This window comes from Actinospica robiniae DSM 44927 (assembly GCF_000504285.1).
Taxonomy (GTDB): domain Bacteria; phylum Actinomycetota; class Actinomycetes; order Streptomycetales; family Catenulisporaceae; genus Actinospica; species Actinospica robiniae.
This window is the reverse complement of sequence record NZ_KI632511.1, coordinates 8,493,152-8,550,822: the sequence shown is the minus strand read 5'-3', so window position 1 is coordinate 8,550,822 and position 57,671 is coordinate 8,493,152. Positions and strand designations below refer to the sequence as shown.

Below are 57,671 nucleotides of genomic sequence, written 5' to 3'. Positions count from 1 at the left end.
CACTGAGCCACGAGGCCGCCCGCAACTCTTGTTCAAGGCGCCCGCGGTGGCCCACGTCCACGCCGATCCTCGCCACCAGACCCACGCTGGGCACCAGGACTACCGCGCTGTCAGCCGGAGCTTGAAGAACCTCCGCACCTGCGAAATCAGTTCCGGCGCATTCACACACGCGACGCAGGACTTCGAGAACGGCAGCGGCGGTGAACGTCACCGGGCTGGCCAGGTCACCTACGGTCTCGTTCATAGCCGCTACGGTACGCCGCGGCCCGGAACATATCAGAATTCTTTGTTCCTCACCGGCTGCGCTGCTGGTGGTCAAACGAGGTCACACAGCACCACGGTCGCGTCGTCGAAGATCTTCCCACGTGGCCAACGTCTGCCCTGCGGGTCAGCGCATTCCGCGCCACGGACAGCCGCAATCAGGGCGTTCGGGCCCTGGGAGCGAGCGAGCTCGAGCGTCTCGTTCCACGTGCGCAGCTTGAAGCGATCGTTCAGCCTGCTCGCCCCGTCGCTGAGCAGGAGCGCGGTGCGTACCCCGGAACTCGGCACGCTTCCAGTCATCGCGTGCCAGGCCGCATCCGGGTCCGCGGCGGCGACGAAGAACCCGCCCTCCCGATTGCGATGAGCCCGGAGAGCAGCGACGTAGTCGGCACGCGCCTTCGCGTGTTCCGTGCTGCCGCCGACGAGCGCATCCATCTGCGCGCGGTATCGTTGCCCGATCGCGGCCAGGCGCCGGTCGGTGACGACGGTGGGTTCCAGCTGCGGCCCATCGAATACCAGCGTGGAGTCCGCCAGAACGAGGTAGTCGAGATCGCTGCCGCGCTCGCGCAGGATGACGACCGTGGCTGAGGGCGTGGCCGGGTGGCCCAGATCGCACGTCGCCCGGTGGGAGCCGGCCACGTCGCCGATCGCGCTCGAGAGGGTGCCGGTCAAAGAAGCATCGTCTTCCTGGGCGAGCGCGCCGAGTAGGCGCGTCCCAAGGCGCCGGGCGTACCACGCCACCCCGTGCACGCACCCTCCGTCCTCGCTTCCGGGCAGCCCGGCGCCGTCGAGCAGCACCGCGGCTCTCGCTACAGCGCCGGCGAAGTCCTCGTTCTCGCTCTGCCCGGGTGCAGGCTCGGTCGCCATGGTCACGCGCACAATCCACCGCCAATCGTCGCCCGCGACCCGACGCCGGTTACCCAGCCCTGGTGACGGATCCTTCGGCAACCAACCCGGTCAGTCTCGCACCGGCGCATCCGAGCGCTATGGTCATCAGGTGCCGAACCAGACCTCTCCGGCTGCGACCGACAATGCGCCACCAGCCACCCGGATCGACGGCGTCGGTCAGCTCGACCGGCCGCTGCCTCGCTCCGAGTGGTACGCCGCCCTACCGAGACCCCCATCTCGGCGGACCTGGTCATCCGGGACCCTGGCGGCAAAGTGCTGTTTTGCCACACAACCTACCGCACCACCTGGTGGGTCATCGGCGGAATCGCCGAGGCTACTGAGTCGCCGGCGGCCTGCGCGCGGCGCGAGGGCCGTGAGGAACTCGGCATCGACCTGCAGGTCGGACGCCTGCTCGTAGTACATCACCAGGTGCGGCCGAACTTGCAGATGCTCTCCTTCGCCTTCGACGGCGGCGTGATCGATTCCGACCTCACCCGTCTGAGGCTGGACCCAGCCGAGATCAGCGAAGTGGCCTGGTTCGCTCCAAACCGACTGCCCACAGACCTCACACCGTGGCACGCCCGACGCTACCGCACGGCGATCGAGGCTCTGGCAAACGGAACGACCGCGTACCTCGAAGACGTAACCGCCGAATCGGACCCGGAACAGTAGGCGCCGCTCGGCGCCGCCGGCCAAGTCGCACGAACGCAGCCGGCTACACCGACTGATAAGCACGACGTTCCTCGTCCCGGCAAAGCACATCGACCACGCAGGGAGTCGAAGTTGACCGCAAGCCGCGTCCTGTACGTCGTCGCCTGCGCGGCGCCACCCTCAGAACACGTCGACCGGGCCGTGCGCAACGGGTTGGATGCGGGCTTCACCGTCTGCGTCATCGCCACCCCTTCTGCACTACAGTTCATCGGCGATCCCGAGCCGCTTGAGGAACTGAGTGGACATCCGGTCTACTCCCGGCTCGATCCGGGGGCACCGGCAGGACGTCCGCCGGCCCATGCGCTCCTCGCCTGCCCGCTTACCTTCAACACGCTGAACAAGTGGGCGACCGGAGTCAACGACAACCTCGCCGTCGGCGTCCTCAACGAGGCTCTCGGGCTCGGCACACCGGTCACCGCCGTGCCATGGATCAACGGGCACCTCGCCCGGCATCCCGCCATCCCCTCGCACATCGACCTGCTGCGCGCAGCGGGCGTGACCTTCACCTCCGGACTGGGCCACCCCTCCTCCCGGCACCCCGAACCCAACGCACGGCCCGTCGAGTACCCGTGGGGCGAGGTCGAGGCCCATATCCATCGCATGTTCGATCTCGTGACCGCGCGGAGCACCTGACGCGACGGCCGCGGAACCCCGGCCCGCGACTCTCGGGGCGAACTCGAACAGCCTTCAACCGGCCCGCAGGCGAGAGTCACGGCCGACAAATCGATTCCTCGTAAATCCCTGACGTATGGTCGGGTGGCCCCGGGCGTCTCGCCCGGGCTCCAAGCTTCCGGGCGGGTTCTTGGAGCTTGGCGCCAACGAAGGGGCCAGCGCGACACGCCTGGCAAAGCTCGGCTCTGCCCATCGTCCTTGGATCGGCAACCTGCCCTCCAACTCCATACCGAGTGCGGTGAAGAAGGCGATGGCGGCATCGAGATCCTCGACGACGATGCCGACATTGTCCATACGCTGAATCGTCACATCCCGACGGTAGTCGGCGGGCGCGGCCGCGTGCATGCGCAGCAAGTTCGATTGCCAGCGGCGGAACCGCCCGATGTGCGGTATGGATCTCGGTCAGCCCGGCGAGCTGAGCCCTGGCCGGGATATCGACGGCGTACGCGTCCCTCTCATCTCTCTTACACACACTGGTGGTGCTCCGCATGGACTTGGTCCAGCCGCCTCATCAGGCTGCTAAAGGATCCACGGCACTGGGAAGCGACCATGACGTTGAGGGCAGGGCAATCGACTCTCTGGTTCGTCCATGAGCGCACAGAAGACGGGACGCCTATCTACCAGCACCGACCGTGGTCTATCACCGACCCCGCGCCGCGCAGAGCCTGACCGTCGATCCGTCGATCCGTCGATCCGTCGATCCGTCGAGCGGGACCGGGGGCCGGCTGGATTCATCCCGTACTACGCACCGACGCCTGATGGAGCGCTGTCCCGTGCCCGTCGGCAGCACGGCTGCAGCCTGTCGTAGCCACCTTCTGACCGCCTACGAGTTCGCGCAGGCCGAACTCGACAACGGGCGACAGTTCGCGCACTTCTATTTCGAGCGTGTCCTACGCCTACGCGCCGACCTGCCGACCGGCAGGCTGGATGGCATCCGCCTGACCGCCCGGCTCAGCCAAGCCGTGACCGAGAACGAGAGCCCTCTATGAACACCGTTTCCACCGCTGTTGCCGTCGCACAGCGGCTGCGCGCCGACTTCACCCCGACCGAGGTGCTGCGTTCCACTGACAAGACGGTGATCATTGCCGGGGAGTACAACGGTACGCCCGCCGTCGCCAAGGTCCTGACAAGCACTGAGCCCTTCTGGGCGGAGAAGTTCGCCCGGGAGATCTCCGCCTACACCGTGTTCGCCCGCGGCGCACCGCCCGTCCGCGTCCCGCGCCTGCTGGCGGCCGACGCCGACGAGGGCGTCCTACTGATCGAACACATGGCCGGTCATCCCCTGAGCGAGGAACGCTATCCCTCCGCGCTACCCATCGAGAACGTCGCCATTGCCCTCAACACGCTCAAGGCCCTCGCCCACTGGGAACCGGCGCCCGACTCCTTCACACGGGCCTGGAACTACACCGACCGGCTGGAGCGCTACCGCGGGTTCGGGCTCTTTCGCCCCGAGGAACATCGAGCGTTGACGGAGTTGCTCGGCCACGCCGGACCGCACTGGCACTTCGCCCACGGTGATGCCCTGCCGGTCAACATCATCCTCAGCCACGGACGAGCCGCACTGCTGGACTGGGAATACGCCGACTACTATCTGCCCGCGCTGGACTTCGCGCTGCTCTGGATCGTACTCCGCGAGACGCCGGGCGCTCGCGACCTGATCGCCGCGCACATCGACGAGGACGGAATGGCGCGGCGCGCGGCCTTCACCGTCAACAGAGCCATGCTCCTGGCCCGAGAACTGCGCACGCACCGCGAACTGCCGGAAGCCCCATGGCAAAAGGACCGCCTGCGGGCGCTGGCAGAGGACTGGGACCTGCTGCGCGCCGATCTGAACGAGCCCGACCACCCCAGCCGGAGGCCCTGATGCACATCACCCTATTCCACCGCGACCTGCACCAGATCACGCGCGGCAGCATCTACACCGTGTACCGCAACCTGGCCGACCGCATCGCCGACTGCGGGCACACCATCACCCTGATCACACAGGACAGCCCGATCCCCCTCCCCACACATCCCCGCCCTGGCATCAGCGCCCTGTCGCTTCCGCGTACGGAGGACCTCGAAGCGCACCGCGCAGCCGTGGCGGACGCGGTCACCGCAGCCGATCCCGATATCGCCGAGTGCTCCACCTGGGATGCCGAACTCCTGACCTACGCCGAGGCTTCACCCCCCGCCCCGGTCGTCGTGCGGGCGGAATTCTCGGCCCCAACTCTAGGCACGACTGACCTCGCCGCAGCCGAACGCCGCCTGCTCGAGGAGGTCCGTGGCGAAGGAGCGCTCAGGCACGACGTAGATGCCTGCCGGCCAGCGGTCGCGATCCGCGAAGAACCGTGCCGAGATGCTCGCAGTGATCTGCAGCGGGGAGAGCGGGACTGATCGAGCGAGTCCGAGTTCCTCCTCAATTTCCCGGGCGGCGGCCTGCGCGGGCGATTCACTCTATTCGCGTCCGTCGGCGACGCCTTGCCAGATTCTTAGGTTGCCGCGGCACAGGACCGCGTACTGAATGGTGCTGTCCTCCCCGCGCTGGCCAGGAAGTCAACTTGTCCGGTAAACACACCGCGATCCGGTTGCTCGGGGCCAAGGACGCCGTCGCGGCCCTGCAATTCGACAGCAACCGCACTGCACTTGGAGAGCTCGACGAACGCCTGACAAACGATGACCAGCCCGAAGCGGTGGCCTGAGCCGCCGGCGACCGCGCTACACCGCCGCTCGGCCATTACTGGCTGGACCGTCGTCAGTTGCGGGCGATTGGCAGGGCGGGAAATCGCTCGCGCCGCGGTCGGGGCTCTGACAGGATCGAGCATGCCTGATTCACTTCGCAGCCATTCTCCCCTGGATGCGGACGTAGCCGCTGACCGGACTGGATTCGATGCGTCCGTTGATGCCGAGTGGGAAAGAATGGTGCGGGATCTTCCCGCGAGGGTGTCCCTGGAACACCACCGCCGGATGCTCGCTCGCCATATTCGCCCTGGCTGCCGCGTGTTGGAGATCGGGGCTGGCCCCGGCCGGTTCACCATCGCGTTGGCCGAGCTCGGCGCCCGGGTGACCGTGGCCGACCTTTCCGATGCACAACTCTTGGCAAACCGCCGTGACGTCGTCGAAGCCGGTACTGAAGCAGCGGTCGATGCACGGCGACAGGTGGACATCCGTGATCTGTCCATGTTCGATGATGCGACGTTCGATGCCGTCGTGGCGTTCGGCGGACTCGCAGCCGATCCCGACCGGTGGGTCAGGTTCCTCGACCATGAAGAGCGGGCCTGCCAGGAGCCGGGTGCGCTCGATGGCGGCACGCACATCCTGTTCGTAGCGCGGACCTGCCGACACCGGCGGAAGGTTCCCGCGCACCGTGACCTTTGAGCGAAGGCAAAGAGGTCCCTGTCAGCGCTCGATCTCCGCGAAACGCACTCCTACCCGCATTGTGATTCCTCGGCGAAATCGAGCCCTACCCGGAAGAGGGGAGATACCGACGTGTACCGGGCTATGTCGGCAGACGACTACCGCGAGGGCCTCGGCTTACCGCCTGGCTACCAGGTCGACGGGCTGATCCTGCACGGCTGCGCGCAGGATTACCCGCTGACCATGTTCCACGATGCGCTCACCGCCATCGGCCACGACGCGAAAATCACAAGACCAGTCTCGAGTCTGCCTACTCTGCGCGCCGCGGCCTTGGGAGACCACGTGCTTTGGCACGCCCGAGCCTACGGCGGGGCTCTCGCGTGTGAACTCACACCTAGCCTGCGTGCTCGGAGCCAGGTGCGCGATTTTCATCGGCACCTGCGGAGGTCTGCTGGATGACGCCGCAGCGGGCGATCACATAGTGCCCGATGCCGTGTACGCCGACGAGTCCTCCACGCGCGCGTATGAGGGGCCTGCGGGCGATCGGCTGCATCGAGCCGACCCCTCGGTCTCTCGAAGGCTCACGATGGCTCTGACCGGCGTCGGGTGCACGGTGCGGCGCGGCCTCACGGTGACCCACCAGGCCCAACTGGCCGAAAGCTGGGCGGATATCCAGGCCTGGCACAAGGCTGGCTGGGCGGGCGCGGAGATGGAGGCGGCCTCAGTGCTCGCACCTGCGGCGGCCTTCGCGGTCCCTGCCGGGGCGATCCTCGTGATCGCCGACAACCTCGTGGCCGGGCAGAGCGTGTTCGACCCGGAGATCCGCGAGGGCCGCACCCGCCGCCGCGGTGCGCTCGCCGATGCCTACAAGGTGGCGTTGCCCGTGATCCTCACTCACCCGGATGACGCTACCGCGCCGTTCGCCTCGCATCCGAGCCCCCAGGAGGCTGCACCGTGACACCCGAACCCGCGCACGCCCTGCACGAGCGGATCGTGCGGCTCGCCGCGCTGCCCCGCGGCGGCCACGGCCTTGATCTGGGGTGCGGTCCAGGTCCCACACTGGCCGCGTGGTCCGCCACGGACCCGAGTGCCCACCTGATCGGGCTCGACTACAGCACGCGGGCGCTCGAACGAGCCGCCGCCGCTCTCGCCGGGCATGCCGGACCGTTGAATCTGCGTACTGCGGACCTGGCCGAGCCACTCCCTCTGCTCGACGCGGCCGTGGACGCGCTCGTCTCCTTCAACCTCATCGAATGCCTCACCGATCCGCTCAAGTTGATCACTGATGCGTGCCGCGTGATGAGGAGTGGGGGGCGCGCGGTGCTTGGCCACACCGACTTCGACGCGCTCGTGTTCGCCGGCGCTGAACCGGCGCTCGACCGGAAGATCGTTCATGCCTTCGCCGACCTCGCCGAGCCGTGGATCGGGCGAGCAAGCGAGGGCCGCGCCGGACGCAACCTACCGGGCCTGGTTGCCGCCAGCCCGCTGCTGACCGAGTCCGTCGTCGTGCACACGGACTACGCAACCAGCCTGACCGGGCGCGCAGCACACCGCGTCGAGAACGTCGTGTCCGGCCTGGCCTCCGCGATCGGCCACGGGCGGAGCGCCGTCTCCGCTGAGGAACTGGCCGCGTGGCACACGGGCCTCGTCAAGGCCGATGACGAAAGTAGGTTCTTCTTCCTAGAGACAGCCATCCTCGTCGTCGCGGTCAAGGCCTGATCCTCGCCGTTGCAGCGGGACGTCAGCCTTGTAGTCAGCGCGGATCCCCCGATCGGCGTCAGAGGGGCTTCACGAACGTTCTGGATCTCCAATCTCGTTGCGTGGCGTGCCCGCTGCTCCCGCGCAGAGTGCGCCATCTCGCATTGCCGTAGGGCACGGACGCCGTCTCCCCAGCGGCACCATGGCCATAAAACCGCGCATCACCTAAGGCGCATGTTTCCGGACAGTCACGGTGAGACCCAGCGCTCTTCGATACCGCACTCCCCGGGCGCGGCCGGGTCGACGCGCACCTGCCCGGCCAGACGGTAGCCGAGCCGACGGGGCACGGCGCTGCTGCGCGTATTGGCGGCATCGCATCGGATCTCAACTCGTTCGATGCCCGGCAGGCCAAGCGCCAGCGAGGTTACGCGCGCGACGCATCGGGACATGATCCCTCGGCCGGTCGCCTCGGTGCGCAGCCAGTACCCGATTTCCAGCCCACCCGCGCCCACGCTGTCCATTAGCGAGATGGTGCCGAGGAACTCGCTGTCGGCCGTGAAGATGAACCAGTGGAACGCCGTCTGCGAATCCCACTTGCCCGCGGCGCGTTCGATAAAGCCGCGACGGTCCTCTATGCGGAGCGGCTCGGCGCACCATGACATCCATGGTTGCAGATCCAAGTAACTGGCGATGACTGCTCCATGGAACGCCCCAAGATCCCCCATGGTCGGGCGGCGCACGCAGAGTTCGTCGATCTCGAAGAGTTGCGGCGGGAAGACGTGCGGCGTAAGGGCCCTTTCAGGCCGCTCGGAAACGCTCATACGACAGGATCGTGGCAGGCTCGCAGCGTGCGGACAACCGCATTCTGACGCTGCTCGGCCGTACGATGTGGCGGCGTGGGTTCAGATGGCGTCTCGCCAGCGTCTCGCTCGCTATCCTCGTCAGGAGGCTGCCAGCGTTGATTCCTGTTTCGACCCGGAGCGGTCATGGCATGTGAGGGCGGTCGGGAAGGCGAGCGATGTACGACAGGTTCACGAGCCATGCCAAGCGAGCGATCGTCGATGCCCAGGAGCATGCCCGGGCTCTCGGACACGGCCACATCGGCTCCGAGCATCTCCTACTGGGGCTGCTTCCCGTCCACCCATGCGCCGCGACGCAAGTCCTGAGCGCGCTCGCCATCCCGCCCGAGACGTTGCGCTCGCGCTTGCTCGAAATGCTCGAGAAGGGCGCACAAGCACCGTCGGGACACATGCCCTTCACCCCGGCGGCGAAAAAGGCCTTGGAGCTGTCGCTGCGCGGCGCGATCGCCATGCACGTCGACTATGTCGGCACCGAGCACCTCCTGCTCGGGGTCGCGCGCGAAGGCAGCGGGGCCGCCGGCCGAGCCCTTGCCGAACTCGGCGTTGAACCCGATGCACTCGAGCGCCAGGTGGCGGCACTCGACGCTGGCGCGCCCGAACCGAACACGCGGAACGCCTCGCCCGGCCCGCTGCGCGGATTCCTGACCGACCCGGACCCCGCATAGCGCACTCTCAGGGCCTAACGACCTCCCCAAGCAGAGACGATCAAGCTTTCGTCGCGTCGAAGCGCCGGGCACCAGGGTCCGCGAAACTTGTGGTCGTACCGACGTGTGGGCCAGGCCGAGTCAGCGCGGTCTCCTAATCGATGGAAGGCAGCATCAGCCATGCCCGAGAAAATCGTCAAGGACAAGGTCCTGGTCTATGTGGTGCGCGATGGGCACCTGCTGGTGTTCCGGCACACCGATTACTCCTTTGAGGAAGTCGGTATCCAGGTTCCGTCTGGCAGTATCCGCGCTGGGGAGTCGCCCGAGGGCGCGGCGCTGCGCGAAGCCCGCGAGGAGACCGGCCTGACCCTGTTCAAGATCGTAAAGAAGTTAGGTGAGACGGAATACGACATCTCGCCCTACCGCTTCGAGATCCAGCGTCGGCACGTCTTCCACCTCGAACTGCTCGAGGAGACTCCTGAACGGTGGGCCAGCCAGGAAGACCATGACGGCCAGGGCGATCCGACGCGCTTCGAATGCTTCTGGATTCCACTGGAGGCTGCACACGTCCTCCAGTCTGGCCAGGGGGCCTTACTCGGCCGTCTGCATGAGGGCTGAGCACGTCGCTCCATCGCTGGTTCAGCACTGCGGTGCTCAACACAGGCTTGTCGCCATCGAGACGGACCGGATCTGCGCGTCACTACCTATAGGGCCGGCGGTGGCAGGCTCGTTCACCTCCCCCTGCGAGTGGGATGTTGCAATCTTCCTGAGCGCACGGCGAAACCGGCCCGTCCAGCGGCGCCGGACGCCACACGGCAGCTAGGCTGCCGCGTGACGAGAACTCGGATACTCGGCCTTGGAGCTCCCGGAGTGGAAGGGCATCACCATGGGCAGCACCAACGACTCGGGCATCGCAAGCCGGGGTGCCGGACGACTCTGGGAGCATGCTGCGCTCCTAGCCAAGGCTGCGACCGGGCGCGCGCCGGGCCGCATCGAGGCGATCACAGATGACAGCTACAGTCACGTTACCTTCAGAGTGCACCTCGACGGGCCGCCGCACGCCGTCGCGGTCCAATTCGCCCGCCGCTCCCCCACATCGGTTGCCACCTCCGCGGAACTTCTCCACCGCATGGCGGGAACCGTCGATGTCCCCGAGGTCTTACATATCGCCGACGCGAACGACGGCGCACCCCCCGCACTGGTCACTAGATGGCTTGAGGGACATAGCCTCAACCGACTCCTGCCACGCGTCTCCACCGTCGAACTGGCCAACCTCGCCTACGCCGTCGCCGAGACCGCAGACGCGATCTGGTCAGTGCGCATGCCGGCCGCCGGTCGCATCGCTCCGGGCTTCGACATCGTCCCGCGCTCCGCAACGCTCGCCGCATCCATCGACGACCAGCTTAAAGAACAACTCTTTGACAGCGCTGGGGGCCACGCGCTCGGCCCATCGATCCGCGAGGCGTTGTGGGTCCAGTGGCAGGGCCTCCGGCCAAGTCTCGAAGCGGTCGAGCAGGACAGCACCATGGTCCACGGGGACCTTGCCGCCCGAAACCTCCTGGTTCACCAGGGCAGCTCGGGCGGCTGGCACGTGTCGGTCCTGGACTGGGAGTTCGCCGTCTCCGGCTGCCATCTCGGCGATGTCGGACACCTACTGCGCCCCTACTCGTTCGTCCCTCCGGGCTATCTACTAGTCCTTGATGAGACTCCTTGAAAACGGCCAGTTCCTGCTCACCGCTTGGCCGGACCTGCTCAGTGGATCTCCTCACCCCGAACTGCTGATCAGCGGGCTCGGCGACACAGCGCCGGGGCTGGCCGACAGCTGCGGCGACTTTGGGGCGAGAGGAGCGGTCCAGGGCGGGCGTAGCCCGTCGCGGAGCGACGCCGAAGGCGCCCTTGACGGCGACGAGCGGCCTGATCCTGATCGGGCGGTCGGCCCCGGCCCCACGGGCCCGAATTCGAGCCTTGCCAAACTGGGGCGTACCCAGAGCGGCTCTGGCCGTTTTCGGAGGTCCTCATCATCCTGGCCGACATGCTGGGGAAACTCGGCCGGCTCAAGCCTGAGAACTGGCGGGAACTCGCGTGGGCGCTCGACATCACCGCGCTCACCGGCCCCCTCGTCCACGGCCCCGGACACCCTGACAACGACGCAGTGACCGAGCTCATCAAAGCCCACATGCCGCAGCCGCAGGGATGGCTTCGCAGCCACACCGCATGACCGCCCGGGTCCACCGACGGTTGGCGAGCGGCTCTACCTTGGTCGGGACATCTGACTGCTCGCCCTGCGATCGGAGCTGTCTCGCCCGGATTCCCGGCACACGTCCACAGCTATACCGAACTGATCGCTCAACGCCTTAGAGGAAACGGATGATCCCGACCAGCCACGAGTGGCGCATGGCGCTGTCGCTCTGGGACTACCTGCGTCTCGGGCAAGCCGTCGAACCCGTGGACTTGATCCTCGTGTTCGGCAGTCACGACCTGTCCGTCGCCCATCGGGCCGCTGACCTCTACCACGAGAACATCGCCTCCCGTCTCCTCGTGTCCGGCGGAACCCGGGCCGTCCCCGCCGGCGCCGAGTACGGCACCGAGGCCGAAGCACTACGCGAAATTCTGATCACCCGAGATGTGCCCCGGACGGCTATCGCGCTTGAGACTCTCGCTAGCAATACGAGCGAGAACTTCTGGTTCGCCGCCGAAGTCCTTCGCGACCTAGGCATCGACGCGGACCGGTTCCTTGTCGTGCAGAAGCCCTACGCGGAGCGGCGCATCATCGCCACAGCCCGACGGCGCTGGCCGGACAAGCGGGTCCTCGTGACGTCGGAGCTGACCACGTTTGACGATTACTGTTCAAGAGACATCCCGCCGTCCAGGATCTTCTCTATGCTCGTCGGCGAGATCCTACGTCTCGAAGCTTATGCGCGTTCCGGACTGATACATGCCGGCGAAGACATCCCCACCGATCTGCTCGCGGCAGCCCAGGAGCTTGCGGCAGCCGGCTACAACGGACGTGCCCTCGCTTAGAACCCGTCTGAGGCTCGACCAGCCGCGCCCCACTATGTGGCCGTCGCGGTCTTCATGGCTGGAGCGGCCACCCTGCCCCGTTGGGCCCGCCGAGGCGTTCGCTACAGGCGGGCCTTCAGTCTCAGTCCCCACGGTCGGGGATGCTCGTTGCCAGAAGGTAGAACAGCCGAGCGCCGTCACTGTTGACCGGTCGAGCGCCGTTGGCCTCCAGCACTCGACGGCTTGCAACGTTGTCGCGGTGAACAGTCGCGAGCGCAGGATCGATGTTGAGCCGCGCCATACTCGGGAGCGCGGCGCGCAGCATGGCAGTCGCGTTGCCTTGCCCTCGTGCCGAGGGGCGAATGTCATACCCTACGTGGCCGGAGCGCGCCGCCGGACCCTCCAGACGGTGCCAGATGGAGATCCGACCGAGGTAGACCGGGCCGAGGGTCCACCACAACAGGGTCATGGGCGGCCAGTCGACGCCCGGTTCCCGTCTTGGATCTTTACGGAGCGCGGCAGTGTAGACGGCGAACGACGCGGATTCGGCGATGTCCAAGTCGACGAAGTCGGGATAGCGGCCTTCCTCGAGGTACTCGGATACCGCCGCCAGATACGAGTGGTGGACCCGTATCGTGGGGGGAACCAGCCGTGGCACCTCGCCGAAACTCATGGATGTTCCGGCGCGTCACTGTCGGGATGACGCTGTGGCCGGCGGGCGATGACCATGGAGTCCCGCTTGTCGATCCGGTACGGCCCCGGTCCGCAGGCCGCGGTCACCGCGGCGCGCACCGCTTCGAGATATTCGTCGTAGCGGCCACTGAAGAGCCGCTCGGCCGAGTGGGAGTAGGAGCGCTGGAGCCCGAGGACGCGCTCGAGGTCGTACTCGACGTGCTCGGTGAAACCGTATCGCTCGATCCATCCGAAGCCTCCGGCTTCGAGGACCTGTTCGTGGCCGGTCTCAGGATGCGAGTAGGTGCCGGTTCCAGCCCGCCGCTCGGGGCCGAGGAAGCTCTCGCGGACCTCGCGAATCGCCTCGTCCCAGGGCCAGCGATGCCAGGCACCCTTCTCGCTGCGACCGGGCCCGAGTAGCACGATCGCTCCATGCGGTGGCAGGAGTGCGTCGAGCATCGCGACCACCGCGGCCCGATCGGTCCAGTGAAACGAACGGCCGAACACGACATGCTCGAGGGGCCCCGCGTCCATCTCCGGCAGGTGTTCAGCATGGCCATGGCGAAACTCGATGTTGCCCATACCGGCGCGCTGTGCCGCCTCACGCGCAGCGTGGAGCATCTCGGAGTTCGGGTCGAGCGCGAGAACGGTTCCGGCACGCTCAGCGAGAGGGATGGTGGCGGTACCCGGGCCGCAGCCGAGGTCGGCCACGCGGGTCTCCGGAGTAAAGGCGAGCTGGGCCGCCATGTGGTCGAACAGGGCCATCGGATAGCCGGGCCGGTAGGTCACATACGCCTGGGACGTCCCGGCGAACAGCAAAGCGGCGTCGTCTCGGGGCACGGGTCTACGTCCTTTCGCGGGCGGCGGACAGTAGTGGGTGGAGGTCGATTCTTGCACCTCGCGTGCCCGTGCCGCATGCGAGTTGTCTGTAATGCCTGCTTGCGCATGCGGGTCAGCGTGTATCAGTGCCCGGTCTCGGAGAAAGGTAGGTTCGTAGGCAAGCCTCCCGGCAGGAGTGAGACCGGCATGCTCGACACCTTCGTCGTCAGCGCCCCCGAGGGACGCATGTGGCCTGTGGAGATCAGTGCTGTGAGCCAGTGCCTCGCCGAGCGGTTCCCCGAGATGCGAAGCCGGACCAGCCGCGCTCCGGTACTGGGCCGCGACTACCTCGCCTTCGAGTTGATGATGAACGGCATGTGGCGTACCGGCGCGTATTACCGCGGCGGCCCACTCATCCTCAACGACGGCGACGCGGTCGACTGGGCACCGACGGTCGCGTGGTTCCTCGGTTTCCTGCCTCCGGGTAGTTTGGCCGTGGTCATGCGCGAGTCCAACCCGCAGCGCATCGCCATACTGCCGCCGACCCCGGATCCTGCGCAGATCCGGCAGATCCTCGAGAGCACGGCTGTGGAGTAACGGCGCAGCACGGTGGTCGAAACGCGACACTACATCCTCCGGGCCGCATCCTGGCTGGTAAAGCACCCATACCCTGTCGTCCATCATGACTTCGATCTTCAGCCTCCTCGTCGACTTGAGACCAGAGGCACAGCGTTCTCAAACTCGTACGTGTTCGAACCGAAGAGAAGACGGTCGAGCTCCTCAACAGTCACGTCGAGATGTCTGGCAAGCGCCGGGCGGTACCAGGGCTGCGGTTCGCTCTCACCCAATTCCCAACGCGAGGTGGTTCTCGGCGAGACCCTGAGCCTATGAGCCAACTCCTCCTGGGTCAGACCCACCGCACGGCGTCTCCTCGAAAGGCCAGTACGACGTCGTGGGCGCGGCGCAAGGTTGGCAGGCTGCTCGGCATTGCTGCCGTGCTCATCTGAACGACGCACCATCTGGTATCGCCTCCCGAATGCCGGAGAAGCAGCCCGGCCTGCATATCCGTACACGCGGCATCCAGGCGCTGATCACGCCACGCCACGCTCCACACGAAGTTAGACATAATCGGTCGCCCGTCGCGCGATCTCCGCGGTGTCGTGGACCGAGGAGCCGGTCCATAGGGCCAAGCCGCCGCCCGCAGATACGCAAGGGCACGCGTCCCAGGCCTCACTCGAGCTGACACGCGCGGGCGCGGGCCCGCGGGCGGCGGGTCCGGCAGCACGTCGCCAACGAGCGGCAACGAATACCGCCCGGGCTCCCATTTGCCGAAGACGATGGCCCGGCCTCGGTCACGTCGGCCGACGAGGTCCGCGCGCTCAACTACCGGATCGGACGTAAGGTGCGAGCTCATCGGCGCTGCCGATTTACTGCCAGGCACCGTAGTTTCCGCATGGCGAGAACGCAGCGCGAAGGAGCACAAGCTCCCGACGTAATGCCCCATGGCGCTCCCGCGCCGAACCTGCCCGCCGCGTGCTCGGTTCGTACGGCTCGAATCGGCACGGTGCCACGCGGCCTTCAGCGCTCCGCGGGCTCCGAGCAGTTCGTCACATCTCTCGGCCAGGTCCCGCGGCAACGGGCGCACCCCGGTCTCGGCACGACTGAGGGTCGATTTCGACGTGTAGAGCTTCGCCGCGAGCTCGGGCTGAGAATACCCAGCCCCGATCCGCCAGCGGCGCAGCAACGCGCCGAACCGATGCACAGCGGATAGCTCGGGCGTCAAAGACTTAAGCTGCGCTGTCATCACGAGCCTCCCCGTGTGGCCTCAATGCACGGGATGAACGTCACCCGAGCAGCGTCCGGAACGGTCAAGATGGCTGTCATGGTCACTGCACTACCTGCCCGTAGAGGGAGGCGCGCTCGCCATCGGGACCTTCGATGTGTGCCGCGGCCAGGGCAACACCGTCCACAGGGTTGGCGTCCAGCGTTCGCATGATCGCTCGCTTGGCCGCGTCGGAGGACGGCCAACCGTCGACTGTGCGCTCGGCGTGAAGCTGACCTGCGGCCACACGCCAGGCGTAGACCGCCCGCCAGGGATATGAGAGCGAGATGCTGCTGCCCAGAATCCTCCCGCCGGCCGGCCCGGGCGTAGCACCGAACGAGCGCATCGCCAGTTGGGACAGCGCTCTTAGCAGTTCGTCGTAGCTGTCGAGTGCAGGAAGCACATCGCCGTGGTCACGCGCACAGACCTCGAGCGCATCCCCCTCGATGTGGACGAGGACTTCGATGTTGCCAGCACTCGGCCCATGGTCCACGAGCCAATTGGCGAGGATGCCGACGATCGATCCGGCTCTCGTGGCGAGCGGCGCGTAGCCCCACCGCACGAGCTGCGAGGCCACACCGGTCCTGGCGGCGAGAGCGCCATTGATGCTGGGCTCGAAGTACGCTCGCGCCTGGAGTCTTGATGCACAATCCGTCGTTGTCTGGGAAGAACGGGGAGTGGGGCTTGGGCGCTCGGCCATGATGGTCATCGCGTCTCGCTTCGGCAGTCTTACCTTGAGGGGCGCGGCGGGTTGCTGCCGCGCTTTTCCCAGGTAACTCCCCGGATGCGCTCCGCGACGACAAACTTGCGCAAACTTGCTCGACTATTCGAGCACTGAGAGCGCCCGCTCGATCAGAGCTCGCGCCCGAGCACCGTAGACAGCTGCTTCCGCAAGCCGCGCGAACCCGTCTTCGTACATCTGAATCTCGGCAGGAGCTGTGACCGTCAAATATCCGGACACCAGTTCGACGGATACCTGCGACTGATCGAATATAAAGAACGCCTCGACAGGCCAGTACGCCGTGCGATCCGCGCCCAGCGGGATGACTCCGAGTGCCATCGAGGGCGTCGACTGGATGGCTAACAGATGGCGCAACGCACCAGCAAGGACGTGCGGACCGCCGATCTGCATGCGCAGCGAGGCCTCTTCGAGGAGGATCGAGAAGCGGTGGCCGCCCTCGTAGACGATGTGCTGGCGGGCCATGCGTTCGGCTACGGTCCGTTCGATGTCATCGATCGCCACGCCGCGACGCTCACGCAGGCTGCTAAGCAGTGCACGCACGTACTCCGCCGTCTGCACCGGCCCAGGGATCATGGACGGCGAGTAGATCCGAAACTGGCGAGTTCGCTCGTAGAGTTCGCGAACCTCGCGGTTGAGCTTATACATGCCGTGGCGTTCGGCTCGCCGCCAGTCCAGCCACATCGAATCGACTGACTGGAGTTGGGCGGTGAGCCGGTCGAGCACCTCAGGCGGTGCTTCACATGCATTGCACCAGCTGACCACGTCCTCGCGGGTGGGACGTTGTCGGCCATTGAGGATTTTGGAAGTCTTGGCCTCGTGCCAGCCAGCTCTCGTGGAGAGTTGGCGCGCAGAAAGGCCCTTGTCCGCCATCAGTTCCTGGAGATGGTCGACAAGGGCCATCTGCGCCGCGTGCGCACTCGACGAGGATGTGCCGTGCACAGGGGACATGTTGTGGTTGCGGGCGGTCAGCGGAGCTCGAACTCTTCGTGGTCAGCGCCGAGATCCCACGCCGAGTTGAACGAGTCCGCGCATGAATACGCCACGGCGACGTCCTCAGTGATCTGGGAACCGAGGTCGTCGCCCTCGGGCGAGAAGAACCCGAAGCGTACCCTCACTCCGTCGAAAACCCACAGCTCGTTAGCCGGAAGCAGCAATCCTTCGGCCTGGCGGCGGGGAAGCCATCGCACACGCTCGCCCGCCGCGACGTTCAGCTCGGAAGTGATCGCGTGCTCGAAGCGAATGTAGTCACTGGCCGGCTCGTTGAACACGCGGAGCCTGCGGACTACGACGCCGCGTGCGACCGTCTCCCGAACCAGTGCGAACCAGTCCGCGTAGGCCGCGGCGCCGTCCACACGCTCGCCCTTGGTCCACTCCACGTACGCCGGATCGTCGGTCATATACGCGTCACGCATCTCCAAATGCACCGCGCTGACCCTGCACGCGCCGAGCAGTTCCTCAAACGTCGGCTCGCTCGTCGACACCACAGGCCTCCAATATGATCGCCCGCATCCGAGCGGGCAGCCGCACGACCGACTCACCCGGCTGCATGGCGCTCTTGGAGTCCACGAACGAGAGTGCTCCGGCTTCGGTGACCGTCAGTCCCTGGAACAGCAGGTCACCGGAGCTCTCGTCCACGAACACGGCAGGGCAACCACCGCTCGGGCTGTCGGGGTCCTTACCTACGAAATGTAGCTTCATCGAGGTCTCCTTAGAACAGGCACTTGCGCGAACTTGCTCCGGGCGCAGGGCGCGCGGCTCCCACGTCGCACCCGGCCCAATCATTGAACGTCGCCGGACCGACCGCTGCCAGGGCCAGCGCACGGGGCCAGTTTGTGAGATAAGTTGATTGCGTGTCTGTCGGGGCTCTGATTTACGAACGACGTACAGCGCTGAACTGGACGCAGGACGACCTAGCGCTCCACCTCAACAGTGCCTTGCCCGAGCCGACCGTGACCCGGACCGAAGTGGCCCGATGGGAGAGCGGCAAGCGGGTGCCATCCACAGAGAAGTCCATCAGTGCGCTGTCTCAAGTTTTGGGCATACCCATGCAACAGCTGCGCGCCGCCTCTAGGCTTTCGAAGGTGGACCGCAGGAACTTTCTCTCGCTGGCTGCCCTCACTACCTTGCACGGTGGTCTCGCTGGCGAGCTCTACGCATCGCTGGCCTCGGGCGACGCGGTCCCTCTCGCAAGCGTACAGACTTCACACGGCGTAGACCTCGTCCTCGCCTCGCTCGTCGAGCCTTCTTCGCATCGCAAGCTGACGGCGTGGGCACAAGATGGCGGCGATCCCGTCCTGCGTGTCAACGCGGCTGGCATCCTTGCCAAGCTCCCTGCTCAGGACGCAAACCGGGCAGTTGCCGCAGTGCTCAGCCATGATGCAGAGACCCGTGACAGGTACCTCACCGCAGTGATCGCACGGGTGTTCAAAGTCGACTGGTGCGCAGCTCAGCGGCTCGCAGCAGATCCAGCCGGATTCAGTCACCCCGATGCAGCGGCCCGCCTGCTAGCCGCGGAAGCTCTCAACCCCCGAGACGCCGGCGCCCGTTGGTGCGCTGCTAATCTCCTGCGAGATCTATCGCCGATGATCGGAGCGTAACCGGTGATCACATATGAAATTCGCAACGCGGAACTTATGGCCGAGCTGAGCCAGCGGGCTAAACAGGACGGTATCGAGAATGCTGCGATCATCTCGCTGATCGGTGCTGTCGACGAGTTTGTCCTCACGACAATGCCAGCACACGACCCTCTCGTCGACGTGCCGCTCAGCATGGCGGTGCCTGCGGAGATGAGCGGTGTCGGCGAGATCGTCGACGGGAACGTCCACGTGCACGCCAGCATGGCCGTCGAGAACGGCCGCGTCGTCGGCGGCCACTTGCTCTCGGCCAGAGTCGAGTCACACTTCGCCCGGGTCTACCTGACCATTGCTGACTGATCTGCAGGTCGCCCGCATTAGCAGAACTGGCTGGAGCCTCGAGCGGTCACCGCGTGCCCTTCGGTCGGCTGTCGCCTACCCCAAGCAGGTGCTAGGGCCTGTTTTGGAACTGCGGCGTTGGGTTGATCGTTAGCCGCGGTTGCGGCCGGCCATCCAGATGGTGAGGTCCTTGGCGATCCGGCCGATGTCCCGGTGGATGGCGAGCTCATGGTCGTGGCGGCTCATGTCACGCCATTCGACCTCGTATCCGCCCTGCTCAAGCACAGCGACGGAGGTGAACCACGCCGGGTCCTCGGAGTCGGGCTGGATGACGACGAAGGTGTTATCGGTGTGGTTCAGGTCGTCGATCATCATGAACAGCGCGTCCTCGGACGGGTCGTCGATGCCGTCGCCGTTCTCGCTCTCGGCCCGGTAGTACGAGGCGGGCATCGCTCTTCCCCCATGCTCAGGTAACGCAACGGGCTCCAGCATGGCAGGTGCGGATGGTTGATCACAGCCATTCGGCCAGCGCGGCGACCGTGACCGCGGCCTGGAATCGGACGGCGAGCTTGTCGTAGCGGGTGGCCACCGCGCGGTTGCGCTTGAGCCGGTTGATGCCGCATTCGACCGCGTGGCGCAGCTTGTAGTCCTCGCGGTCGAAGTGCGGGGGTCGGCCTCCGACACGCCCGCGCCGCTTGCGCCCGGCGACCTGGTCGCGCCGCTCGGGGATGGTGGCGCGGATGCCGCGACGGCGTAGATAGGCCCGGTTCGCGCTGGAGCAGTACGCCTTGTCGGCGCGCACCCGGTCCGGCCGGGTCCGGGGACGGCCAGGACCGGGCCTGGGCACCCTGATCGCCTCGAGCACGGGGACGAACTGAGGGCTGTCCCCGCGCTGGCCTGCCGTCACGATCAGCGCCAGCGGTCGTTGTCCGTGCTCGCACACCAGGTGGATCTTGGTGGTCAGTCCACCGCGGGACCGCCCGAGGCCATGGTCGGCGGGTTCGAGTTGTACACCGCCGGGCGGTTGTCGCTGCGCCGCACCGTCGCGCCGGGCGCCGGCGGCGTGCTGGTGGGCCCTGCACACGGTCGAGTCCACCGAGACGTCCCAGCTGATCCGCCCTGCGGCATCCGCCGCGGCCTGCAGCCTGGTGAGTAGCATTGCCCATACGCCTTCGCGCTGCCAGCGGCGAAACAGGCCGTAGACCGTCTGCCAGGGCCCGTACTCCTCAGGCAGGTCGCGCCAGGGAACGCCGGTGCGCACGCGGTAGCGCACCCCGTCGATCAGTCTGCGCTGGAACATCGCCGGCCTGCCTGTCGCCGCCACCGGCAACAGCGGCTTCAGCGCCGCCCACTGCGCATCGCTCAAGTCCCCTCGCGCCACACCGAGATCATCCCGGCACGGCACGAACGACGCAGCACCCTTCCAAAACAGGCCCTAACTCAGCCGCTCGGCGAGCGCGAGAATCATACCGCTCGGCCCGCGGAAGTAGCACGGAATGTAGCTTCGTCGAAGCGCGTCACTTCCGCCCGCGAGCTCGGCGCCGTGCGCGCTCAAGGACGCATCGGCGTCGACTTCGGCTCCACCAGTCTCTGCCACGTCGTCTCTGGCCAGACCGACGGCACCATCGAGTTCGCCAAGGGCTTCGCCATCTGGGACCTTTCTCCAGGCCACTACATCCTGCACGCGGCTGGCAGTGTCGTGATCGACCTCGATGGTAAGGAACTCTCCCTCGACTACGACCTCGACAGCCTCGAGGACATTTCCGCGCAATGAATGGGCGACGCGCCATCATCGCTGCCAGCGGTGCTTTGCTCGCCCATGAGATTCTCGCCTGCCTGGTGCCCTGAACCCACCACTCACTCGCGATCTTCCCGCGTCGTGAAGATCGCAGCGATCGCCAGTCTGGTCTGCGGGCACGGCGCGAACGTACGAGCCAATTGCCGCTTCCTTGCTGCGCGACGAGTGCCAGCGCCCGGCGCCGGCTGAGCCTGCTCGACCTGGCGGTGATCCTGCCCTGCCCATCAAAGCGGTTGACATCCTTGCAAAGCTCCCTGCTCAGGACTCGAACCGTCGAGAGTGGCCGCGTCATCGGAGGCCACTTGCTGTCAGCCAGGGTCGAGGCGACTTTGCTCGCACAGACCCGACGGTCGCTGATTGATCTGCATCGGGCTGCTCGGACTCCTCGGACTGCCAACCGCGCAACCGTGTCCTACGCCGGCTCCTCCTGGCTCAAACTGATGCGTCCCCACTTGTCCCGGAGGCGCCCGTATCCTTGTCGGCATGTCGCGATCCTCGGTCAGCACCCGGCCGCGATGCCGGATGATGCCGGTCCGTGCCAACGGATGCCATTGGCTGCCTACACGGGCCGGACGGTGCCGTTCCGTGCCACAATGACGCTTCCCCACAGCCCGGAGCCCACAACAAATCCCAGATCGTCCGCCTGAGTACGGGCAATGTCAGATCCTGCCGGATGGTGCCGGGACATCCCGCGGCGTGCCACCGGGTGTTGCCCCATGACGGATGCGGTCGACCGATGACGATCAGGCACGGCCAGTGCGCCGCGCTCCGAGAGCGGACTCGATGGCACCCGACGGCACTCGTCGGCTTCAGATGGCATCGCCCATCACCATCCGGCGAAAATCGGCACGCCACTACCGGCGACATCCGTTGGCACCATCTGACACGATCCGATACTGCACCGCATCACATGACACGGACCGTAATGATCCGGACGCCGTGAAATTCCGGCGAAGACATCGGCGGCGCCGACTACGGGCAAACGCAAACCGTGATCGCACGGATACTGTCGGCTATAACCGAGTATTGACAAAGAGTGTCGGCCCGCGGCCGCTCGCCATTCGCTCGCCATCCGGGTGAAAATGGGGCTGACGAGGCGTCGAGAGGTTCGACCATTCAGTCGAATTTGCGCGTTTCCGCAGCTCATCGGCGTAGTTGGATGTCCAACCTCGGTGGGGCGGGTGGGGCTCGAACCCACGACCGGAGGATTATGAGCCCCCTGATATCAATGTCGCTCTATGCCAGTCTATACCAGTACGTGTCACCCAGTACCGGATCGTCCACCCACCCTTGATGATACGAGTCCGCCACCGTCCGTACAAATTCGGATCGCGCCGACGCGTGTCGGATAGTCCGGACGTGGCCCGCTCGCCATTCGCTCGCCATCGGCTCGGATCCACGCGCCGCCAGCGCATGCCCCACAACGGACATATCCGGCGCCGAACAGGCAGATTCAACCATCAAGCCCCTGCCGTAAGGCGAACATCGTGGATGAGCCGTCAGGGTTCGCTGAGCTACCGTCAGATCTCGGCTCGGCGCGCGTCCGTCTGCTGCCGCCACCGTCCGGATAGTGTAAATCCGTCGTGACTGGTTTGGGTTGGTGAGCTGGCAACCGTGATGCTGGGTGGCCGTCAGGTCGTCTGTGGGGTCCAGGGTTGGCTTTCGGCGGCCTGGATCAGCACGTCGAGAACACCGAGGCCGTGTTTGGCGGCGGTGGCGGTGTAGGAGCGGATCGCGGCGAACTCGCGTGCTCCGGTCAGGGTCCGCATGCTCCCGGAGATCTTGATGCGGTTCTTCGGCATCCGGATCTCGCGCTCGGCCGGATTGTTGTCGAAGAACATCCCGAACTCTGGGTGACGCGCGTAGCGCACGTAGTCTTCGATCCGGGCATGCAGGCGCACGGCCAGGGCGTGGTGCTTGCGGACCAGCGTGGTCTCGCGTTGCGCGGTGCTCTCGATCCCGTGTGCGGCGATCTGCGTGAGCCGGGCGGTGTGGAACCCGGCGGTGTCGACCTCGACCGGACCGCCGCCGGCGTCGTGCACGGCGCGTTCGAGTGCTGCTTTGAGCGCGAGGAGCGTCTCGATCGCCGCGGTGGCCCACGCCTTGTCCGCATCGCGTCCGGTTTCGGTGACCGCGAGCAGTTCCCGCAGCAGGTGGGCGTTGCACAGTGCGTGGGTGGCGCCGGTGTAGGTGTCGTACGGCGCCCAGGCGTCGTGCACCGCGATCCCGATGAAACTCGGCAGCACCCCTGCCGCGTCGCTGCCCTCACGCCCGCGCCGACGGTGCACCGTGAGCAGGCTGAATCGGGTGGTGGACGCCGAGTGCAGCCAGTGGCACGCGCCGGCAACCCGCATCCCGGTCTCGTCGAAGAACGCCAACGGCGCACCCGCGATCGCCGTGCGGACCCGTTCGAGCACCGGGCCGAGCGGCCGCACGACACGTTTGACCATCGCGCCGATGGTCGAGGGCACCAGGGTCAGGCCGAACAGGTCCGAGAGGGCTTGGGCGGTGCGGGCCCTCGAGAGGAACTGTCCGTGCAGGAGGTACACGGCGATCCCGGTGATCCGTGGCCCGTACTGCACGGTCTTCGACGCGTACGCGGGAGCCGCGCCGGCCGTGACCGTCCCGCAGGCGCACCGGCACGAGACCACTCGGTGCTCGGTCACCGTGACCGCCGCTGCGGGAACGTCGAAGACCTGCCGACGTTCGAGCGCGACCGGCGCGGCATCGCGTAGCGCACTCCCGCAGCCCGCGCACGAGCCCGGGCGGTGGCGTATGACCCGGTCCGGCTCGGCCACCAGATCGAGGGTGAGCCCCGGGCCGCCCTTCGGCCTCCCGGGCTTGCGCCCGGAGCGCCCGCGCAGCGACTTGGGCGACGGCTTGGCCAACCCGTCCGAGGACGGCGGCTTCGAGGAGTTGCGCGAGTTCGCCGACAACTGCGCTTTGAGCGCCTCGACCTGGCTGCGCAGCACCTCGACCACGCCCGACAACTCGGCCACCGCGGACCTCAACGCTGCGTTCTCGGCCAGCAACTCCTCATACGAAGGCTGCTCCGACGCGGTCACCCGACCAATGATCACAGTATCCTGACAGGCCGTCAACCAGCCGGGTCGATCAAGCACCCAAACCTGTCACAATCCGTCCGCCTGAGTCCGTCGCGTGCTGATCCGTCAGGAAGGCTCCCCGGGACGATGCGACACCGCCCGGTACCATCCGGCACTCGGCGACAGCGAACGGCACGACTTGGCACGCGTGCCGGACTGTGCCATTACGGGTTGTCGAGTGCCGGATGGGGCCGATCAGTCCGCTCGAAGCCGTGATGAGATGATCACGCTCGGCCTTCCGCCGTTCTGGCCAGACTGCACGAGGGAACACCACCATGGCATAACGGCAGCACGACAGCGCGTAGCGCCGACCGCGTTGAGCCCGAGCCGCCGCGTTGCATCCATCGTCCTGGGTACACCCCATGGTCACAGAGTAGCGCCCACGCGATCGTGCGTCGGTAGAGCGCAAGCCTGGCGAGTTCTCTATGAGAACCACCAGGTCGGGTCGGCACTGCTAACTCGTGATCGCGCCGCATCTGGGATGCCCGTGCTCAGCTGACATGGTGGTCCGTCGGCGGCTCTGTCGTACGGCCAGGCCCGCGCACTCCTGGACGAGCACACCGCCGGCCCGGTCGATGTCGTGCGCGGCGAGAGCCGGTGAGCCGACGGGCCGCCCCAGACCGCGTGTTGCTCGCCTTCCGCGGTGCCAGGGCCTTCATCCCGGTCGAGAAGGAGACCGCACACGGCGGGAACCTTCCAGGTGAGGAACTTAGCGTGCGGCCGAGTCTGCGCGACGCCGGACGCCGTCGGCGGGAATCCGCCCGCTCGCCCAGCGATCGATCGGGGTCTTCTTAAGTGCCCGGCGAATCGATGGTGCCCTCGGGCCCGAAGTAGGTGGGTGTCATGGTCGCCCTTCGGTTGGGCGGCGTGCGAAGCGTTCCCCGTACGACGACGCGCTGCCGGTTCGCGTGACACCTAAGCGCGACGCGGTACGACTGCTTGTCCAGGGTGACCCAGACCATGCGGACCCGGCTGTCAACGAGCGCCCTGACACCGATCACGGTGTCCGGCTCGGACTCGCTGTCGTGCAGGTCCTCGACGACGCCGAAGATGACGTCCTGCCGCTCCTGCGGCATGGTCTTGAGGCGTCCGGCGATCTCGCTGAGAGGACCGAGTGCCTCTGCCGGGAAGCTCACGGCCTCGACCGGCGCGACGGGCCTGCCGACACCCAGAGCCCATTGGAACTCGACATCGACCTCGTCGAGTTCACGCGGGACTAGGACGTCGGTGATCGCCTTGCACAGCTCATAGGAAACCCCTTCACCGACGGCGTCGGTCACCTCGGAGGGGCGCGGCGCCGAGCCGCGCACCACAGCCAGTTCCTGAAGCGTCCCAAGGGCGCGGGACAACGTGACCACGACCCTTCGGTCGAAAAGGGACTCCTCGATCTCCGGGTCGATCGGAATCATGCCCGCGTCCGGCTGGTACTCCGGTGGACGGGCCTTGCTGATGATCGGGACGATGTAGGAGCCGCGTCGCGTGTGGCCGAGTCGCACACGGCTTGCGTGTTCCCGAGCCCGCGCTGGCGTGCGCTTGATGTAGGACTGCCGTCGCAGTGTTGCCGCGGCAGCTGCCACGATCAACTTCTTGGCCGAGTTGAACACACTGATACCGGTCTGGAGCGGAATGGATCCGTCCGTCTCGCTACCTTGAGCCCGCAGCTGAGTAACATCGTCGAAGACGAGCGTGATGTCCTCGCGGACGCGTTCCGGTTCACGCCGCTCGAAGCGTGCGAGATCGCCGGTGAGCAGCCGGAAGCGCTTGTCGTAGTCCGAGGCGGTCCTAATCATCGGGACGAGGACCTCGACGCCCTCGCGGCCCGGATATGCCCAGTACTCAGCCACGCGGCTGCGGCTGACGGGGTGCCATCCGGTGTTCTTGAGGTAGGCGAGCGTCTCGAGGCTATCGGGTGCGGCGGGTGCTGGCACTCATCCACCTCCCTGACCGGAATGACCGCGGACCATTCTCCTCGATTCTTCGAACATATGGTCTAGGGCGGTCCTGTCAAGGCGGTTGGCGCGCGGCAGTCGGACCGCGGTGGTGGCGTTGCCACGCGGAGCGTGATCGCTTCGCATGCCGGCCCAGTAGCCATGGCATCGTAGTAGCAGGGCCTCGGGGTGATGCTGAAGCCACGCCCGCAGTGCCTTGGGAACGACCAGCAAGCACAGATAGGCCGGGGCCGAACGATCAGGATCGGTGAGCTTGACGAAAGTCGGCACATCGAGGTCGAAAGTGTAGTCCCCGCCGCTCACTCGCGCCGAGCCAGTGCACTTGAGCTGCAAGTCGACCATCAGCTGTCCGCGGCGGAGGGTGACATCGACGCCATCCTTGTCGACGTTCCAGTCCGCGAGGGTCGCACCGGCCTCGGTGGCGACGGCGAGCACGTACGCCTTGCTGATCTGTTCCTTCTGCCAGCTCGAGCCATCCACCCGATGCCCCTCCCCACCACCTCGCTCACGGACGGTGGCCGAAGTGATACATAGCCCTGACAGTCCGCAGTGAAACGTGGTGTTCGCGCACGAGCGCACTCTCCGGACTCGATCGCAGAGAACAACGTCGCATGAACAGACCTGCTGGAAATGCTTGCGCCGGTGGTGCGCACGGCGCGGTGGGCGCCGCGCGAGGCCGGGCGGTGACCACGATTGGGAATGCCGAGCCGGCAGACGCCCACGCGTGCGTCCTGGCCGTGCCCGAGCGCCGGCTCACGCACGCCGCGCTGATTCCTGGGTCCCTCGTCACTCGACGTTCGCAGTGTGCAGCCGACCGGGAAGTCGGCCGTAACCTGCTTGCCGACAGCGAGCCTCCCCTGGTCCTTGCCGATTGCCGTGACGACGAACTCGGTGCCCTCAAGCGGTAAACGATCGCGGAGGCATCCACGATCTGACCGAGAAGTTTCGGCCTCCGCTCGAGTCGGTGGACGGGGTCGACGACGGCGTGGACGGTCGGCAGTGCGCCAGTTTGCAGCGAGTGAGGCTTGTAGCCCGTTGAGAGCACGGCGTCGGGCCGGGACGTAGACGCAGTCCCGACCCGACGCCGTGTAGCGTCGCTTCGCCTCAGCCAGGTGAAGGATCCTTCCGGTAACGGTTCGTTCAAGTTGCGTTTGACCTGAACGTGGCCGTCCGACTCCCCGCTATGTCGCGATCTGGGCAAACAGGACCCGGGCGAGGCTGTCGGCGGCTTCGTCGGCTCCATTCCCCAAAGCAGCCAGGCTGACAGCCTCGTCCGGTTCAGTACGTAGCATGCCAAGCTGACGGCCAAAACCCAAGGGTTGGGCGCGAGATCGCGAGCGATTCGGATCAAAAGTGTCGACGCTGATGAGCGAATTGGGTGACACACCAACCGCCACAGCTACATGCTCCTGTTGGATAATGCCCAGCGCCCCCGCCAAACGTAGCATTTCAGCGATCTGCTTCGGCAATGCCTCGGTGTCTAGAATTGAGCCCATCTGGTCCCTTGGAAGAGTGGCCCTGACCGAGATCTGGCCGGTTCCATACAGCCGTACTTCCACGATCCTCCAGGTCTGGGGCTTGTCCCATGCTGGTCGCCGACCGCTCTCGATGTTGACAACCGCATGGTCTCTAGATTTGGAGACGCGGAGTGCGACGTCGTCGCTGATATAGCGGGTCCCTCGAACCCGGTTTGTCAGCGATTCAGTGAACAGCTCCATTTCGCGAGCAGAGTACCCGTGGCGATCCAGAGGCAGAATGTGAACTTCGAGCAGCGCCCCTTGGCTGATACTGGAGGAGTTTTCTCCGTTGGCGTCCGCGATCCAGCTCACGACGGGCGAATAAGTCAACCGCTTAAATTCCAAGACGGACGGCTTTGAACTCAACTCGCGTAGCGCTTGGACAACCTTGACCTGGAGTTCTGAAGTGTTCCGAAACGAATCCCGGAACAGACCTGTGGCGTATGCTTCGACGAGTCGAGTGAACTCGTGCTGCTCGGGCTCGAACATCACCCCGGTCTTGCGGTAAACGAGTCGCGGCATCCCTAACTTCTGGGCGTGCACCCATTCGTCGTGAGTGGCTGACTGCCCAGTCTCTGGAAAAACATGACCGTAGTTTGGACCCAGCAGCACCAGGCAGACGTCTGACGACTCAAGAGCGTGCAAGCACGCCTCTCTGCTCGGCGTTGCCTGAGCCGAGAAGTCCTCAAAGCGCACCGGCGTATAGCCCAGCGCAGTGATCAAGCCAGGAAGGGAATCGCGCTCCTCCTCCAAGCCCTTTCGCACGCTGCTGATGAAGACCCTCACGCTACACTGTCTCCACTGGTAGGGGTTCGCCCGGGAACCGGAGCGGTCGCGCACATTCTATCCGAAGCGGGTGGGGCATAGCTGATGGCCGGGATCTCAGACGAGGCGATACGCGCCTACTGGAAGGAGCATCGTGAGCAACTGCGCCAGTGCGAGACACAGCGCTCGACGCTGACCAACCTCCTGATTGTCATCACGGCCGCCTTGAGCGCTCTGATCGTGCAGCAGCATTTCTCTCCTTATGTCATCCCCTTGTGTATCTTTATTATGCTGGCTGGCCTCTATGGCGCAGTCGCTGTATCGAAGTACTACGAGAGGGCCACTTACCACCTGACCCAGGCGCGAGCTTTGACCCGGGATCTCGTTGAGCTTGGGGCCTTGGGCAGTGCCGAGAGGTTGGTGCAGGCGCGAGCGGATCACTACCATGCCTTCCCCAGGCTGCATCGCATCCGACTTCATGGCCTGTGGGTGGTCCTGCACCTCGCGATCATGATCTACGGGCTGACACTTCTTTGTCTGTGCCTTGCCAATGCCTGACTCAGAACGGGCACCTGGATCTTGCTCACGGTGAAACATGGGGCATGACGCCGTCTGACACCAGACAGAGTGCGACGGGACGGAATCCGCACGTGTACGGCGCACGATGCCGCCCGAAGCCCTGTCAGGGCATCGACCCGAGTCGTGCCGATCGGCGCCGGACGGTCCGCGCATCGCCCGCTCGCCATACACCCAGAAGTCCCGCGCCTCGCGCCGGCGGATGTTCGGGCGGGATATCAGCCCCGCCAGCCGTAGCTCGATTCCGGGCCGTAGGGGCTCCACTTGCCCAGGAACGGAGCCAAGTCCGACGCTGAGGGCTCCGAGACCTCCGGCAAGGTTGGAATCGAGGTCAGCGGATCAACAACTGCGGTATACACCGTGACCCACTCCACCCAGGCGCGCATGCCGTCATCCACCCCTTCGCCGTCGCGTTCAGCTTGCGCGATCCGGTCCGCCAGGGCGGCGCGGTACTCGCGCAGCGTCGCAGCTCTACGCCAGTCCTCGACTTGCTGCTTGAGAACCTTCGCCCTTGCTGCCGTGACGGCCAAAGCCTTCGCAAGTGTCATCGCCTGCTCCCACTGGGCTCGGCGCTCAGCCTTCGCGCGATCCTCCTCGATCTTGCGTTGCTTCGCTTCCTCGGCCTGGCGTTCCAACTCGGGAAGGATCAAGTCCAGGACGTCCTCGACCTTCTTGCGCTTGCCATCAGCCCACCTCGTCTGGCGATCGCGCACGCCACGCTGCGGCAGTTCGAGTACCAGCGCTTCAAGACGTTCAGGGAACGACGATTTCGGACTGACCTGCCCAACCCTCACAGCGAACCCAAAGCCGTCGATCGTCACGTTGATCGCACCGTCGCGGGCCCGGTAGCCGCCACCGTAATATCCGTACTGGTTCCCCTCTACCGCCTCGTCCTTGACGATGTGACCGCGCCGCTGCGCCTCGAGCGCGATCGCCTGGAGGATGAGCAGGCAGCGCCGGCGCTGCTGCTTGGGCATCATGAGACGGTGCTCGTCATCGCGAAGCTCGGCGATGACTGGATGACATGCCCGCAGCGTCTCGGGAACGCGCACGGTCGGGGCTTCCATGGCGCGCCCTGTGGCCTCGGCGCTCACACGTACCGCATCGAGCAGCGCGATCTCCAGGTCCTTGTCCCGAGTGACGGTCATCTCGAGCCGCTTTCCCTCAGGAACACAGCCATGTCGTACAGCGAAAGCGACGATCTTGCGCCAGGTCGCGAGTTCCTGTTCCGCCGGCTGGACGACGGTGAACCTTGGCTCGAGCAAGAGCCTCTCCATCAGTTCAGCGGCCTGCGCCGTCCGCGTGACGGCAGCCTTGACCGTCGCGGCAGGCGCCCTACGGTTCGAGCCGGACACCTGCCGTGGCTCGCGCGACGATTGTTGCGGCACAACCGCCGCCGATCGATCGCGCGCGACGTGCGCCCGCCCCGCCTGCGTCGCCACGGCCCTGAATACGCCACCGCGCTTGGAAATCTTGATCAGACCGCGGTTGCTCAGCGCGTACGCAGAGATCCTCACGCGCGTCTCCGTCTCGCCGCTCAGATCGTCGCCGGCCGCGATGCGCTTGAGGAGGGACAACTGCCGGTCGTTGAGCGCCTTGCGTTCGATCATTCCTCAAGCGTCTCCCGACTGGCTTCAAATGACAATATTCACTCGTTTTCGTTTGGGTCGTTGCATCACGTCCCGGCAAATAACCGCGCTGCTGGGCAACGACCCGATCGCCGTGGTCCTGCACGCCCTGGCACGGACTCACTACGGCACCGATGGCGGTTGAGCCAAGTACAGACTTCGCGGTGGGCGAAGCCGTCGTGGCCTAGCGCCACGTGTCAGCCTCGGCAACCACGTGGGCAGTCAGCCCACGCCCCGCCCCTCGTACTTCAGGTACCGAGATGTGCCCCGTCATCTCCGACTCAACATAGCCAGCGGGGAAAGAGCAGCGCCCCACTACAGCGCATCGAGCATGTGGCCGAACGCATCCTCGGTGATGATCGGGATGCCATAGAGGCGAGCTCTTACCGCCTTTCCTGACTGCGAGTCAGGATCGGCTGCAGCTACGAGCCTTGTCCTCTTGGTTACGTAGGGTTGCACGACGAGTCCGGCGCTCGTGGCTCGCTCTACCCAGAATTCGCGCGACTTGGTCATGCTGCCCGTCAGGACCACGTGGTCACCTCGGTTCAGCGCGAATGGCGCCGCGGTCGGAATCTTCCGGTCCACCAATGTTTGCGCCAGCGCCAGTGCGTCGTCCACCGCGTCGGCCGGAAGGTCGAGGAGGGCTGCGACGGCTGACAGATCCGTTCTCTCCGCTTCTGCCACGATGCCGTCTTGAAGAGCCACGCGAGCCAGACTCGTCAGGTAGTACCGGTGTGCGTTCAGCGCCGTCGCCCGATCGAGTTGGAGTTCAGTCGCGAGAGCTACCAGCGAGTCCGCCTCGGACTGTGCAAGATAGCGGTCCATCAGCACGACGTCGAGCATTGCGAAGTACTCATCGAGCCGCGGGGACTCCATCCGCGGAAGCCGCTCGACCAGGCGTGCCAGAAAGTGCGGCGGCACGCGCTCGCGGACGTCCGAACGTCGCATCACGGGAGTCGCCAAAGCGGCCATCGACGGCCACGACTGGTTCGCTGCAGTGGTGAGCACCTGATCCCAAAATGACCCCGCGGACCTGGCCACACAGTAGCCGAGCAGTCCGGCGGTCGCCCGAGCGTCGGCGAGCGCGTCGTGAGCCCCAACTTGCACGACTCCGGCCGCTCGACAGCACGAGGACAAAATTGCGCCGCGCTTCGGGAAGGTAGGTGCGGGCAGCGGCCATCGTGCAGATACAGCCTTCGGGGCTGAGCGGGATCTGGACCCCGAGACGACCGTACTCCGCTACCAGGAAGCGCACGTCGAAGGAGGCGTTGTGCGCGACGAAGAGCCGTCCGGCAAGGCGGCCGGCCAAGTCGCCTGCCACCCGATCGAATTTCGGGGCCTCGCACACCTCGCGGGCGGTGATGTGATGCACGTGCGTCGGCCCGACATCGCGGCCTGGATCTACCAGCGTCGACCAATGCTCTTGGACCACAAGGTCAGGACTGAGCAGTACCACGCCGATCTCAATGACGCGGTCGGCTCCAGTTGGGTTGAGACCTGTCGTCTCAAGATCGACGACAGCAAACCCGATACGCTGAGAGATCGAGTGACTCCACACGGCTACACATGCTAGACCTATCGTTGTGTCAGCATCGGCGTCAGCCGGACACGTCTCGGCACGAGAGTCCCCGCGACCATCCGACGCGCGCCCTAATCCGGTTCACCGTCGGCGCAGCGAGCCTGGCGCGTAGCGCAGTCGGTAGACGAGCTGTTCGCCGTAACCGTCCTCGTCGTAGATCGTGATGGCGGACAGCAGATCGGACTTGATCTGACGTGTGCGGGCAACGCGTTCGTCTTCGTTCCCGCTGATCCACTGCTCCACCTGTTCGGGCATCGTGAAGGCAAGTTGGTATGCGTTCTCGTCCTCGACCGGGCTCGCCAGCCATTCGCCGGGGTCGCCGCCGAGGCGCCGGATGCGCACCGGGTGGCTCGGGCGCTTGGCCGCGAACGTGCGGAACGCCGCCTTGTCCTCGGCGCGCAGCGCGAGCACGAACGGCGCCGCCGGGAAGCCGAGCAGTAGCTGTGTCTGCTGGTGGGCGTTCAGCGCTTGTGCGAGCGCGACGAGGACCTGCTCGGCCGCGGAGGCGAACAGCGGCGCACCCGTCTCGATCTCCGGCAGGTCCTCAGCAGGAACCGTGCCCAGTAGGGCCCGCAGACGCACACGCAGCCAACTGACAGGGAACTTCTCGACGTTGAAGCGGTTCTGGCGCCGATAGAGCTTTCCGGCCGTAAGTGCGATGGGCTCGAGCAGCCAGGCGAAGGCGGAGACGGACAGGTCGACCAGGGAGATCTGCTGGGCCAGGGCGTACTGCTGGGCCTCGGTCGTGAAACCGCTGGCTGAGAACAACGCGTACGCGTAGTGAAACCGGCGCTGCGGGCGGCCGGCGCCGGGGCGATTCGCATAGTTCTGGTTCACGTCGTCGATCACGCCATGGGCATTGCGCACCACCTGCAGACGGCACGGGGTGGAGTAGTACTTCGCCTCAAGGAACATCCGAACCGGCAGCGAGAACGCCGGGGTGAAGGCGAGTTCGCCAAGTACATCGACCTGGTGACTGGTGCCCCGACCGCGCACCCTTAGTTCCTGCCCCTGCGCCTCGAGCTCCACCGGATCGTCCTCAACGCTCACCAACAGCCGGTAGCCGCTGCCGCGCAACAGCCACGCGAGGCACTCTTCTAACAGATAACCGCGTATCACGGCCTCTCTCGCCATGCCGGGACGGTATCAGCACTCTCCAAACACGCCCGCGCCCGCCGGCAACCTGGGCGTTGCAAGCGGACGTCCCGAACACGCCTGACAAGCGACGGGCGCCGTCGTTCCTTCCCTGGTGGTCCGACAGGCCCGCTCTCGTCAATCGAGATCAAGGCGCTCGCTCTTCATGGACTGGACAGCCACTCAACCGAAAGTCAATCGGCATTACAACGGAGCCAGCGACGAACCGGCCGCGCGCGGGCCCTCGAGCAGAGCCTGGACATAGTCGACAGCTTTAAGCAACTTCGCTGCCCGGTCTTCAGAGGCCTTGACTCCTGCGGCGCAGGTGACGCTCAGTGCGCCACACACCTCCCCGTGGCCCAACTGGGCAACGGCGAGCGTCTCGTAGCCGTCGGTACTCACGGTTCTCGCGTAACCGCGCTCGCACGTGGATTCGAGCGGCTCAGCGGGTGACTCGGACCACAACGCCCCGCGCTTCTCCTCGATCCCGCCGGCCAACTGCCGAGCGCGAGGGCGCAGGGCCGCACGCATTGCATGCCCGACGGCGCCGGACGTCAGCGGCCGCGCGCTGCGCGGGTCGCAGCGAACCAGCAGCGCTTCGAGCGCAGGGTCCGCGCCAGTGACGGCCACGGTGCACAAATGGTAGGGCAATCCGTTCCATATCAGGCAGTGCAGCGCTACCAGGTCGCCGGTGAACTCCTGCAGCGAGACCAGGGCGCTCCATGCGGCGCGCGGGATCCCGAGCCTCTGCGCGGCTTCGTCCGCGGGAACGAAGACATGGCCGAGAGGAGCCGGGCCGCAGGGCTCGTAATAGCCCCGCCCGTGCTTGCGCACGACGCCGAGCGCGATCGCTGACGCCATGATCTTGCAGAGGGTTGAGGACGGGAGCTGGGTGACCTCCTTAAGTTCGTGGAGCGCGTGCGGTCCTGCGCCGAGGGAGCGCAGGACGTCCACCGCATAGATCCCGCGTGCGTACGAGCCCTCTACCGTCGGCGTGTGTGACGTATCCATGAACCTCTACTCTCCCGGTGTCGCGCTCCACCCTGGCGCGCTTCAGCATGATTACGGCGTTTGTACGACCAACCCAGGATGCTGGAGTACCGGGTGATCCTCGCCCGACTGCACCTGTTGAGCCGGGGCCTAGCCGCGGTGGTTTCCGCTGTGCTTGTCCAGCAGGCGCCAGCCTTCAGCGATCATCGCGGCGGCTGCGAGCCAGCTCAAGTACAGGAAGTTATCGGACACCGAGAGGTGTAGTCCGACGATGCCTTCGGAAGAGTCGCCGACCTCTTCGCGCTGAAGAAGCGAGAGAACCGCCCAGTTCTGTACGTGAGCGATACCGCTCGCGCCCATCCAGACGAACTTGGCCGTCTCACCGCGGGGGCCCCCGAGCGCTTCGTCGCCGGCTGTCTTCACAACCCATCCGAAACTCACACCTCTCGTAAACAGCCTGGCCACGTCGTCATCGTCGAGCTCGCACGCCCGGGCAACGCCCGCGATCTTGGCCTTCCGCTCATCCAGGGTGGGACCGTGCGGCCGGCCGATAAGCTTCGCGGCTTCCACTCCGTACTTCTCGTCCTCCCACTGCCATCGCAGCCGTCGCCGTATCCTCTCCTTTCGATTCGAGGCCGCCAACAGCCACACCGCGACCGATGCGTTCTCCAGCGATCCACGCAGCAGCGTCAGCGGGGCACGCGCGTGGACGACGTGCGCGTCTTCCACGAGCGTTCGAAGCGCGTCCATGTGGTCGACAGCGCTTACGAGCGCGCCGGTGGCTGCGTGCGAGATCTGGTAGGGATGAACGAGCTGATCATCCTTGGCAAGTTGGCTCCCGGGCGCCGGGCGCAACGACACGGCAGAGGTACGCTCACGCCAGGCCTTGATACGCGGAAACAGCTGCACGAGCGCCTGCTTGCCCTGCTCGCTCAACTGGCCGTCGTCGCTCATCCGCGTTCCCCTGTTCGTGACGTTCGAATGGTTACTGAGGCTACCTCCCGTCGATGACACGGCTGAACGGGATTTCGGCCGTGGAGCTCTCGGCCGGGGCTCGGTCGTCCGCGTATGCCGACGTGTCGAGCGATTCTCGCCCGGGGCCGATGGCCCCGAAGAGTCGCATTCCCCGCCTGGACGCCGGCGTGACCTGACTATCCGACCCCCCGCCTGCACCGGCACCGGCACCCTCGAGGCTTGTCCGGCAGCCCGTGCCCCAGACCTATGCGACCGCAGATCGCTCCGCGGCCGGCATGATCACCCGGTGCAACCTGATCGATCGCGCAGGCTAACTCCAAGTCCTCTTCCCCCCTGATCTCGGCAGCACCACGATCGTCCGACGGCGGGTTTACGGCGTGCGGTCCGCTAGATGAGCGGGAGGTGGAACGGAAGCTGAGCGAACGTCACCTCGCTGTTCGGATCGCTGTCGGTGCGCAAGACGAAGTCGGCGTGCTCCCGGGGCGTGGCCACATTGATTGTGGTTTTGTAGTTGCGGTGATTCTCGATCGTCCTCACGGCCTCCGCGATGATGTGCGACGGCGCGCCGCGGCGCATGAACAGCAGGAGAGCGCCCTTGGTGTCGCGCCAAGTGAGGTACCGGAGCAGTTGGTCGACGGTCTCGCTCCACTTCTTGGGCCCGTGCCAGAACTTGCACTCGGCGATGAAGACGTTCTTTCCGTCGACGTTCACGAGAATGTCGGTCTTGCCCATGCAGTTGAAGGTCTCGCCCCTCGCACGCCCGGCAAGATCGAACTGCCCGTTCAGAGTTGATAGGAGAAGATCGCGGATCTCCTCCTCGTCGAGCTTCGCGGTGGTGGAGGCGGTCCGTTCGAGCGAGATCATCTGGGAGCGGAGCACCGCGAGAATCTGCTCGTACGTCTGTGTGTCGAGCGCGGGGTCGGGCCGGAACGGTCCGACGCTCGGCGGACGCGCAACGGTGATCTTCCTGCGCGTGATCGGAACAGTCGAACACGTCGGGGACGCCGAACGCTGCTTGAAGCCGAGCGAGGCAGTCAAACTCTGGCGGGCCTGCAGCCCGGCGTAGCGCTGCTGGACGCGGCCTTCGACCACCGCGCGCAACTCCCTGGTAAAAGCCTCGACGGCCGTGCGCGACCAGGAGAGCCAAAGTTCGATCGTGTCGAGCTCCTTGCCGAAGTAGGCCTTGACGGTCTCGGGCCGCTCCCCAGAGCCGATCCAGACCAGGTGGAGCTCGCCGTCGAGCACGCTCGCGCGCGGCACGACGCTCTGGAAGGTGGGCGGCCTGAAGTCGAACACGAGCCGGTCACCTGTGTACGGGACGGCGACGACGATCCTCGTCTGCGCCTGCACAATGCCCGCCCGACCGAAGTTGCGCACACCGGAGACGACGGTCTCGCCGGTCTCCACGTGCTCGATCGCGTCCCGGTCGAGCCGGGGGCATTCGAGCGTGTGCTCGGCGACGACGGCATCGATGACCTCGGCCGCCGGGATCCGCAGGAGCTCCTCCCCCTCCCACTGGTCCACCTGCCGCAGAGCCTCGGCCCTGCGCATACGCAGAACCTCGGTCAGCTCGCCCCTATTGAACAGCAAGGACCCCGAATCCATCGCGCTCATCACACCCTCCCGTTCCTATAGTGTCGATCTTCAAGGGCACGGAGCAGAGCGGCACGATCACAGGCCGCAGTGCAGTCAGAGACCGACTGTACTCCCCATGGTTCATTTTCACGCACAAGATGCTGTCTGTGGTGTATCCTCGGCGACATGAGTGAGCAGCAGGACGTGATCGAGACGTTCGGGGAAGCGGGCGTGCTCGGCGGTATCCGGTGGGCGTACGACTCGGCCACCAGTCGTGTGCTCGAGGACTTCTCCGAGGACGACGGCCACGACGCCGCGTTCGCCGGCACCATGCGGTACACACTGATCCGCGACCGGCTCGACCGCGTCTTCTCCACTGGAAAGTACGCGATTCCGCCGGGTAACGCCGACCAGCAGGTCAGCCTCGATCTCGTGCACGCCGCGCTGACGAAGCGTGACATCGAGACGATGCCGGCGCTCGCCCCGGGTCTGGTCGTCCGAGAAGACCTCAACGGCAGCCCTGGATGGCGGTGGACGCACTGGCGTTGGCTGCTGGCCGCCGCGCAGTACGGGCACCTCGACACCGTGCCGTGGCCGCGCAAGAGCACGACGAAGCAGCGCGTGGCTAGGCAACCCAGCCCCGACTCGGATCAGCCGACGCTGTTCGAGGACTTCGCGGCCGAGGAGATCGGCGGCTTGGCCGAGATGCTCAATGCGGTGCTCAAGCTCGACCTCGATACCCTGGTCGTGGGCCACACCCAGGACGTTGCCCACAACGGGCGCGAACTCGTCCTCGGCCGCGCCCGACTGAACACCGGCGGCGGACCGGCCTGGCACTGGAGACAGGACCTGCTCACGCTGCCCCCGATGGACGACGGCGGCCGCACCCCGGTGCCCAACCCCAGCCCCATGCCGATCGGCCCCGACCCGATCGCCGTCGAGGATGCCACCGTCCGACTGCGCCCGGCCGCCACCCGACGCACCGGACGCGCGAGCGGCGAACGATGAGCAAAGCCAGAAGGACGACGTCACGCGCAACCGATGTCGCCCATCTGTTCGACGGTTCCCGCCTCACTCTCGCCCGCCAGCTCGCCGGGTTGCGCAAGAACGAGCTGGCGGCCCGGGTGGACAAGAGCCCGACCGCGGTGGCGGCGTTCGAGTCGAACGCCAAACGCCCCACGGCCTCCACCGTGGCACAGCTTGCTCTGGGCCTATCGGTCGACCCTGCGTTCTTCGCCGTGCGCCCCGAGGACGTCACGGTGCTGAAAACCACCGCTCACTTCCGCTCGCTGCGCTCGACCAGCCAGCTCAGCCGCGACCAGGCAATCGCCTACGGGCAGCTGGCCATCGACATCGCGGGCACCTTCGAGCGGTACGTCGAGTTCCCCGAGCCGGATCTGCCGGAGTACCCGGTGCACGTGGAGGACGCGGATGGCGACGGCCCGGAACAGGCCGCCCGCCTGGTCCGTGAGGTGTGGGGACTGGGCGAGGAGCCGATCGCACACCTGGTGCGGATACTGGAAAACCGCGGCGTGTTGGTGGTGTTCAGCCCGGTTCAGACCTCGTCCGTCGACGCCTACTCTTTCGTCGGGCCCTTGCGCCCGGTAGTGGTGCTCAACCCGCTCAAGCACGATTACTACCGGCAGCGCTTCGACGTCGCGCACGAACTCGGGCATCTCGTGATGCACTCCGACGCCGAGCCGGGGAGCCGCATCGTGGAGGAGCAGGCCAACCGCTTCGCCTCCGAACTGCTCATGCCCGCCGCCGGAATCCGGGAGCTGCTGCCGACCACGATGAGCGGGCGCCCCTGGCGAACGCTCGGACAGCTCAAGGAGCAGTGGGGCGTGAGCATGCAGGCCCTGCTCTACCGGGCCCGCCGACTCGAGACGCTCAGCGACATCTCCTATCGCAACGCGATGGCGACGATCTCCGCGCGGGGCTGGCGACGCGACGAACCGGGCCGCATGATCCGGATCGAGCAGCCCTCACTGCTACCGCGAACACTTGAACTCCTGGCTCACGAAGACATCGATGAGAACGTCTTGATCGAGCAGTGCGCGGTGCCACGCGACCTGTTCCACATCATCACCGCGAGAACACCGGACGCCGTCATTGACACAGCACCCGACCTTGCACTGCATCAAGAGCCTTCAGCCCAGGTCATCTCACTGCTCGATTGGCACGAGCGCGGATCTACCACGTCCACTGACGATTACACAGAAGCGGCTCGGCCGGAACCGTCGAGTGCGACGCGCTAGACGGTACGTAGGTGCCGGTTGTGGCCGGGCCTCGCTCGCAATTTGTGGTGGGCTGCCGGTCGGGCGCAGCCTGGCCGGTATGCCTACACGAGCGGGAGGCCCGGCCACAATCGGCACCTACGTACCGTCTTGCGATCGGCGGAGATCCTGGCCATTCTGACGGGCTGCTGCGGCACGCCGCGTTCAGTCGATCATCGACACGTTCATAGCCCTGAACTGCGCACGGCCTGCTGCCGACTGCGTGCCACATCGACCACAGCCACTCCTTTCCGAACACCGGGTACGCGCACCTGCTGGATTGACGGAACTACTTCGGCTCAACGGCGTCGGTAGATCAAGGTACGTTCATTCGCTAAGTGCGAGGTGACCGGCGCTGACTCTGGGTCCACCGAGCCAATTTCAGGACACTGATTTCCGACTTTTATCGGTTTTGCCGGTTGCCCGGGCAGGGGTAACTGCCAGCAGTACTCGGCGAACTGGCCACGGCGTTCGGCCGCGCGCCCACAGACGCCGCGCCCCTGCACTCACTGCTGGACGTGGTGGAGGCATCCGTGTGACGGCTGAACGGGCGTTCGCGCGGTCCCGTCAACGCACGCGGCGGGACCGCGCATGTCGGCTCACCTGTCCGAGCGCCGAGTGGTCTCGTCTGCGTCGCACGGTGGCATGAACCACGGCGAAGCCGGTTCACCGATGGCGCAGGGAGCCGGCGGCGTAACGTAGCTGGTAGACAAGAGGTTCGCCGTCTTTGTCCGCGACGTCGTAGATCGTGATGGCAGATAGCAGATCGGCTTTGATCTGCCGGGTGCGGGCGACACGTTCGTCCTCGTTTCCGGTGATCCACGCCTCTACCTGCTCGGGCATGGTGAAGGCGAGTTGATAGGCGTTCTCGTCCCCGACAGGGCTCGCCAGCCACTCATCGTTGGTGCGCCGGATGCGCACCGGGTGGCTGCTTGGCCGCGAACGCACGGAACGCCGCCTTGTCCTCGGCGCGCAGCGCGAGCACGAACGGTGCCGCCGGAAAGCCGAGCAGCAGATGGGTGTTCTGGTGGGCATGCAGGGTCTGGGCGAGCGCGGCGAGCACTTGATCAGCCGCTGCGGCGAACTGCGGCGCGGCGGTTTCGATGTCGGGCAGGTCCTCGGCGGAGAGCGTGCGGAGCAAGGTCCGCAGCCGCACACGCAGCCAGCTCACAGGGAACTTCTCGATGCCGTAGCGCTCCTGGCGCCGATAAGCTTTCCGGCTGCCTTCGCGATGGGTTCGAGCAGCCAGGTAAATGCGGGGACGGACAAGTCGATCAGAGAGATCTGCTGCGCCAGGGCATACTGTTGGGCCCCGCTGGTGAAGCCGCTGGCCGAGAACAGCGCGTACGCGTAGTGGAAGCGGCGTTGCGGACGACCGGTGGCGGGGCGGTTCGCGTAATTCTCGTTCACGTCGTCGATCACGCCGTGGGCGTCGCGCGCCACTTCGAGCCGACACGGGGTGGAGTAGTACTTCGCCTCGAGGAACATCCACACCGGCAGCGAAAACGCCGGGGTGAAGGCGAGTTCGCCGAGCACGTCGACCTGGTGGCTGGTGCCCCGACCGCGCACCCGAAGCTCCTGGCCTTGGGCCTCGAGCTCCACCGGGTCGTCCTCGACGCTCACCAGCAGCCGGTATCCGCTGCCGCGCAGCAACCATGCCAGGCACTCTTCCAACAGATAACCGCGCAGCACGGGCTCTCTCGCCATGCCGGGACGGTATCAGGACCCCCTCTAGGCGCCCTCTCGCCAGCCGCTACCCCGGGCGTCCGGGCGGTCGCGACGCGGGCTTGCGCGCCGAATGCGGCCAAGCGCCCACCGCCTCAAACTACAGATCACGGCCAGCGTGCCAGTGTGTGGGGACTGAGAATACGTGGCGTGCGCCCTCGTAGTCAGCCAGGCGCGTGGCGAGTACCCGCTCGGCCAACTGCTTTGGCAGGGCTTCGGAGAATTTCAGGCCTTGAAGGGCGTTGGGGTCAGGAGCCGGGGCGCGAAGCGGACGATTTCGGGCGATGGCGGACACCTCCTTCCACTCGGCGAAGGTCAGCTCTCGAGGGATCGCGATCCACCGGTCGCTCACGGCGGGTGCGCTCGACCACCCGGGGCCGCCGGCTTCGGTCAAAGACGCCGCGAGGGTGAGGTTCGCGCGATGCCCTGCCCAGGTCCACCACCGCACCCTGGTGGCGCGGTCACCGACGTCGATGATCAGCCCATCCGGATGTACCAGAGTGCTCCCTTTCTCCCTCGCCTTGGCGAGCGCGGTTTCCGCGCGACGGGTGAGGCGCACGGGGGGGTCTTCTCCGAGGAGGACTGTGCGCATCGCCTGGGTCAGCTCGAAGGACAGGCCGCCACGCTCCGCGGATGCTCCCCACCTGGCGCGGCCGCCGCCGTCGGCGGGCTCGACCTGGCATCTACGTCGTGCCCAGTCGATGAACGTGATCTGCCAACTGCGTCCGGCCAGAAGGATCCGGCGCGGGCCGTCGGCGAATGCCGTGAGGAGTCCGGGCTCGACTTGGCCGATCTCGGTGCGTCCTGCGAGCACCGTGAACTGCGGCGGTGCTGTGAAGGACGCGGTCAGCTCCATGAAGTGGCGACGGCCGAAGCGGTGCTCGGCTGTAGGGCCTACGAAGAGCATGCCTCCGTCCGCGTCGAGGAACCCTTCGCTGCGCAGGTGTTCGACAATGGGGGCGGCTTCGGCGTCGAATGGGGTCAGGCCGTTCCACTCCTGCTCCCACAGGCGGTCGCCGACTCTGCCTTTTTGCAGGCACAGCGCCATCACCTGCTGGGCGACGAGATGCAGCGGCTCGGGCGGGGCGGCGACCCGTTCCACGAACCCTTGTCCCCACAGGTGGAGTAGTCCGGCGGCCTGAAGGAGTTGGCGTTCGCCGGTCGCCAGGAACAAGCAGTTGCGCTCGGTTTGCGGGCGCCGGCCGGTCCGCCCGAGTCGCTGGAGGAAGGAGGCGACGGTGTTCGGCGCGTCGATCTGGATGACCCGGTCGAGGTCGCCTACGTCGATGCCGAGTTCGAGGGTGGACGTGGCGATGATGACGCAGTCCCTGGCCTCGGCGAACGCGGTCTCGCTGCGTCGGCGTTCGTCGGCCGAAAGCGAGGCGTGGGAGAGGAAGGTTTGCACGCCGAGGGCGTTGAGCGCTTGGCCGAGTTGCTCGACCTGGCGCCGGGCGTCGCAGAACACGAGTCGCTTCTGGCCGGTGTGCAGCGCGGCGATGACGCGCGCGGCATTTTCCAGCGAACCGACGTAGTCCAGTTCGAGGTCTGCAGCGCGCGGATGAGGCGAGAGCGGGCCTGTACCGGCCGCGATGACCTCGGGCTTGCGTCCCGTGGGGTTCGCACCTTGGAGCCAGGCCGCGAGTTGTTCGGGGTTGCCGACGGTGGCGGACAGCCCGATGCGCTGGAGCGGGCGACCGCACAATCTGCTGAGCCTTTCGAGGACGGCCAGCAGGTGCCAGCCGCGGTCGTCGGAAGCGAACGCGTGCACTTCGTCGATCACCACGGCGGCGAGGCTGCGGAACAGGTCCTGCTCGTCCACGTTCACCGAGACGAGCATCGCTTCCAACGACTCGGGAGTAGTCAGCAGGATGTCGGACGGCTCGCGGAGCAGCGCCCGACGCGCTCCGGCTCCGATGTCGCCGTGCCAGAGCGCTGTCCGCCGGCCGATCCAGTCAGTGTAACTGCCGACGCGGGGCGCGAGGTTGTTGAGCAGGGCCTTGATTGGGCACAGATAGAGCACGCTTAAGCCGCGGCGCCGGTCTCGATCCATCGCGGTCAGCAGCGGGAAGAGCGCGGCTTCGGTCTTCCCGCCGGCCGTCGGCGCGAGCAGCACCGCGTCTGCTCCCGCGAGCAGCGGGCGGATCGCCGCGCGCTGCAGGGGGCGTAGATTCCGCCATCCCAGAGTATTGACGATGTGGTGGGCGAGCACCGGATGCAGCGCGGCGAACGGATCCTCATCCTCGCCGCTGTGCGCCGTGATCACGGCAGGTCCAGCTCGACCTCGTCGGCGCGGGTCGCCGCGCCGGCGTTGCGCTCGGCCTCGGTGAGCTCGGCGTCGTTGACGGTAAGGCGATAGTGCTTGCGCGGGTCAAAGTCGGGAAACTCGTCGATTCGGTCGAGTACGTCGGCGACCAGTTTGCGCAGGAACAGGCGCGGTGCGATGCCGACCTGCCCGCCCAGGTGCCCGGCGACCGCGCAGGCCAGGTCGCGAAGGTAGGCGTCGTCCGCGAATCGCGCGACGCGGTCGGGGTTGCGAGCACCGTTCGCGTACAGGGCTGTGACCCGGTTGCCGAGTTCAGTCAGGCGGTCGATGTCGAAGCCGGTGAGCCTCAGTTGGACTGCGCGCGCGGAATCGAATCGGGGGTCGGTGGTGAAGTCGGTGGCCAGTCGTTGGGCCAATGGCGCCAGTCGCTGCACGCCCTGTTGGCCATCGAAGAACGCCGGGGTGCCGGTGATCACGAGGAACAGGCCGGGCAGGTGCCCGGCATCGATCTCGTCGATCAGTTGGCGCAGGGCGTTGAGGCCCTTCTCCCGAACGTCGGAGCGCACGCGCTGCAGCGTCTCGATCTCGTCGAGTACGACGAGCAATCCTGGATGGCCGCTTTCCCGGAGCACAGTGAGCAGGCCGCGCAGAAAGCCGAGCGCGGCGGTGTGGTCCAGGTCACCGCGCACCCCTGCGGCGCGTTTCGCGGCGGCAGCCACGCTCGGCTGACCTCCCAGCCAGGCCGCGAGCGCTTCAGCGGTGCTCGTGTCTCCGGACAGGCGAGATTGGCGGTAGCCGCGCAGTGCTGCGGAGAACGCCGGGGCCGTGGTGGCGACGACGGCGAGGCGCTGTTCGAGCAGGCCCTCGACGGCCGCCGAGACCTGTTCGGGGTCGTCGGCGCTCGCGCCGAGCTGCTCTGCGGCGTCCTCCTCCAATGTGTAGAGCCATGAGTCGATCACGGCGGTCAGTGCGCTGGGCTGGTGTGTGGAGGTGGTCAGATGCTCGGTGAGCCGTCGGTAGACCGTCTCGAGCCGGTGCAGCGGCGTCTCGCCCTCGGAGATCTGGATCTCGCTGGTGGCAAGGCCGGCTCTGCGCGCGCACTCGGCGAGATACCGGGCGAAGAAGGTCTTGCCGCTTCCGTATTCGCCGCGCACCGCCTGGAATGCTGCGGCTCCCGCTGCGACCGCGGACAGTTGTTCGTCCAGAGCCGGAACGAACCGCTGCATCCCGACGGCGAACAGGTCGAGGCCGGTTTGCGGCACGGTGCCGCGACGCAGTGCGTCCACGATCTGCCGTCGCCGGACCGGGCTGACCGACACCTCGGCTTCCGTCGGCGTGGGCGCCGTCATCTGCGTTCTCCCTGACGTTTCACTGCCATGATCGTGCTCGCTGACACCCTAGCGGCGCCCGAGGCCGAACTGCTCGCGCAGCAGTTCTGTGTCGAGCCGGATGGTGCGCCCCGCGTCGATCCGGGAGACCACCGGATACTGGTCGATGTTCAGAAGCCGCTCGAGGTTGGCGACGAACCCGTCGAACAGCGTGCCGGACCGCCCGACGGCTTGGGCGAGCGCTGCGGCCGGAAGCGTCCTTCCGGCCGCGTCCAGCGCGTCGATTACCGCAGTGACCTCGGCGTCCTTCATCTTCGGCACGAACTTGCGCTGGCGTGCGTAGGCTTCGCTGGCCACAACGAGCGAGCCGAGCAAGGGGGAGGCCGGCCGTGTGGGCGCCGCGTTCGCTGTCGTGCCCTGGCCCGGTTCGAGAGAGAACAGGGCTTCGGCCCCGGTCTCGCTCGAGGGCACAGCGCCTCGGGCAGGACGTTTGCGCGGTGCCGGCTGTGCCTGAACCACGCCGCCGGGCGGTTGTTCGCCGCTCCACCACACAGGGGTCGTCTGGCTTTGGTTCAGCACGCTCCACTCGGGCCCGCCCGTAGCTTCGGGCACGGGCTGCCCGGCCTGGAGGAACACCAGAACCGGTATGGCCATCTCGGCCAGGGACGCGCCCCCGTGGTAGCCGGCCTTCCTCGAGGTGTACCTGAGCGGCTCGCTCACCGCCGCGACGAGGCTGCCGCCGTGCTCGAGCACGCGCAGCCCGGTGAGCACCACCTCGCCCGGGCCAGCGGGTTCGCCGTCGGTGCTGCGGTAGCGCTGGCTTCGGTCAGTGCTCGTTGTTCGCGCCGGTGAATCCTGTGCCGTGGATCGGTCCAGCACGTGGCCGTGATCGCTAACGATCACGACCGGGCGACCGTACGCGCTCGCGGCGTCGAGCAGGACGGCGAGGTGGGTGAGGCTCTCATGCGCCCATCGGGCACGGTCGCCGCGGGCGCCCTTGTCCAGCGCGTCGTCCACGTCGTTGAGCACCACCCCGACCACCCCTGGGCCGGAAAGCTCCTGCGTCAATCGACCGCTAAGGCGCGCTCCGGCGCCCTCGCCCGGGATATCGGCTTTGTGGAACAGGCTCGCTGCATATCCGTGGGCCCGCCAGAACGCCGCGAACCCTGCCTTCTCACGCTCCTGACCGCCCTTGCTCGCAGTCCCTGACAGCAGACTGCAACGGCTGACCACGGTGATCGAGGGCACCATCGCACACGCGGTCATACGGGACTTGCGGCCCTGGCCCGTGAGCGCGATCTCGGTCCACTGGTTGCGCCGTGTCATCTCCTCGGCTAATTCGACGGCGACGGCGCCGGACATCCCGTCGATCACGAGGATCATTGGCGCCCGGTCGATGCCTGCTGCCAAGGGCGCGACCACTGTCTCCATCACCGCCTCGATCGGCAGGACACCGCCGGGATGGGCTGCATCGGCTGCGGGCGTCCAGCGGGCGAGGATCTCTGCGAACGCGGTGTCCATTGCGGAGCGGGCGGTGCGCGCACGGTCGTGGAGCTCGCGCAAGACCGAGGCGACGTAGTCGGCTGAATCTTGGTCAGGATCGAGGTAGGGGTCTCCGTGGTGCAACGTGTTCAGCGCACGATCGACCCAGGCGAGCTCGTCGATGTGCCGGGATAGATGCGCGGCGACGGATTTTGGCTGAGCCGCCGTCGCTTCGGCGGTGCGGGCCAGCCACCGGACCACGCGCAGCGCCATCTCGGCCAGTTCGATCCGCTGCGGGAAGAGCGCGGCGAGACGGTGCCGACATAGCGCGTCGTACTTCTCCGCCACCGCAGCAGCAGCACTCGAGCCCGACTCGTGTGCGAGCGCCTGGGCGAATTCGTTCCACCGCGCGGAGAAGCCCAGCGGCAGGACGGCGCTCTCTCGGAATCCGGCGGTCAGATGGCGGCTTGCGGAGGCGAGTTGTTCGGCGCGGGCCACCGCGGCCAGTACCCGATCACGCTGGCCCGTCGCGGTCGCGGCCGAGGAGCGCGCCGCTGCGGTAATCCACCGGGCGACGGCTCCTTCCGCCGCCGTGGCCAGAGCGTCCAGGTCCCCGGTCGTGGGCCCGCCGTGACCGAACAGCGCCCCGATCAGCAGCAACGCGTCGCCGTGACCGTTCGCGGATCTCCACAGCAGCCCGAGGGGCACCGCGTCCGCGCCCCGGCCGAGCTCGGCCAGACGCAGCACCAGCGCGGCGGGAGCACCGGAGGTCTCCCGCATCCAGGCGGCCAAGCCGTCGCGTTCGGCTCCCGACAGCTCCGCGTAACGCTGAGAGCCGGCTCCCTGCGCGCTCCATTCGAGAAGCGTGCCGATATCCGGAGCGGTCAGGCCGTCGTCCTCGCCTGCCAGCCCAGTGCGCGCCTCCAACAGGGCAGCGGCGGCGGCGTCTCTGGTCAGCACGGTTCCGATGCGCTTTCGTCCGGCCGCCCACCCGCCGGGCGGCGCGGCATCGAGAAGCGCGTCGAGCAGCCACTGCTCACGGCTCAGGCGCCAGTCGAGTTCGCGCAGGTTGAACTGCTCGAGAACCAGTTCGTCGCGTCGCACGGTGATCGTGGCCTGATGCGCCGCATACGCGCGCAGGCTCAGCCCCAGGTCCTCGTCCGGAACCGAGGTTGTGATCACCAGGACCCGGACGTCGGATCCAGTCTGTGCCGCTTGGTGCCGTTCCCATGCGTCCGCCGCAGCCAGAACGCTGCCGCACTCGACGACGCTCACCTGGTAACGCAGGCCAATGACATTGAGGGCGAATGATCCGTCCGTGCCCGACCACTCGGACGAGTCGGCGTGCACGAGCAAGAGCTGCGCGCGCTTGCGCTCGAGTTCGCCGCGAACAAGCCCGGCCAGCACGCTCCGGCTGATCCGGGGCGCCCGCTGGGAGGTTTGCTCGGCTGCCGTGGGCACCGTATCAGGCTCCTTCTTCATCGACGACCGGGCGCCACATGATCTCGATCACCGCATCGGGATGCGCAGAGGCATAGGCGCTGGCCTCGGCCAGGACGTCCCGGCTAATCGATTCGAGCATGCTCGCGGATCGCGCGCGCTTTGCGCGGCGTGGAGCGAGCTCTTGCTCGTCCAAGGGCAACGGCACATCGCCGGCGTTGCGCGGCGCAGGATCCGGCACCGTCGGGCCGTCCGGTACTGCGGGCGGCGTGACGCGCTCGACCGCTACGGCAGCGCGCCGCTGCGACTCGCCAAGCAGGACAAGGCCGCGGTTGTACGTCTCGGCCAGGGCCTCGGGCAGGGAGGCGACGAACTCCTCGCTGTTTGCTGCCTTGGTCAGCCGGTTCGCCAGCGACCGGGCCTGCTCGCCGATGTCGTCGGCGCGCTCGGCCATATCCCGAACCATCTCCACCATGGACCACTGGGTCGCGTCGAGCGCGGTCAGGACCTCCTGGGCGGATTTGATCGTGTTGCCCATAACCTGGTCGCTGACCGGGTAGGCGTGGGTGGCAAGCTCCCCGACCAGGGCCGTATCGCTGTCCTTGTCGTGGTGCCGCGAGAGCTTCGCGAGAAGCTCGGCAGCCTCGGTCACCGAGGTGGTGCGGGCGTTCCCGGCCTCCAGGCCGAGCAGCGCGGCGTGCGTGTCGGCGCGGAGAGAGTCCAAGAGGTTTTTCACCGGCCCCTCATAACGGCCGACCTGTGCCCGGACCTCCGCGGCCAGCTGCGCGGTGTTGCGCGCGTTGCGTACCGGCGGGAACCTCAGACCGAACACCCCGGCCGCCTTCGCACAGGCTGCGGTGTACTGCTGCTCGTCCGGGAGTTCCTGGGAACGTAGCGCGTAGCCCTCGCCGATCCGCTCAAGCTCGGGCGCGGCGACCGGGGACTGGTGGTAGACCCATGTCTTGTCCGCAACCATCGCATAGCAGGAAATGATCAGGTTCGAGGCGTTGCGATCCAGCCCGGTGAACCCCAGCTCTCCGAGCCAGGCGCGTAACTGTTCGACCTTCAGGTCAGCGCCTGGATCGACGCCCGCCTTCGCAGCCTGCTGGTCGAGGCGCCTGCGCCACTCGGTCGAAACGTTCAGCGGCCCGTCGTGCACTTCGCCGAGTTGGAGCCCGTGCACGATCCTCCGCGCGAGCAGCAGCTTGGAACTCTCGACGACCGTGCGCATCGACCCGTCCTCGACCGCCGCAGCTACGAGCGCCTGCACGGTCTTGAGGTCGCGCAGCGTGACCAGATCGCCCTTGCCCTGCGGATCGAGGTTAAGGTGTCCCGGGTGCAGGCCGGTGAACAGATCCTGCGCGATCCGCAGCATGGCCTTCTCGAAGCCCTCGGACCTGCGGAGTACCGGACGGTGGCCGGGGAGCAGGGACAGCAGGTGCTCGCCGTCGGTCACGGTGGAGCCGATGTTGCGCTCCTCGCCCTTGACCAGGCCGTAGGCCTGCAAGATCGCCTCGGTAAGCTGCTGCGTCAGGTTCGCGGCGCTGACCTGGAGCTGCTGCTTGACCCGTAGACGGTCCTCGGCCGAGAGGTGGCTGGCGACCTCTTCCAGTCGGTCGCCGCGCAGCAGCGACTCGGTGCGCAGCAGCCTTCCGAGCAGGTTCGTGCAGCTGACCGAGAGGAAGTCGGGCAGCCACACCACCGTCGGCGCGCTGGTACCGCCGCGCACCATCGCCTCCACCCGCGCCTTGTCGTCGTTGGGCGAGTGGTCCGGCTCGTCGAAGGGGTAGTCAATGACGATCTTGATGTGGCCAGCGGTGTCGGGTTCGAATCGGCCGCTGCTTACCGAATGGGAGTCGCGGACGTTGCCGAAGACGAACTCGACGCGTCGCTGGGTGCCCTGCCAAATGACTGCGCGCTGTTCCGCATCGGCAGTCTGGTCCATCGGTACGCCGAATGCATCCCACAGCAGCTTTTTGACCCAGATGCGGCGCGAGCCCGGGCGGTCGGCGTCGTCGCAGGCATCCAGCAGCGGTTTGACGTCGAGATCGGACAGGTGCACGGTGAACACCGGATCGGCCTGGTCGCCGTCCGAGCGGATCTGTCCGGAGAATTCCGCGGCCAACTCGCGCATCCGTTTGACGGCCGCGCTACCGGCGCTGGTCAGCCGCGAGGTGAGTACGCCGTAGTTGAGCGCAGCCAGCTTCCCGCCGGTCAACTGGCGAAGCGCCGGCACGTCTGGGGCGAGCGCCGATAGCAGCAGCGTCTTGATCAGCAGGTCGTCCTGACGCAGCCGCGTGTCGTCGGGATCGCCCTGGTAGCGCTCCTGCAGGGTTCGCACAACCTCCCCGTGAAGCTTCTGGGCGCGTTCGGCCTCTGTCTTGAGCCGGTCGGTGAACGGTGCACCGGTGCGCGCGGTGAGCACATCCCACAACTCGCCCAGCGGGATCGGATTGCCAAGTGGCGTCTCGGCGTTGTTGCGGAGCAATTCGTAGACGAGCTTGAGCCCAGAGCGCTCTCGCTGAAGCGCATTGGAGATCGCGACCAGAGTGTTGAGCAGAGCGGGAGTCAGCGGGTAGACGCTGCGGAAGTCATCCCAGTCCGCCTGCGTGGCGCCGTGCGCGTCGAGGAGGATGTCGCGGTCCTTGGCGCCGGCCGTCTCCACCGCGTCGAAAGCGGCGTCGATCGCCGACTCGCCTCCCGGCCGACGACGCAGCACCCGCTCCCGGATGATCGCCGGCAAATTCCGGTCTTCGAGCTCGATCACGTCGAATCGCTCTGCCAAGTAGTTGGCCTGGGCCTCGAGGTTCTTCACGTCCGCGCCGACGATGTCCTCGCCGATCAACACCGACAGGTTCCGCTGCCGCGAGACGAACGCCACGATCGGGATCGGCCGGTCGTTGTTGGCCGACTCGATGAGCTTGACCAGCAGTTGCACCTGGGTGTTGATGAACGTGCGCTCACCCAGGTGGGCTTGGAGCCACAGGATCAGTTCATCGAGGAAAAGCACGATCCCGTCGTAGCCGAGGCTCTGGGCATGGTGCGAGATCGCGGACAGACCGTCATCGAGCGAGACAAACCCGCCGTCCGCGCCGTGAACCGCGGACTTGTAACTGCTCAGCGGCCCATCCAGCAGCGCCTGTACTAAGCGGCCGCGCGTGGCGTCGCCGGGTGGGGTGTGCTCGTCGAGGGCGGTGTCGAGGTCGGCGGCCAACCAAGACTGTGAAGCGGCGCCGGGCGCGGAGGCATCCAACGGCTCGAGGTCGTCGTCTGGCGCCGCCCTGCCCGCGGCCGCCGGGTGTTGCCTGGAACCACCGCCGAGCCATTGCGCGAACAGGGCGTCATCGCCGAAAAACTGCCGCTGGCGCCGCGCGTCGGCCATCAACTGCTGGTCCCGGTAGACCGCTGGCGTCGGCGCCTTATCGTGCTTCTCGCCTACGGTGCGCACGTAACCGCTGAGCAGCGCCGAGGTGATGTCAGTGGCGCCAACGAGGTGGTAAGGCACCATCAGGAAGCTGCGTCCACGCAGCCATGAGTCGTGGTCCGCGATGACAGGCTGGAGGCCAGCCTTCGCCCGGGCATCGGTGTCGTTGTTCAGCACCGCATGGAGAACCGTCAGGAAATGGGACTTCCCGGATCCGAACGAGCCGTGCAGGTACGCGGCGTGCGAGGTGCGCGTGGTATAGGCGGCTTTGACCAGATTCAACGCGTCGGCGAACGCCTTGCGCAACTGATCGGTAACCACGTACTCGTCGATAAGCTGCTTGGTCTTGGCCTCGTCGGCGACTCCGGCGGTCAACTCCACCTTGAAGTCGCCGGAGTGCACGTCATCTCTGATCTCGAGGACGTCGCGCAGCACCTTGGTTCCAGAGCCGTTACCCATGTTCAGCCCACCCCTCCATGTCCGTGCTTGGCGTGTTGCTCATCCAGGAAGGCCGTGAACTCCTGGGCGGGGTAGCCACCCCAGTCCGCATCGTAGTCGGCGTGCCACTGCGCGATCCACGGCATGATCTCCTCGAGGCCGACGAGGAGATCTGGAAGGACGATGCCGTCTTGTTCAACCCGCTCGGTGAAGGTACTCACCAGGGCTTGGGCCTGGTCCCTGCGGTTCCAGCCAGCCCAGCCGAGCAACAGCGAGCCATCTCCGGACGGCGAAGCGTCGGGATAGCTGACGAACCGTTCCTTCGGCACATCGAGCTTGCCGCGCTGGGCCCAGTACGAGTGCTTGGCGAAGTCCGCAGACGAGTACTTCGGCGGGGCCTCGACGGTACGGTGCACACCGATCCGGTCCTCCTCGCGCTGCGCTTCCCAGACGGCCTCCCATCGTGCCCGCTTGCGTAGCCCAGTGGCCTTGTAGCACAGGCGCGCGAGATACGGCACGTGTTCCGTTGAGACAAGATCGGTCAGCAGTTTCTCAAGGGACACATCCACTTTGCCGATGGATTGCGCGTACAGTTCGGCGACAGACACGAACTCATCCGAACGCCGCAGCCGGTCCGCAAGCTGGTTGATCGTCAGCGGGCGCGGCGCTGCATGACCACCGACTCGCGTGTACCACAGATCCTCGTCCTCGGTGCGGTCTAGCAGCCAGCCGCGCAGCGCTTCAGCCTCACGCCTTTCCCACGGCTCGAGCGACCAACGGCGCTTGTACTCGGGCCGTTCGATGAGATTGATGTTCGGATTCTTTGAGATGAGATCAACCCTGGCCTGCACGATCGCGCGGTACCACTCCGGCCAATGCCTGGGGATTTCAGTGACCGGTGCTGAACCATGTCGAGCAAACCACTGAGTGTCTTCCTTTCCAGCGGCAAGCACGATCTCGAAGGCACGCTCGCCCAACCTAATGCCGGCGACGTCTGCAAGGTCAGGCGCTATGACGCTCAGGATCTGCTTCTGCGTGAGCAAGCCGTACAAGCCGTAGGTGAACCAGTCGAGCTCTTCCTGAAGCGCGATTATCCGCGTGCGGAGAACCTCGTGGGTCACGCGGGCGCGATTTAAGGCCTCCCGCGTGGGCACGCCTTCGATGCAGACACTCTTTGGCTCGACGGCGGCGAGCTGCCCTGCGAGGGAATCGAGTACCCTGCCGTATTCTAGGGGCAGGCTCTTCGGTAGGGGGAAGCTCCGGAGCTTAGTCCCGCTGAACTCGAAGTACTCCTCCCACTCCCATCGCCCTGTAGACCGTTCACCGCCTCTGTTTCCCTTCCCCTGGCACACTTGCTTGAGCCAGAAGCACGCTGTTGACGAATTCAGGATACCCAGTAGTTCCAGGTGTCGGTCTTCCGTCCCCCCGAGCGGCAGTTTGATGACTGGTGCGGATCGATTGAATACACGCCCACCCCGGTCGAGGACAAAATGGTTGTGAGTCGAGACAAATGCAAAGGCAAGTCCAAGCGGAACAGTAAATCGCTCAGGATGCCAGCGGCTCCATTCGAACCAGGTGAGACCGACTTCCTCGTGAGTGCCACCGAGTTCCACACGGCCACTCAATCCAACGCGCTGCATCCAAAGCAGCTGCTCCATGGCCTGATCGCCAAGGCCTGCCTTCAGATCGGAGCCATACGGAAAGAGCGCTTCGGTCGCCGGGTCAAGGTGCCAGTCGCGTACTACGTCGCCTTCGACGAGGTCGACCACGTGAGCGCGATCTACTCCGAGCCGCTGCCAGGCTTTCGGTGGTGCGAAGTACGATTCGTCACTTCCCGTGTGTGTCGTGCGGCCGATTGCCACGCATCGGTCCCCAACGGTAGCGACGCCAGCGGTCACAATATCGCTGAACAGGTCCCCCGCCCCGCCGCCGCTGACAGACCACGGATGGGTCGCCCAGTGCCCGCGTGTCACGTCCTCAACCGTGACGTAGTCCGATGCGCTGCCTTCCTTGCCCACCTGACGCACGATGGCGTTCCAGACAAGGCCATCCTGAGGGTCTTCCGGTTGCCCAGGCTCGCCTCGGACACCGAGCACCGCACGAATCGGGATGTCCTTGTATGGGTGCTGGTTCCTCCCAATGAGGATGACGGTCGGCGTGCCGTGGCCCGGGATATACGCGCCGGATGTGTCGATGATTTTGGTGAGCTCGACATGTTTTGCGAAGTTCTCTTGGACCAGGATCTTGCCGAATTCGCGTTTCATGAACGAGTTCGCGGTAATCTGTCCGATATGGCCGGAGGGGTGAGTTCGATCGCCGCGCACGGCCAATTGGAACAGGCGCACTGCGAACGGTACCGCCAGCGAGTACTGACGGTAGCAGACCTTTCCGAATGTCTCCCGGTAGCGCTCGCTCTCCATCTTGTCACGCACAGTGATGTACGGCGGGTTCGCCACCACGGCGTGGTAGGAGCCTCGTTCAAGCAGACGGTGCCGTTCGATGTAGAACTGGGTGTCTTCAACCCAGAACTCGAACTCATTCGTTTCCTCGACGATACTGCCTTGCTTCCCGGCGCTGTCGCCTCCCGCCAGCAATGAGTCGCCCACGGCGATGACGGGCCGGAACCCATGGTCTTCGGACAGCTTCTTTGCGCCCGCTGCGTCGAGGGCCGCCAGGTGCAGGCGGAATCGAGCGATCGCCGCCGCGTGCGGGTTGCGATCACAGCCGTGCACGCTATAGAACGCACGCCGCACGAGTTCGACCCGGCTCGTGCCCGGTTCGAGCCGCTCCCAGTGTGCGAGCAGCCGGTGAAAGAGCCCCAAAAGGAAGTGGCCCGAGCCGCACGCGGGGTCGATCGCGCGGAACCCGTGGAGCGGGAAGTCCTCCAACGCAGGCTCGAGCGTCAAGTCCAGGATGAACTCCTCGACGAAAACCGGTGTTTGCCGCAGCGCGTATTTCTTCTGCGCGTACTCGGACATGTACTCGTACAAGTCGCCGAGGAAGCGCGTGTCCAGCCGGCCATTCTCGTCTCGTCCATCGAAGCGGTGCACGATCTCGCCGTCCGGGCCGCGTCGACGCCAGAACCGGATCAGGGCATCCGCCGCCTCGTAGCTCGGCGTAATAGACCAAATCGGGCTGTGGTTCTCATCGAGAATCGCCCTCGTGGCGTCCGACTGGTCCTTGAAGTACGCGAGCGCCGCGATCAGGTAGTCCCGGTCGTTGTCGTTCGGGTTTGCCTGCACGTAGCTCTCGTGCGTCTGCTCTGCTTTCGCGAGCCGTTCGCCGGGGCCGGCGAGGTAGACGTCGTCGACCAGTTCGTTGTCCTCCGCAAAGCGCACGAACACACAGCCGAGTACCCAGGCGGCGGCGACCTGCGCAATCCGCTCGGCGAGCCAGTCCGTGTAGCCGTCATCGACACGCCGCCTGGCCACAGCCTCTGCATGCTCGGCAGCCAGTTGCGCGGCAAACGGCTCTCGCTTGTCCGCGGCGCGGCGCTCCAGGTCCGTCTCGAGCAGCCTGACTTGCTGCTGGAGATCCCGAAGAAGCTCCGCAGTGCGAGCTTTCACAGCCGAGACCCGTCCATGCCCGCTGGTCACCACAACACGCCTTTCGCCGGTTGTCACTCGTTCGCGCCGCTCTTGCGCGGCTCCTCATTGTCTCCTGCCGGCGGTTCGTTCACGCCGCGAAGCACCTCGGCGGCGGCACGGCCGAGCACGATCCATTCACCGTCCGGGATAATTGTCTCGACCGTCCTGCCGTCGAGCTGAGGGGTGCGCGCGGCGTTTTCCGCGGCGCAGAGCAGCCACAGGCCGTGGGGCGAGGTGCCTGCGCGCCGTGCAACCTGCTGAAGCTCCGTCAGGAGTTCCCGGCCGCCGAGATCCCAGTACCGTGCCAGCAACCCGGCGTTGTGCAGAAACAATGTCGTATGCGCTGCAGGGCCGCCTGCCGCGTCGCGCCAAGCCGCGTGCAAGCGCGAGAAGACCTCGGTCACGTATCCGGCGTAGGCGCTCGGCGCCTGCGTGCGTGCCAGAGCTTCGCTGCTGACCCGCAGCCTCCCGTCCACGCGCAACACCTTGGCCCAGTCCTGTCCCTTCTCCTCGGCAAGCGTGCGGAACGTGGTCAGGAAGGAAGCGTTGACGTCGATGGCATGCACTGCGTGCCTGGCCGCGACCCCGGTGGCTACGCCGGGCAACTGTCCGACGTGCACGGTCAGCGCCCGGAAACCGCCGAACTCCACAGCTTCGGCCAGTCGCTGCAGCGCAGCGTGCCGGGCGGTCGCCGGCGTTCCGGCGAGGTTGGTCGAGGTGCGCCCGGGCGTGGCGGTGGCCGCGAGCGCCGACCGCTGCGGACCCCGGAACACTCGGGCAGCTACGTCGTAATGCAGGGGGTAGCCCGCGTCCTTGAGCGCTTGCTCGAGCTGAGTGTAGGTTACGTCACCGAAGCCGAGTTCCGGGAACCGGACACGGACGCGGGCGAGCAGGTCGTTCACCGTCACACCGGGCGCATGCCCCACGCCAACGGCAGCCTGGGAAAGGCGCAGGGCGCGGTCCAAGGGCAGTTGGCGCGGATACAGATCGCCACGTGGCGAGGCATGCGCCTCCCTTGACGCCGCAGCGGCCAGGGAGACCAGGCGTCCTTCGCTGAGCGGCGCTAGGTGCTCGGCGACCGGCACCGCGCGCAACAGCGCTCGTACCGCCGCCACGCTTGGGAGCGGTTCGTTACCTACGGCCTGGTCAGCGGACCGCCCCAATTCGTGGGCGTAGCCGACGAGATCCGCCATCGCCGGTTGGGGCGTGGATGATCCGGCCGACGCCTCAATAGCGACGTATACCATCCCGTCACGTCGGGTTTCGCCAAATCGCGAGTCCTCCCGGTCGTTCTCCACCCACAACCCGGCCCTGACCACGGCAGAGGCGTAGCACAGCGCCAGGTCCCGGTCGGCAGTGCCTGCTCCGGCCTGGGCACGCAGTTCAGCAGTGAGCTCGGCCGCCGTCATCACGCGCCCTGCCCGAAGCAGCAGGTCGTGTATGTCGTTGCGGACCTGCTCCATCCACGGCAGGGCACGCCACTTCCGGACCGCGTGTGGAAGCGCGGCGTTGACCGCGGTCTCATCCGCCAGCCCGGCAGCCCGTGCAGCTTCCCGGTTGGTCGGCCACCGGGCCGGCAGCGCGGATGGACTTTGCCCGGCATCCGGGTCGGGCAGGCCGAGGAAGGCGCGCATCACGGGGATGTGCCTGGACCCGCCGAGAGCATCGACGAGGTCGCGTGCCATCACATCGACCGGCTTGCGCTCGGATGCCGTAGCGGACGGCGACTCCGTATCTTGCGCATCCGATGGCTGGGTGTCAGAGACCTCTGCGATCGAGGGTGGGGCGCCGCGCAGCCGCGTTGCCCACTCTCGGTAGCGCTTGTTCAGCTCTCGCTTGGCGAGCGTGCCCGCGCCCCGTTCCGTATTGATCAAGTGCTGCGGCACGCCGAGTAACCCACCCACGGTCGAAGCGCCCAGCGCCTGCGCCACGTCCAACGCCGCTGGGCTCAGGCCTGCCACGTCGAGGGCTGCGGCGAGATCGGCGGCGGCCGCGGCGGCGTCACGCTGCGCAGCGACCTCCTGCGCCGATCCGCTCGGGCGTTCCTGGCCGGAGGCCACCTGCGGGGTCGTGCGCTCGGCCTCGGTGAACACCCGCCGCCACGCCCGGTACATCTCCCCGCAGCTGTCGAACCTGCGGTCCGCGTCTCGGTGGAGCGCCCTGCGGAAGAATTCGGTCAGTCCGTCGCGCAGCGGCTCGAGGAACTGCTCGGAGGAAATCGTCGGGTACTCGTCCGTCAGGGACTTGGGGTCTACTGCGCCGTTACCCCAGATAGGGCGCTCGCCCGACGCCATCTGATGCAGCGTCACCGCTGCCGCGTACCTTTCGGCGTGCGCGTCGAACCGTGTTCGCTCACCCCGGGGGCTTAGAAACGGATCCAGGTAACCGGTCGTGCCCGAGGTCAGGTCCGTGGCGGGCCTGTCGGACAGAGAGAAGTCGAACAGCAGCAGCTCCCGCTCGTCGTTACGCGGGATCTTGAATACGCCAAGGTTGTCCGGCTTGATATCGCGGTGCACCACCTCGTCGCGCTCAAGCACACCCAGGGCATGGAAGAGGTTGTCGGAGAAGTTCTGCAGCCGCACGTACGGGAGCCGGCCCTTCTCACGCAGTTCGCGGCCCAAGGTGCGCTCGCCCGCATACTGCATCAGCAGCACGGTGCGCCGCTCCTGAAGCTCGAACGGCCCCTTGACCAGACGAACGATCTGACCTCCGCCGACCTTGCGCAGCGCATCCGCCTCGGCGCGCAGCCGGTCGGTCGCATCGGTCTGGTTCAGCGCCACCTTCAGCACGTGCGTGGAGATCTGCACCTCACCCTCGTCATCTTCACGCAACCGTTCGACGAGCAGGACCTTCCCGGTCCCCCCTGTGCCCAGTTCCAGCTTGACGAACAACTCCTCGTCCAGCCAGTCCCCCGGGCGCGCCTCGAGCGGGTCGACGTAGCGTACCGGTGCCTGTGCGGCCACCGCTTCCTCGCCGAGGCCGCGCTCGATCTCCGCGAGCCGGTCGAGGAATTCGTCCACCGACTCGAGGCGGTCATCCGCGCTGAACCGCGTCGAGTCGTAGATCAACTGATCCGCATCC

Annotated in this window: 53 protein-coding genes and 2 pseudogenes (2 of these 55 running past the window's edge); 21 read left to right on the top strand and 34 right to left on the bottom strand. The window is 66.4% G+C overall.

The features are described 5' to 3' along the window. Both ACTRO_RS36800 and ACTRO_RS36795 read right to left on the bottom strand, forming a co-directional pair. Nucleotides 1-244, bottom strand: the 5' end (the start) of a protein-coding gene (locus ACTRO_RS36800) for a phosphotransferase (protein ID WP_034270699.1). 683 nt of this gene lie to the left of the window's left edge; the window shows 244 of its 927 coding nt (coding positions 1-244); its start codon is at nt 242-244; its stop codon lies off the left edge, out of view. A 71-nt stretch (nt 245-315) separates the two neighbouring features. Beyond that, a complete protein-coding gene (locus ACTRO_RS36795) occupies nt 316-1,128 on the bottom strand; it encodes an integrase (RefSeq protein WP_157436920.1) in 813 nt (270 codons plus the stop codon). A gap of 228 nt (nt 1,129-1,356) precedes the next feature. On the opposite strand from ACTRO_RS36795, the gene ACTRO_RS48415 reads away from it, so the two are divergent. Further along, a complete protein-coding gene (locus tag ACTRO_RS48415; protein ID WP_051451953.1) occupies nt 1,357-1,821 on the top strand; it encodes an NUDIX domain-containing protein in 465 nt (154 codons plus the stop codon). 111 nt (nt 1,822-1,932) lie between these two features. Further along, nucleotides 1,933-2,493, top strand: a complete 561-nt coding sequence (locus ACTRO_RS36785; protein WP_051451952.1) for a flavoprotein — start codon at nt 1,933-1,935, stop codon at nt 2,491-2,493. A 222-nt stretch (nt 2,494-2,715) separates the two neighbouring features. Here ACTRO_RS36785 and ACTRO_RS51175 read toward each other — a convergent pair. Continuing rightward, nucleotides 2,716-2,841: pseudogene (locus ACTRO_RS51175) on the bottom strand (VOC family protein); the annotation flags it as partial. A gap of 464 nt (nt 2,842-3,305) precedes the next feature. Here ACTRO_RS51175 and ACTRO_RS36780 point away from each other — a divergent pair. From ACTRO_RS36780 to ACTRO_RS36750, 7 genes are all read left to right on the top strand, one after another. Beyond that, nucleotides 3,306-3,521 (top strand): hypothetical protein, encoded by a 216-nt coding sequence (locus ACTRO_RS36780; RefSeq protein ID WP_034270695.1) that lies wholly within the window; start codon nt 3,306-3,308, stop codon nt 3,519-3,521. Then, entirely contained in the window at nt 3,518-4,396 is an 879-nt protein-coding gene (locus ACTRO_RS36775; protein WP_051451951.1) for an aminoglycoside phosphotransferase family protein, read from the top strand. Before ACTRO_RS36780 ends, ACTRO_RS36775 begins: the two co-directional genes overlap by 4 nt. Then, nucleotides 4,396-4,908 carry a glycosyltransferase family protein gene (locus ACTRO_RS51630; protein WP_034270692.1) on the top strand — a complete coding sequence of 171 codons (513 nt, stop codon included), beginning with the start codon at nt 4,396-4,398 and terminating at the stop codon, nt 4,906-4,908. Before ACTRO_RS36775 ends, ACTRO_RS51630 begins: the two co-directional genes overlap by 1 nt. Nucleotides 4,909-5,072: 164 nt before the next feature. Further along, nucleotides 5,073-5,213, top strand: coding sequence for an NUDIX hydrolase (locus ACTRO_RS47745; RefSeq protein WP_157436650.1), 141 nt, complete (start codon nt 5,073-5,075; stop codon nt 5,211-5,213). A gap of 121 nt (nt 5,214-5,334) precedes the next feature. Then, nucleotides 5,335-5,889, top strand: coding sequence for a class I SAM-dependent methyltransferase (locus ACTRO_RS46405; RefSeq protein WP_084316807.1), 555 nt, complete (start codon nt 5,335-5,337; stop codon nt 5,887-5,889). 232 nt (nt 5,890-6,121) lie between these two features. Further along, nucleotides 6,122-6,826, top strand: a complete 705-nt coding sequence (locus tag ACTRO_RS46400; protein ID WP_084316806.1) for a phosphorylase family protein — start codon at nt 6,122-6,124, stop codon at nt 6,824-6,826. Continuing rightward, nucleotides 6,823-7,587 (top strand): methyltransferase domain-containing protein, encoded by a 765-nt coding sequence (locus ACTRO_RS36750; protein WP_051451950.1) that lies wholly within the window; start codon nt 6,823-6,825, stop codon nt 7,585-7,587. Before ACTRO_RS46400 ends, ACTRO_RS36750 begins: the two co-directional genes overlap by 4 nt. 227 nt (nt 7,588-7,814) lie before the next feature. Here the strand turns inward: ACTRO_RS36750 and ACTRO_RS36745 are convergent, their stop codons facing one another. Next, complete coding sequence (locus ACTRO_RS36745; protein ID WP_051451949.1) at nt 7,815-8,387, bottom strand: GNAT family N-acetyltransferase; 573 nt, start codon at nt 8,385-8,387, stop codon at nt 7,815-7,817. A gap of 197 nt (nt 8,388-8,584) precedes the next feature. Here ACTRO_RS36745 and ACTRO_RS36740 point away from each other — a divergent pair, with 197 nt between their 5' ends. The 5 genes from ACTRO_RS36740 (at nt 8,585) to ACTRO_RS36715 (ending at nt 12,091) form a co-directional block, all read left to right on the top strand. Next, entirely contained in the window at nt 8,585-9,091 is a 507-nt protein-coding gene (locus ACTRO_RS36740) for a Clp protease N-terminal domain-containing protein (protein ID WP_051451948.1), read from the top strand. A 159-nt stretch (nt 9,092-9,250) separates the two neighbouring features. Beyond that, nucleotides 9,251-9,688, top strand: coding sequence for an NUDIX hydrolase (locus ACTRO_RS36735; protein WP_034270681.1), 438 nt, complete (start codon nt 9,251-9,253; stop codon nt 9,686-9,688). Nucleotides 9,689-9,926: 238 nt separating this feature from the next. Further along, nucleotides 9,927-10,784, top strand: a complete 858-nt coding sequence (locus ACTRO_RS36730) for a phosphotransferase family protein (protein WP_034270679.1) — start codon at nt 9,927-9,929, stop codon at nt 10,782-10,784. A 318-nt stretch (nt 10,785-11,102) separates the two neighbouring features. Next, nucleotides 11,103-11,288, top strand: a complete 186-nt coding sequence (locus tag ACTRO_RS36720) for a hypothetical protein (RefSeq protein WP_034270674.1) — start codon at nt 11,103-11,105, stop codon at nt 11,286-11,288. 149 nt (nt 11,289-11,437) lie between these two features. Continuing rightward, nucleotides 11,438-12,091 (top strand): YdcF family protein, encoded by a 654-nt coding sequence (locus ACTRO_RS36715; protein WP_034270671.1) that lies wholly within the window; start codon nt 11,438-11,440, stop codon nt 12,089-12,091. A gap of 121 nt (nt 12,092-12,212) precedes the next feature. On the opposite strand, the gene ACTRO_RS36710 is transcribed toward ACTRO_RS36715, so the two are convergent. Beyond that, on the bottom strand, nt 12,213-12,743 hold the full coding sequence (locus ACTRO_RS36710; protein ID WP_051451947.1) for a GNAT family N-acetyltransferase: 531 nt from the start codon (nt 12,741-12,743) through the stop codon (nt 12,213-12,215). Further along, on the bottom strand, nt 12,740-13,582 hold the full coding sequence (locus tag ACTRO_RS48405) for a class I SAM-dependent methyltransferase (RefSeq protein WP_169739996.1): 843 nt from the start codon (nt 13,580-13,582) through the stop codon (nt 12,740-12,742). Before ACTRO_RS48405 ends, ACTRO_RS36710 begins: the two co-directional genes overlap by 4 nt. 186 nt (nt 13,583-13,768) lie before the next feature. Between ACTRO_RS48405 and ACTRO_RS48400 the strand changes: the two genes are divergently transcribed. Further along, entirely contained in the window at nt 13,769-14,158 is a 390-nt protein-coding gene (locus tag ACTRO_RS48400; RefSeq protein ID WP_034270668.1) for a hypothetical protein, read from the top strand. Nucleotides 14,159-14,256: 98 nt separating this feature from the next. On the opposite strand, the gene ACTRO_RS51565 is transcribed toward ACTRO_RS48400, so the two are convergent. The 6 genes from ACTRO_RS51565 to ACTRO_RS36680 all read right to left on the bottom strand — a co-directional run bounded on the left by ACTRO_RS51565 (nt 14,257) and on the right by ACTRO_RS36680 (nt 17,823). Continuing rightward, a complete protein-coding gene (locus ACTRO_RS51565; protein ID WP_084316804.1) occupies nt 14,257-14,580 on the bottom strand; it encodes a helix-turn-helix transcriptional regulator in 324 nt (107 codons plus the stop codon). Continuing rightward, nucleotides 14,469-15,365 carry a helix-turn-helix domain-containing protein gene (locus ACTRO_RS51560; RefSeq protein ID WP_084317223.1) on the bottom strand — a complete coding sequence of 299 codons (897 nt, stop codon included), beginning with the start codon at nt 15,363-15,365 and terminating at the stop codon, nt 14,469-14,471. Before ACTRO_RS51560 ends, ACTRO_RS51565 begins: the two co-directional genes overlap by 112 nt. An 82-nt stretch (nt 15,366-15,447) precedes the next feature. Continuing rightward, a complete protein-coding gene (locus ACTRO_RS36695) occupies nt 15,448-15,960 on the bottom strand; it encodes a hypothetical protein (protein WP_034270665.1) in 513 nt (170 codons plus the stop codon). Nucleotides 15,961-16,206: 246 nt separating this feature from the next. Continuing rightward, on the bottom strand, nt 16,207-17,064 hold the full coding sequence (locus ACTRO_RS36690) for a helix-turn-helix domain-containing protein (RefSeq protein WP_211244534.1): 858 nt from the start codon (nt 17,062-17,064) through the stop codon (nt 16,207-16,209). 26 nt (nt 17,065-17,090) lie between these two features. Continuing rightward, nucleotides 17,091-17,606, bottom strand: coding sequence for a DUF6879 family protein (locus ACTRO_RS36685; protein WP_084316803.1), 516 nt, complete (start codon nt 17,604-17,606; stop codon nt 17,091-17,093). Continuing rightward, the gene (locus tag ACTRO_RS36680) at nt 17,581-17,823 is read right to left on the bottom strand and encodes a hypothetical protein (protein ID WP_034270663.1); all 243 of its coding nucleotides are present in this window, start codon (nt 17,821-17,823) and stop codon (nt 17,581-17,583) included. The genes ACTRO_RS36685 and ACTRO_RS36680 overlap by 26 nt, the downstream gene beginning before the upstream one ends. 152 nt (nt 17,824-17,975) lie before the next feature. On the opposite strand from ACTRO_RS36680, the gene ACTRO_RS46380 reads away from it, so the two are divergent. Then, nucleotides 17,976-18,722: a helix-turn-helix transcriptional regulator gene (locus ACTRO_RS46380; protein WP_084316802.1), complete on the top strand. Its 747-nt coding sequence runs from the start codon at nt 17,976-17,978 to the stop codon at nt 18,720-18,722. A 3-nt stretch (nt 18,723-18,725) separates the two neighbouring features. Further along, on the top strand, nt 18,726-19,058 hold the full coding sequence (locus tag ACTRO_RS36675; RefSeq protein WP_157436649.1) for a PCC domain-containing protein: 333 nt from the start codon (nt 18,726-18,728) through the stop codon (nt 19,056-19,058). 129 nt (nt 19,059-19,187) lie between these two features. Here the strand turns inward: ACTRO_RS36675 and ACTRO_RS36670 are convergent, their stop codons facing one another. Both ACTRO_RS36670 and ACTRO_RS36665 read right to left on the bottom strand, forming a co-directional pair. Next, nucleotides 19,188-19,487, bottom strand: a complete 300-nt coding sequence (locus ACTRO_RS36670) for a hypothetical protein (RefSeq protein ID WP_034270660.1) — start codon at nt 19,485-19,487, stop codon at nt 19,188-19,190. A gap of 61 nt (nt 19,488-19,548) precedes the next feature. Then, the gene (locus tag ACTRO_RS36665) at nt 19,549-20,418 is read right to left on the bottom strand and encodes an IS5 family transposase (protein WP_034270658.1); all 870 of its coding nucleotides are present in this window, start codon (nt 20,416-20,418) and stop codon (nt 19,549-19,551) included. A gap of 162 nt (nt 20,419-20,580) precedes the next feature. On the opposite strand from ACTRO_RS36665, the gene ACTRO_RS51170 reads away from it, so the two are divergent. Beyond that, nucleotides 20,581-20,811, top strand: coding sequence for an inositol monophosphatase family protein (locus ACTRO_RS51170; protein ID WP_034270656.1), 231 nt, complete (start codon nt 20,581-20,583; stop codon nt 20,809-20,811). Between the two features lie 1,655 nt (nt 20,812-22,466). On the opposite strand, the gene tnpC is transcribed toward ACTRO_RS51170, so the two are convergent. From tnpC to ACTRO_RS36640, 4 genes are all read right to left on the bottom strand, one after another. Continuing rightward, nucleotides 22,467-23,900, bottom strand: a complete 1,434-nt coding sequence (gene tnpC, locus ACTRO_RS36655; protein ID WP_063628134.1) for an IS66 family transposase — start codon at nt 23,898-23,900, stop codon at nt 22,467-22,469. A gap of 830 nt (nt 23,901-24,730) precedes the next feature. Then, nucleotides 24,731-25,867: a hypothetical protein gene (locus ACTRO_RS36650; RefSeq protein ID WP_051451943.1), complete on the bottom strand. Its 1,137-nt coding sequence runs from the start codon at nt 25,865-25,867 to the stop codon at nt 24,731-24,733. Next, the gene (locus ACTRO_RS36645; RefSeq protein WP_034270653.1) at nt 25,868-26,368 is read right to left on the bottom strand and encodes a DUF4365 domain-containing protein; all 501 of its coding nucleotides are present in this window, start codon (nt 26,366-26,368) and stop codon (nt 25,868-25,870) included. Between the two features lie 701 nt (nt 26,369-27,069). Further along, nucleotides 27,070-28,191, bottom strand: a complete 1,122-nt coding sequence (locus ACTRO_RS36640; protein ID WP_034270651.1) for a DUF4062 domain-containing protein — start codon at nt 28,189-28,191, stop codon at nt 27,070-27,072. An 84-nt stretch (nt 28,192-28,275) separates the two neighbouring features. On the opposite strand from ACTRO_RS36640, the gene ACTRO_RS36635 reads away from it, so the two are divergent. Beyond that, entirely contained in the window at nt 28,276-28,728 is a 453-nt protein-coding gene (locus tag ACTRO_RS36635; protein ID WP_034270648.1) for a hypothetical protein, read from the top strand. Nucleotides 28,729-28,964: 236 nt separating this feature from the next. Here ACTRO_RS36635 and ACTRO_RS36630 read toward each other — a convergent pair whose 3' ends face one another. From ACTRO_RS36630 to ACTRO_RS36605, 7 genes and pseudogenes are all read right to left on the bottom strand, one after another. After that, nucleotides 28,965-30,356, bottom strand: coding sequence for a hypothetical protein (locus ACTRO_RS36630; protein WP_034270644.1), 1,392 nt, complete (start codon nt 30,354-30,356; stop codon nt 28,965-28,967). A 333-nt stretch (nt 30,357-30,689) separates the two neighbouring features. Next, the gene (locus tag ACTRO_RS48395; protein WP_245594600.1) at nt 30,690-31,382 is read right to left on the bottom strand and encodes a hypothetical protein; all 693 of its coding nucleotides are present in this window, start codon (nt 31,380-31,382) and stop codon (nt 30,690-30,692) included. A 193-nt stretch (nt 31,383-31,575) separates the two neighbouring features. Further along, nucleotides 31,576-31,932 (bottom strand): annotated as a pseudogene (locus ACTRO_RS51555) (exonuclease domain-containing protein); the annotation flags it as partial. 102 nt (nt 31,933-32,034) lie between these two features. Beyond that, entirely contained in the window at nt 32,035-33,087 is a 1,053-nt protein-coding gene (locus tag ACTRO_RS36620) for a hypothetical protein (protein WP_034270641.1), read from the bottom strand. Between the two features lie 204 nt (nt 33,088-33,291). Then, nucleotides 33,292-34,041: an IclR family transcriptional regulator gene (locus tag ACTRO_RS36615; RefSeq protein ID WP_157436648.1), complete on the bottom strand. Its 750-nt coding sequence runs from the start codon at nt 34,039-34,041 to the stop codon at nt 33,292-33,294. A 186-nt stretch (nt 34,042-34,227) separates the two neighbouring features. After that, nucleotides 34,228-35,031: a hypothetical protein gene (locus ACTRO_RS36610; RefSeq protein WP_034270636.1), complete on the bottom strand. Its 804-nt coding sequence runs from the start codon at nt 35,029-35,031 to the stop codon at nt 34,228-34,230. A gap of 408 nt (nt 35,032-35,439) precedes the next feature. Then, nucleotides 35,440-36,666, bottom strand: coding sequence for a hypothetical protein (locus tag ACTRO_RS36605; protein WP_051451940.1), 1,227 nt, complete (start codon nt 36,664-36,666; stop codon nt 35,440-35,442). A gap of 147 nt (nt 36,667-36,813) precedes the next feature. Between ACTRO_RS36605 and ACTRO_RS36600 the strand changes: the two genes are divergently transcribed. Next, nucleotides 36,814-37,635: a hypothetical protein gene (locus ACTRO_RS36600; protein WP_034270633.1), complete on the top strand. Its 822-nt coding sequence runs from the start codon at nt 36,814-36,816 to the stop codon at nt 37,633-37,635. Next, nucleotides 37,632-38,885, top strand: coding sequence for a helix-turn-helix domain-containing protein (locus ACTRO_RS36595; RefSeq protein ID WP_051451939.1), 1,254 nt, complete (start codon nt 37,632-37,634; stop codon nt 38,883-38,885). Before ACTRO_RS36600 ends, ACTRO_RS36595 begins: the two co-directional genes overlap by 4 nt. 684 nt (nt 38,886-39,569) lie before the next feature. Here the strand turns inward: ACTRO_RS36595 and ACTRO_RS49255 are convergent. The 9 genes from ACTRO_RS49255 to pglW all read right to left on the bottom strand — a co-directional run. Beyond that, complete coding sequence (locus tag ACTRO_RS49255) at nt 39,570-39,824, bottom strand: hypothetical protein (protein WP_211244533.1); 255 nt, start codon at nt 39,822-39,824, stop codon at nt 39,570-39,572. Beyond that, nucleotides 39,799-40,074 (bottom strand): hypothetical protein, encoded by a 276-nt coding sequence (locus ACTRO_RS49250; protein WP_211244532.1) that lies wholly within the window; start codon nt 40,072-40,074, stop codon nt 39,799-39,801. The genes ACTRO_RS49255 and ACTRO_RS49250 overlap by 26 nt, the downstream gene beginning before the upstream one ends. Further along, the gene (locus tag ACTRO_RS49245) at nt 40,071-40,610 is read right to left on the bottom strand and encodes a hypothetical protein (RefSeq protein ID WP_211244531.1); all 540 of its coding nucleotides are present in this window, start codon (nt 40,608-40,610) and stop codon (nt 40,071-40,073) included. The genes ACTRO_RS49250 and ACTRO_RS49245 overlap by 4 nt, the downstream gene beginning before the upstream one ends. Before the next feature lie 118 nt (nt 40,611-40,728). Further along, nucleotides 40,729-42,891 carry a DEAD/DEAH box helicase gene (locus ACTRO_RS36585; RefSeq protein WP_211244530.1) on the bottom strand — a complete coding sequence of 721 codons (2,163 nt, stop codon included), beginning with the start codon at nt 42,889-42,891 and terminating at the stop codon, nt 40,729-40,731. After that, the gene (brxD, locus tag ACTRO_RS36580; RefSeq protein ID WP_034270631.1) at nt 42,888-44,240 is read right to left on the bottom strand and encodes a BREX system ATP-binding protein BrxD; all 1,353 of its coding nucleotides are present in this window, start codon (nt 44,238-44,240) and stop codon (nt 42,888-42,890) included. Before brxD ends, ACTRO_RS36585 begins: the two co-directional genes overlap by 4 nt. Before the next feature lie 48 nt (nt 44,241-44,288). After that, on the bottom strand, nt 44,289-47,162 hold the full coding sequence (gene pglZ, locus ACTRO_RS36575) for a BREX-2 system phosphatase PglZ (RefSeq protein ID WP_169739992.1): 2,874 nt from the start codon (nt 47,160-47,162) through the stop codon (nt 44,289-44,291). A gap of 4 nt (nt 47,163-47,166) precedes the next feature. Next, nucleotides 47,167-51,024, bottom strand: coding sequence for a BREX-2 system ATPase PglY family protein (locus ACTRO_RS36570; RefSeq protein WP_034270629.1), 3,858 nt, complete (start codon nt 51,022-51,024; stop codon nt 47,167-47,169). A 2-nt stretch (nt 51,025-51,026) separates the two neighbouring features. After that, nucleotides 51,027-54,599, bottom strand: a complete 3,573-nt coding sequence (gene pglX, locus ACTRO_RS36565; protein WP_169739991.1) for a BREX-2 system adenine-specific DNA-methyltransferase PglX — start codon at nt 54,597-54,599, stop codon at nt 51,027-51,029. A 23-nt stretch (nt 54,600-54,622) separates the two neighbouring features. After that, nucleotides 54,623-57,671, bottom strand: the 3' portion of a protein-coding gene (gene pglW / locus ACTRO_RS36560; protein ID WP_051451937.1) for a BREX system serine/threonine kinase PglW. 1,409 nt of this gene lie beyond the right edge of the window; only the last 3,049 of its 4,458 coding nucleotides appear in the window; the start codon falls outside the window, past its right edge; its stop codon occupies nt 54,623-54,625.

What these genes read in the sequence shown, in the direction of transcription:
- ACTRO_RS36610 (WP_034270636.1), bottom strand. Translation starts at nt 35,031, where the DNA reads ATGAGCGACGACGGCCAGTTGAGCGAGCAGGGCAAGCAGGCGCTCGTG.
- ACTRO_RS48400 (WP_034270668.1), top strand. Translation starts at nt 13,769, where the DNA reads ATGCTCGACACCTTCGTCGTCAGCGCCCCCGAGGGACGCATGTGGCCT.
- ACTRO_RS51560 (WP_084317223.1), bottom strand. Translation starts at nt 15,365, where the DNA reads ATGACAGCGCAGCTTAAGTCTTTGACGCCCGAGCTATCCGCTGTGCAT.
- ACTRO_RS36605 (WP_051451940.1), bottom strand. Translation starts at nt 36,666, where the DNA reads ATGAGCGCGATGGATTCGGGGTCCTTGCTGTTCAATAGGGGCGAGCTG.
- ACTRO_RS36670 (WP_034270660.1), bottom strand. Translation starts at nt 19,487, where the DNA reads ATGCCCGCCTCGTACTACCGGGCCGAGAGCGAGAACGGCGACGGCATC.
- ACTRO_RS36720 (WP_034270674.1), top strand. Translation starts at nt 11,103, where the DNA reads ATGCTGGGGAAACTCGGCCGGCTCAAGCCTGAGAACTGGCGGGAACTC.
- ACTRO_RS36620 (WP_034270641.1), bottom strand. Translation starts at nt 33,087, where the DNA reads ATGGCGAGAGAGGCCGTGATACGCGGTTATCTGTTAGAAGAGTGCCTC.
- ACTRO_RS36795 (WP_157436920.1), bottom strand. Translation starts at nt 1,128, where the DNA reads ATGGCGACCGAGCCTGCACCCGGGCAGAGCGAGAACGAGGACTTCGCC.
- ACTRO_RS51565 (WP_084316804.1), bottom strand. Translation starts at nt 14,580, where the DNA reads ATGGTGCGTCGTTCAGATGAGCACGGCAGCAATGCCGAGCAGCCTGCC.
- ACTRO_RS36680 (WP_034270663.1), bottom strand. Translation starts at nt 17,823, where the DNA reads ATGAAGCTACATTTCGTAGGTAAGGACCCCGACAGCCCGAGCGGTGGT.
- ACTRO_RS36570 (WP_034270629.1), bottom strand. Translation starts at nt 51,024, where the DNA reads ATGGGTAACGGCTCTGGAACCAAGGTGCTGCGCGACGTCCTCGAGATC.
- ACTRO_RS51630 (WP_034270692.1), top strand. Translation starts at nt 4,396, where the DNA reads ATGCACATCACCCTATTCCACCGCGACCTGCACCAGATCACGCGCGGC.
- ACTRO_RS36595 (WP_051451939.1), top strand. Translation starts at nt 37,632, where the DNA reads ATGAGCAAAGCCAGAAGGACGACGTCACGCGCAACCGATGTCGCCCAT.
- ACTRO_RS46405 (WP_084316807.1), top strand. Translation starts at nt 5,335, where the DNA reads ATGCCTGATTCACTTCGCAGCCATTCTCCCCTGGATGCGGACGTAGCC.
- ACTRO_RS46400 (WP_084316806.1), top strand. Translation starts at nt 6,122, where the DNA reads ATGCGCTCACCGCCATCGGCCACGACGCGAAAATCACAAGACCAGTCT.
- ACTRO_RS36600 (WP_034270633.1), top strand. Translation starts at nt 36,814, where the DNA reads ATGAGTGAGCAGCAGGACGTGATCGAGACGTTCGGGGAAGCGGGCGTG.
- ACTRO_RS36740 (WP_051451948.1), top strand. Translation starts at nt 8,585, where the DNA reads ATGTACGACAGGTTCACGAGCCATGCCAAGCGAGCGATCGTCGATGCC.
- brxD (WP_034270631.1), bottom strand. Translation starts at nt 44,240, where the DNA reads ATGACGGCGCCCACGCCGACGGAAGCCGAGGTGTCGGTCAGCCCGGTC.
- ACTRO_RS36745 (WP_051451949.1), bottom strand. Translation starts at nt 8,387, where the DNA reads ATGAGCGTTTCCGAGCGGCCTGAAAGGGCCCTTACGCCGCACGTCTTC.
- ACTRO_RS36775 (WP_051451951.1), top strand. Translation starts at nt 3,518, where the DNA reads ATGAACACCGTTTCCACCGCTGTTGCCGTCGCACAGCGGCTGCGCGCC.
- ACTRO_RS36735 (WP_034270681.1), top strand. Translation starts at nt 9,251, where the DNA reads ATGCCCGAGAAAATCGTCAAGGACAAGGTCCTGGTCTATGTGGTGCGC.
- ACTRO_RS36630 (WP_034270644.1), bottom strand. Translation starts at nt 30,356, where the DNA reads ATGATCGAACGCAAGGCGCTCAACGACCGGCAGTTGTCCCTCCTCAAG.
- ACTRO_RS49245 (WP_211244531.1), bottom strand. Translation starts at nt 40,610, where the DNA reads ATGGCGAGAGAGCCCGTGCTGCGCGGTTATCTGTTGGAAGAGTGCCTG.
- ACTRO_RS36710 (WP_051451947.1), bottom strand. Translation starts at nt 12,743, where the DNA reads ATGAGTTTCGGCGAGGTGCCACGGCTGGTTCCCCCCACGATACGGGTC.
- ACTRO_RS36635 (WP_034270648.1), top strand. Translation starts at nt 28,276, where the DNA reads ATGGCCGGGATCTCAGACGAGGCGATACGCGCCTACTGGAAGGAGCAT.
- ACTRO_RS36715 (WP_034270671.1), top strand. Translation starts at nt 11,438, where the DNA reads ATGATCCCGACCAGCCACGAGTGGCGCATGGCGCTGTCGCTCTGGGAC.